At 72.2% G+C, this 56797-nt stretch carries 49 protein-coding genes (2 of these 49 cut by a window edge); 28 read left to right on the top strand and 21 right to left on the bottom strand.

All coding sequences use genetic code 11. The features are described 5' to 3' along the window. Nucleotides 1-1265: the 3' portion of an FAD-dependent oxidoreductase gene (locus ACIP89_RS25870; protein ID WP_402116988.1), read on the top strand. It extends 295 nt beyond the left edge of the window; only the last 1265 of its 1560 coding nucleotides appear in the window; the start codon falls outside the window, past its left edge; it ends in the stop codon at nucleotides 1263-1265. A gap of 76 nt (nucleotides 1266-1341) precedes the next feature. On the opposite strand, the gene ACIP89_RS25865 is transcribed toward ACIP89_RS25870, so the two are convergent. The 7 genes from ACIP89_RS25865 to ACIP89_RS25835 all read right to left on the bottom strand — a co-directional run bounded on the left by ACIP89_RS25865 (nucleotide 1342) and on the right by ACIP89_RS25835 (nucleotide 9011). Further along, nucleotides 1342-2358, bottom strand: a complete 1017-nt coding sequence (locus ACIP89_RS25865) for a DUF5914 domain-containing protein (protein WP_402116986.1) — start codon at nucleotides 2356-2358, stop codon at nucleotides 1342-1344. Further along, nucleotides 2355-3377 (bottom strand): phytoene/squalene synthase family protein, encoded by a 1023-nt coding sequence (locus tag ACIP89_RS25860; RefSeq protein ID WP_402116984.1) that lies wholly within the window; start codon nucleotides 3375-3377, stop codon nucleotides 2355-2357. The genes ACIP89_RS25865 and ACIP89_RS25860 overlap by 4 nt, the downstream gene beginning before the upstream one ends. Then, the gene (locus ACIP89_RS25855; protein WP_402116982.1) at nucleotides 3364-4899 is read right to left on the bottom strand and encodes a phytoene desaturase; all 1536 of its coding nucleotides are present in this window, start codon (nucleotides 4897-4899) and stop codon (nucleotides 3364-3366) included. Before ACIP89_RS25855 ends, ACIP89_RS25860 begins: the two co-directional genes overlap by 14 nt. Next, nucleotides 4896-6149: a polyprenyl synthetase family protein gene (locus ACIP89_RS25850; RefSeq protein WP_402117074.1), complete on the bottom strand. Its 1254-nt coding sequence runs from the start codon at nucleotides 6147-6149 to the stop codon at nucleotides 4896-4898. The genes ACIP89_RS25855 and ACIP89_RS25850 overlap by 4 nt, the downstream gene beginning before the upstream one ends. Nucleotides 6150-6506: 357 nt before the next feature. Then, a complete protein-coding gene (locus ACIP89_RS25845; protein WP_402116980.1) occupies nucleotides 6507-6749 on the bottom strand; it encodes a hypothetical protein in 243 nt (80 codons plus the stop codon). Then, complete coding sequence (locus tag ACIP89_RS25840) at nucleotides 6746-8248, bottom strand: cryptochrome/photolyase family protein (RefSeq protein ID WP_402116978.1); 1503 nt, start codon at nucleotides 8246-8248, stop codon at nucleotides 6746-6748. The genes ACIP89_RS25845 and ACIP89_RS25840 overlap by 4 nt, the downstream gene beginning before the upstream one ends. Nucleotides 8249-8588: 340 nt before the next feature. Beyond that, a complete protein-coding gene (locus ACIP89_RS25835; protein ID WP_401928792.1) occupies nucleotides 8589-9011 on the bottom strand; it encodes a secondary thiamine-phosphate synthase enzyme YjbQ in 423 nt (140 codons plus the stop codon). A gap of 92 nt (nucleotides 9012-9103) precedes the next feature. Between ACIP89_RS25835 and ACIP89_RS25830 the strand changes: the two genes are divergently transcribed. The 6 genes from ACIP89_RS25830 (at nucleotide 9104) to ACIP89_RS25805 (ending at nucleotide 14519) form a co-directional block, all read left to right on the top strand. After that, the gene (locus ACIP89_RS25830; protein WP_311307964.1) at nucleotides 9104-9187 is read left to right on the top strand and encodes a putative leader peptide; all 84 of its coding nucleotides are present in this window, start codon (nucleotides 9104-9106) and stop codon (nucleotides 9185-9187) included. A 225-nt stretch (nucleotides 9188-9412) separates the two neighbouring features. Beyond that, complete coding sequence (locus ACIP89_RS25825; protein ID WP_402116976.1) at nucleotides 9413-10315, top strand: ABC transporter permease; 903 nt, start codon at nucleotides 9413-9415, stop codon at nucleotides 10313-10315. Next, the gene (locus tag ACIP89_RS25820; RefSeq protein ID WP_402116974.1) at nucleotides 10288-11064 is read left to right on the top strand and encodes an ABC transporter ATP-binding protein; all 777 of its coding nucleotides are present in this window, start codon (nucleotides 10288-10290) and stop codon (nucleotides 11062-11064) included. Before ACIP89_RS25825 ends, ACIP89_RS25820 begins: the two co-directional genes overlap by 28 nt. Nucleotides 11065-11113: 49 nt before the next feature. Beyond that, the gene (locus tag ACIP89_RS25815; protein WP_401928786.1) at nucleotides 11114-12142 is read left to right on the top strand and encodes an ABC transporter substrate-binding protein; all 1029 of its coding nucleotides are present in this window, start codon (nucleotides 11114-11116) and stop codon (nucleotides 12140-12142) included. After that, entirely contained in the window at nucleotides 12139-13347 is a 1209-nt protein-coding gene (locus tag ACIP89_RS25810) for an LLM class flavin-dependent oxidoreductase (protein WP_401928784.1), read from the top strand. The genes ACIP89_RS25815 and ACIP89_RS25810 overlap by 4 nt, the downstream gene beginning before the upstream one ends. 83 nt (nucleotides 13348-13430) lie before the next feature. Then, complete coding sequence (locus tag ACIP89_RS25805; RefSeq protein WP_402117072.1) at nucleotides 13431-14519, top strand: NAD(P)-binding domain-containing protein; 1089 nt, start codon at nucleotides 13431-13433, stop codon at nucleotides 14517-14519. Nucleotides 14520-14686: 167 nt separating this feature from the next. On the opposite strand, the gene mltG is transcribed toward ACIP89_RS25805, so the two are convergent. The 3 genes from mltG to ACIP89_RS25790 all read right to left on the bottom strand — a co-directional run bounded on the left by mltG (nucleotide 14687) and on the right by ACIP89_RS25790 (nucleotide 18733). Continuing rightward, nucleotides 14687-15526: an endolytic transglycosylase MltG gene (gene mltG, locus ACIP89_RS25800; protein WP_401930630.1), complete on the bottom strand. Its 840-nt coding sequence runs from the start codon at nucleotides 15524-15526 to the stop codon at nucleotides 14687-14689. A 103-nt stretch (nucleotides 15527-15629) separates the two neighbouring features. Beyond that, a complete protein-coding gene (locus ACIP89_RS25795; protein WP_402116972.1) occupies nucleotides 15630-16772 on the bottom strand; it encodes an FAD-dependent oxidoreductase in 1143 nt (380 codons plus the stop codon). Nucleotides 16773-16927: 155 nt separating this feature from the next. Then, nucleotides 16928-18733: an ABC transporter ATP-binding protein gene (locus ACIP89_RS25790; RefSeq protein ID WP_401928779.1), complete on the bottom strand. Its 1806-nt coding sequence runs from the start codon at nucleotides 18731-18733 to the stop codon at nucleotides 16928-16930. Nucleotides 18734-18955: 222 nt separating this feature from the next. On the opposite strand from ACIP89_RS25790, the gene ACIP89_RS25785 reads away from it, so the two are divergent. Then, nucleotides 18956-19399: a MarR family winged helix-turn-helix transcriptional regulator gene (locus ACIP89_RS25785; RefSeq protein ID WP_402116970.1), complete on the top strand. Its 444-nt coding sequence runs from the start codon at nucleotides 18956-18958 to the stop codon at nucleotides 19397-19399. Nucleotides 19400-19441: 42 nt separating this feature from the next. Beyond that, nucleotides 19442-22381: an FAD-binding and (Fe-S)-binding domain-containing protein gene (locus ACIP89_RS25780; RefSeq protein WP_402116969.1), complete on the top strand. Its 2940-nt coding sequence runs from the start codon at nucleotides 19442-19444 to the stop codon at nucleotides 22379-22381. Here ACIP89_RS25780 and ACIP89_RS25775 read toward each other — a convergent pair. Next, nucleotides 22372-23088, bottom strand: a complete 717-nt coding sequence (locus ACIP89_RS25775; protein WP_401930746.1) for a hypothetical protein — start codon at nucleotides 23086-23088, stop codon at nucleotides 22372-22374. The genes ACIP89_RS25780 and ACIP89_RS25775 overlap by 10 nt on opposite strands. A 263-nt stretch (nucleotides 23089-23351) precedes the next feature. Between ACIP89_RS25775 and ACIP89_RS25770 the strand changes: the two genes are divergently transcribed. The 4 genes from ACIP89_RS25770 (at nucleotide 23352) to ACIP89_RS25755 (ending at nucleotide 30602) form a co-directional block, all read left to right on the top strand. Further along, a complete protein-coding gene (locus tag ACIP89_RS25770) occupies nucleotides 23352-25199 on the top strand; it encodes an ABC transporter transmembrane domain-containing protein (RefSeq protein WP_402116967.1) in 1848 nt (615 codons plus the stop codon). Then, on the top strand, nucleotides 25196-26977 hold the full coding sequence (locus ACIP89_RS25765) for an ABC transporter ATP-binding protein (RefSeq protein WP_402116965.1): 1782 nt from the start codon (nucleotides 25196-25198) through the stop codon (nucleotides 26975-26977). Before ACIP89_RS25770 ends, ACIP89_RS25765 begins: the two co-directional genes overlap by 4 nt. Nucleotides 26978-27066: 89 nt before the next feature. Next, a complete protein-coding gene (locus tag ACIP89_RS25760; RefSeq protein WP_402116963.1) occupies nucleotides 27067-28815 on the top strand; it encodes an ABC transporter transmembrane domain-containing protein in 1749 nt (582 codons plus the stop codon). After that, a complete protein-coding gene (locus ACIP89_RS25755; RefSeq protein WP_402116961.1) occupies nucleotides 28812-30602 on the top strand; it encodes an ABC transporter ATP-binding protein in 1791 nt (596 codons plus the stop codon). The genes ACIP89_RS25760 and ACIP89_RS25755 overlap by 4 nt, the downstream gene beginning before the upstream one ends. A gap of 11 nt (nucleotides 30603-30613) precedes the next feature. Here the strand turns inward: ACIP89_RS25755 and ACIP89_RS25750 are convergent, their stop codons facing one another. Then, on the bottom strand, nucleotides 30614-31486 hold the full coding sequence (locus tag ACIP89_RS25750; protein WP_402116959.1) for a methylenetetrahydrofolate reductase: 873 nt from the start codon (nucleotides 31484-31486) through the stop codon (nucleotides 30614-30616). Nucleotides 31487-31592: 106 nt separating this feature from the next. After that, complete coding sequence (locus ACIP89_RS25745; protein ID WP_402116957.1) at nucleotides 31593-33185, bottom strand: MFS transporter; 1593 nt, start codon at nucleotides 33183-33185, stop codon at nucleotides 31593-31595. Between the two features lie 160 nt (nucleotides 33186-33345). Between ACIP89_RS25745 and ACIP89_RS25740 the strand changes: the two genes are divergently transcribed. Beyond that, complete coding sequence (locus ACIP89_RS25740) at nucleotides 33346-34341, top strand: Lrp/AsnC family transcriptional regulator (RefSeq protein WP_401930601.1); 996 nt, start codon at nucleotides 33346-33348, stop codon at nucleotides 34339-34341. 13 nt (nucleotides 34342-34354) lie between these two features. Here ACIP89_RS25740 and ACIP89_RS25735 read toward each other — a convergent pair whose 3' ends face one another. Next, nucleotides 34355-35146 (bottom strand): metal-dependent hydrolase, encoded by a 792-nt coding sequence (locus ACIP89_RS25735; protein WP_401928759.1) that lies wholly within the window; start codon nucleotides 35144-35146, stop codon nucleotides 34355-34357. Between the two features lie 182 nt (nucleotides 35147-35328). Between ACIP89_RS25735 and ACIP89_RS25730 the strand changes: the two genes are divergently transcribed. Next, nucleotides 35329-37842 (top strand): DEAD/DEAH box helicase, encoded by a 2514-nt coding sequence (locus tag ACIP89_RS25730; protein WP_401928757.1) that lies wholly within the window; start codon nucleotides 35329-35331, stop codon nucleotides 37840-37842. A 46-nt stretch (nucleotides 37843-37888) separates the two neighbouring features. Continuing rightward, complete coding sequence (locus ACIP89_RS25725) at nucleotides 37889-38770, top strand: acyl-CoA thioesterase II (RefSeq protein ID WP_327335573.1); 882 nt, start codon at nucleotides 37889-37891, stop codon at nucleotides 38768-38770. A gap of 34 nt (nucleotides 38771-38804) precedes the next feature. On the opposite strand, the gene ACIP89_RS25720 is transcribed toward ACIP89_RS25725, so the two are convergent. Beyond that, nucleotides 38805-39035 carry a DUF6011 domain-containing protein gene (locus tag ACIP89_RS25720; protein ID WP_402116954.1) on the bottom strand — a complete coding sequence of 77 codons (231 nt, stop codon included), beginning with the start codon at nucleotides 39033-39035 and terminating at the stop codon, nucleotides 38805-38807. A 68-nt stretch (nucleotides 39036-39103) separates the two neighbouring features. Between ACIP89_RS25720 and ACIP89_RS25715 the strand changes: the two genes are divergently transcribed. The 4 genes from ACIP89_RS25715 (at nucleotide 39104) to ACIP89_RS25700 (ending at nucleotide 42973) form a co-directional block, all read left to right on the top strand. Then, nucleotides 39104-39802 carry a hypothetical protein gene (locus ACIP89_RS25715; RefSeq protein WP_402116952.1) on the top strand — a complete coding sequence of 233 codons (699 nt, stop codon included), beginning with the start codon at nucleotides 39104-39106 and terminating at the stop codon, nucleotides 39800-39802. Nucleotides 39803-40014: 212 nt separating this feature from the next. Then, complete coding sequence (locus tag ACIP89_RS25710) at nucleotides 40015-41775, top strand: cation:proton antiporter (protein ID WP_402116949.1); 1761 nt, start codon at nucleotides 40015-40017, stop codon at nucleotides 41773-41775. A gap of 24 nt (nucleotides 41776-41799) precedes the next feature. Beyond that, complete coding sequence (locus tag ACIP89_RS25705) at nucleotides 41800-42393, top strand: helix-turn-helix domain-containing protein (RefSeq protein ID WP_401928750.1); 594 nt, start codon at nucleotides 41800-41802, stop codon at nucleotides 42391-42393. Nucleotides 42394-42406: 13 nt separating this feature from the next. Next, entirely contained in the window at nucleotides 42407-42973 is a 567-nt protein-coding gene (locus tag ACIP89_RS25700) for a GNAT family N-acetyltransferase (RefSeq protein ID WP_401928749.1), read from the top strand. Here ACIP89_RS25700 and ACIP89_RS25695 read toward each other — a convergent pair. The 3 genes from ACIP89_RS25695 to ACIP89_RS25685 all read right to left on the bottom strand — a co-directional run bounded on the left by ACIP89_RS25695 (nucleotide 42943) and on the right by ACIP89_RS25685 (nucleotide 47330). Then, nucleotides 42943-44190, bottom strand: coding sequence for an amidohydrolase family protein (locus ACIP89_RS25695; RefSeq protein ID WP_401930586.1), 1248 nt, complete (start codon nucleotides 44188-44190; stop codon nucleotides 42943-42945). The genes ACIP89_RS25700 and ACIP89_RS25695 overlap by 31 nt on opposite strands. Nucleotides 44191-44235: 45 nt before the next feature. After that, complete coding sequence (locus tag ACIP89_RS25690) at nucleotides 44236-45666, bottom strand: MFS transporter (RefSeq protein WP_402116947.1); 1431 nt, start codon at nucleotides 45664-45666, stop codon at nucleotides 44236-44238. Between the two features lie 113 nt (nucleotides 45667-45779). Beyond that, a complete protein-coding gene (locus ACIP89_RS25685) occupies nucleotides 45780-47330 on the bottom strand; it encodes an amidase (RefSeq protein ID WP_402116946.1) in 1551 nt (516 codons plus the stop codon). 151 nt (nucleotides 47331-47481) lie between these two features. Between ACIP89_RS25685 and ACIP89_RS25680 the strand changes: the two genes are divergently transcribed. Then, nucleotides 47482-48486: an Lrp/AsnC family transcriptional regulator gene (locus tag ACIP89_RS25680; protein ID WP_401928741.1), complete on the top strand. Its 1005-nt coding sequence runs from the start codon at nucleotides 47482-47484 to the stop codon at nucleotides 48484-48486. A 55-nt stretch (nucleotides 48487-48541) separates the two neighbouring features. After that, the gene (locus tag ACIP89_RS25675; RefSeq protein WP_311307118.1) at nucleotides 48542-49030 is read left to right on the top strand and encodes a glutathione peroxidase; all 489 of its coding nucleotides are present in this window, start codon (nucleotides 48542-48544) and stop codon (nucleotides 49028-49030) included. Between the two features lie 67 nt (nucleotides 49031-49097). Here the strand turns inward: ACIP89_RS25675 and ACIP89_RS25670 are convergent, their stop codons facing one another. Together ACIP89_RS25670 and ACIP89_RS25665 are read right to left on the bottom strand one after the other, a co-directional pair. Then, nucleotides 49098-49496, bottom strand: a complete 399-nt coding sequence (locus ACIP89_RS25670) for a hypothetical protein (protein WP_401928739.1) — start codon at nucleotides 49494-49496, stop codon at nucleotides 49098-49100. Nucleotides 49497-49654: 158 nt separating this feature from the next. Next, nucleotides 49655-50884: an acyl-CoA dehydrogenase family protein gene (locus tag ACIP89_RS25665; protein WP_401928737.1), complete on the bottom strand. Its 1230-nt coding sequence runs from the start codon at nucleotides 50882-50884 to the stop codon at nucleotides 49655-49657. Nucleotides 50885-51056: 172 nt separating this feature from the next. Here ACIP89_RS25665 and ACIP89_RS25660 point away from each other — a divergent pair, with 172 nt between their 5' ends. After that, nucleotides 51057-51707, top strand: coding sequence for a TetR family transcriptional regulator (locus tag ACIP89_RS25660; protein WP_401928735.1), 651 nt, complete (start codon nucleotides 51057-51059; stop codon nucleotides 51705-51707). 21 nt (nucleotides 51708-51728) lie between these two features. Here ACIP89_RS25660 and def read toward each other — a convergent pair whose 3' ends face one another. Then, nucleotides 51729-52283 carry a peptide deformylase gene (gene def, locus ACIP89_RS25655; RefSeq protein ID WP_401928733.1) on the bottom strand — a complete coding sequence of 185 codons (555 nt, stop codon included), beginning with the start codon at nucleotides 52281-52283 and terminating at the stop codon, nucleotides 51729-51731. A 149-nt stretch (nucleotides 52284-52432) separates the two neighbouring features. On the opposite strand from def, the gene ACIP89_RS25650 reads away from it, so the two are divergent. The 5 genes from ACIP89_RS25650 to ACIP89_RS25630 form a co-directional block, all read left to right on the top strand. After that, nucleotides 52433-52948, top strand: a complete 516-nt coding sequence (locus ACIP89_RS25650; RefSeq protein WP_402116944.1) for a hypothetical protein — start codon at nucleotides 52433-52435, stop codon at nucleotides 52946-52948. Between the two features lie 279 nt (nucleotides 52949-53227). Then, complete coding sequence (locus tag ACIP89_RS25645; RefSeq protein WP_123528582.1) at nucleotides 53228-54466, top strand: MurT ligase domain-containing protein; 1239 nt, start codon at nucleotides 53228-53230, stop codon at nucleotides 54464-54466. Nucleotides 54467-54500: 34 nt separating this feature from the next. Further along, complete coding sequence (locus ACIP89_RS25640) at nucleotides 54501-55229, top strand: type 1 glutamine amidotransferase (RefSeq protein ID WP_073736191.1); 729 nt, start codon at nucleotides 54501-54503, stop codon at nucleotides 55227-55229. Between the two features lie 143 nt (nucleotides 55230-55372). After that, complete coding sequence (locus ACIP89_RS25635; protein WP_073736192.1) at nucleotides 55373-56398, top strand: 6-phosphofructokinase; 1026 nt, start codon at nucleotides 55373-55375, stop codon at nucleotides 56396-56398. Nucleotides 56399-56517: 119 nt separating this feature from the next. After that, nucleotides 56518-56797: the 5' end (the start) of a cytochrome c oxidase assembly protein gene (locus tag ACIP89_RS25630; protein WP_401928730.1), read on the top strand. 671 nt of this gene lie beyond the right edge of the window; only the first 280 of its 951 coding nucleotides appear in the window; its start codon is at nucleotides 56518-56520; the stop codon falls past the right edge of the window.

Below are 56797 nucleotides of genomic sequence, written 5' to 3'. Positions count from 1 at the left end.
AGTACTACAACCTGCGCGGCTTGTTGCGCCGGGTCGACCCGGGGCTGCGCACGCTGACCGGACTGCCCGACTATCCGCTGCGGCACAGCACGGGCCTGTACGACAGCTTCGCGCGGGTGCCGCGCACTCCGCCGTTCAGCGTCCTGGGTTTCGTCGCGCTCAGCCCCACCTTCGGCCGGCGCGACCTGGTCCGGATGAGGCCGCGGGCCGCACTGCCCCTGCTGGACGTGCGCGTGCCCGATGTGTACGCGCGGCTCGACGAGGTGAGCGCGCACGACTTCCTGGCGCGCATCCGGTTCCCGGAGGCCGCCCATCATCTGGCCTTCGAGGTGTTCTCCCGCAGCTTCTTCGCCGATCCGCGGGAACTGTCGGCCGCGGAGCTGGTGTTGATGTTCCACATCTACTTCCTCGGCTCCAGCGAGGGGCTCCTCTTCGACGTGCCGGACGAACCGTTCCCGCAGGCGTTGTGGGAGCCGTTGCGGCGGTATCTGGAGGGGCACGGCGCGCAGGTACGCACGGGATCGGCGGTGGAGAACGTCACCCCCCTGGCGGGCGGCGGGCACGACGTCACCGCCGACGGCCGGACGAGGCGCCACGACGCGCTGGTCCTGGCCCTCGACACCGCAGGACTGCGGAAGGCCGTGGCCGCGTCGCCCGGACTGGGCGACGCGGCCTGGCGTGCGAAGGTGGACGGTCTCCGGACGGCACCACCGTTCCTCGTCTCGCGGCTCTGGCTGGACCGCCCGGTGGCGCCGGACCGCCCCGGCTTCCTCGGTACCAGCGGCTATCCCCCGCTGGACAACGTCAGTGTGCTGGACCGGTGGGAGGGCGAGGCGGCCCGTTGGGCGGGCCGTCACCGGGGCTCGGTGCTCGAACTGCACGCCTACGCGGTCTCCCCGGACGCGGACCGTGCCGGAGTGCAGACGGCGGCGATCGAACAGCTCCACCGGGTCTACCCGGAGACGCTCAGCGCCCGCGTGGTGGACGTACGGCACGAATGGCGCGCGGACTGCCCGCTCTTCCCGGTCGGCGGATACCCGCACCGGCCCGGCGTCCGCACGCCCGACCCCACCGTGACGGTGGCGGGTGACCTGGTCCGCACGGAGCTTCCGGTGGCGCTGATGGAGCGTGCCGCGACGAGCGGATTCCTCGCGGCCAACGCGTTGTTGGAGCGCTGGGGGGTGCGCGGCCAGACGCTGTGGACGGTGCCGCGGGCCGGCCGGTCCGCGGTGCTGCGCGGGCTGGCCGCACTCGGCACCCGGTGAGGCGTACGGCCGGGGCCGGGCCGTCCCGCGTCCGCAGCGCCGTCCCGCAGGCCGAAGGGCCGGGCGCGCGGCGCGGTCAGCCGGGGAACCGGCCGCTGCTGCGCAACTCCCAGCGCCGCTCGGCGTACGCGAGGTCGTCCCGCCACAGCCGTCCGGCGGAGGCCCGCATGAGCGGGCGGAGCAGCGGCGCCGCCGCGCGGGCGACGGCGAAACCGCGACGGTCGGAGGCGGCCAGGAGCGCCTCCGTCACCGCGGTCCGGGGCCTGCCCACGGGGTCGGGCCCCAGCGGGGTGGCATGGGACTCGACCACGGACCCCCGGCCCTCGCCCTCGGTGATGTGCATGACGACGGTGCGTGGTTCCGGCGCGGTGAAGCGCGCCCGCACCGGTACCACGACGCGCCCCACGATCCTGAAGGACACGTCGACGGCGAACCCGTCCTCGTTCCCGTCGCCCTCACCGGAAGGCGTACCCGTCACCGTCAGGTCGACGAAGGAGTACGGGTGGAACCAGGCGCCGTGCCACGGGTCGAGGCGGTTGGCCACCACGTCTTCCGGTTCGCAGACGCCGACGCCCTCGTACACGGAGTCGACGGTGTCTCCCGCCGCCGGGCGGGGCGGGACGACCGGCCGCTCCAGCGGGGTCTCACCGCCGATGTGGTCGAGGCGCACCCAGGCCAGAACCCCGTCATCGAAGGCCGGATAGGGCTCCCAGCCGGCGAACGGCTCACCGCTCAGGGCGAGTCCGTGCCAGTGACAGATCAGGGTGCCGCACCGGACGGGGCTGTCGCGCAACGGTGCCCCGAGGTGCGGGCACGCGCCGGGCCCGGCGCGCAGCCGGCCCGACCCATCGCGCCAGGCCACCACTTCGCTGCCGCCGACGGTCCGTCCGAGCGACCGCTCGGCCGTGACGGCACGGGAGGCCCCCAGGACGTACCAGTTGCCGGAGGGCCGGCCCAGTGCACGCTTCAGCGCGTCCGCGATGAGACCGGGCCTGGCGTCGCGCCAGGCCGGCGGTTGCCGGGCCCACGTGACGGCCGCGCGGCGCAGCCGCAGGGGGATCCGGTCCCGGGCGGTACGGCGGTCCCGGGTCATGCCACCTCCTCGCGGACGGGCCGGGCCGGGGCCTCGGGCACCGGCGCGGCGCTCGTGGCGGTGCGGGGCGGCGAGGTGCGGCCGGCGCCCGTTCCGGCCCTGGTGGCCAGGGACCGTACCAGTCCGTCGAGGGCCACGGCCGCCCGGTTCAGTCGGGGGACCACCGCCCGTCGGTGCAGGACGGCGTAGCCGTCGTCCTCGATCGCTTCGAGGATGCGGCTGTAGAGGATGAACGCGGTCCGGATGCACGGGCGTGAGCGGGGAGCGAGCAGGGCGAGGCCGGGGAGCGCGTCGCGGTAGACACCGCGGTTGTGGGCGGCCGCCGCTTTCATGACCCCGGTGATGCGGGCGTCGGACCGGCCGGTGGCCCTGCTCCATTCGAGGTAGTCCCGGTCCACTCCGTGCGCGGCCAGCAGGTCGGCCGGCAGATAGAGCCTGCCGCGGTCGAGATCCTCCCCCACGTCCCGGAGGAAGTTGGTGAGCTGGAAGGCGACGCCCAGGGCGGCCGCGTAAGGGGCCGCCTCGTCCGGCGGACCGACGGTACCCAGCACCGGCAGCATCTGGAGACCGATCACGGCGGCGGACCCGTACATGTAGCGGCCCAGTTCCCGGTAGGAGGCGTACCCGGTCACCGTCAGGTCGCTGCGCATCGACGTCATGAACGCGGCGAAGTGGCGGTGGTCGATGCCGTGGACGGCGGCCGTGTGGACGAGCGACCGGATGACGGGCTCCGTGGAGGTGCCGCTGCGCAGGCCGTCGTCGAGGAGTTCCCGGAGACGGTGCAGCGCGTGGGCGCGTTCGTCCGCGGTGGCGGCGCTGCCGAGATCGTCCACGATGTCGTCGGCCCACCGGGCGAAGCCGTACAGGGCATGGACCGCCGGGCGCTTCTCGACCGGGAGCAGCCGGGTCGCGAGGAAGTACGTCTTGCCGTGCCGCGCGTTGAGCCGGCGGCACGCCGTGTACGCGGCGCGCAGGGCGGGCTCGTGGATGCCTGCCGCGTCGAGTTCACGAGGCGTCATGCGGGCCTGCCCTTCGGGAGGGGGGACGTGGACCAGGTCGGCCGGAGCGAGGACCGGTGATCCTCTCCGCGGCCAGCTTTCCCGAGATGAGCACGGTGGGCACGCCGACGCCCGGCGTGGTGCCGCAGCCGGCGAGCACGGCGTTCTCGGTGCCCCGTACGAGGTTGCGCGGGCGGAAGGGGCCCGTCTGGGGAAAGGTGTGGGCGGCGGAGAAGGGTGTGCCGGCCGGGTGCCCCCGGGCGGCCCAGTCGATGGGGGTGACCAGGCCTTCCTCCTCGATCGCGGAGCCCAGCCCGGCCATTCCGCGCTGTTCGAGCGTGGTGAGCAAGGTGTCGCGGTAGCGGGGTGCCAGTTGGCGCCACTCGCGGGTGCCCGGTCCGACGTCCGTGTTCGGGCACGGCGCCAGGATGTAGTGGAGGTGTTTGCCGGGCGGAGCCAGATCCGGGTCCGTCGCGGTGGGACGGGTGATGAGCAGGGAGGGGTCCGACATCAGGGATCCGTGGGTGAGCTCACGGAAGGTCTCTTTCCAGGCCGCGCCGAACGAGATGGTGTGGTGGGCGAGGCCGGGCCAGGTGCGGTCGGTTCCGGCGTGCAGGATCACCGCGGACGGGGAGTGGCGCAGAGCCAGGGGGCGGCGGGGGCTGCGGCCGAGCAACCGGTAGCTGACGGGCAGATCCGGCGTCAGGACGACAGCGTCGCAGGCGATGCGCTGCCGGTCGGTGACCACGGCGGTGATCCGTTCCCCGGAACGCTCCAGACGGGTGACGGTGTGCCCGTAGTGGACCGTGGCACCCGCCTCGGTCGCCGAGCGGGCCATCGCCTCCGGCAGTGCGTGCATGCCGCCGCGCGGGAAATAGACCCCTGCGACGGTGTCCATGTAGGCGATGACGGCGTAGGCGGCCAGCGCGCGGGCCGGGGGCACACCCGCGTACAGGGCCTGGAAGGTGAAGACCCGGCGCAGCCGCTCGTCCTTGATGAAGTGTCCGACGCGTGCGTCGAGCCGTCCGAAGCCTCCGAGGGCGGCGAGCCGGGCCAGGTCGGGGTGGAGGAGCTGGAGCGGGGAGTCGAAGTTCGTGTCGATGAACCGGCGCATCTGTACGGCGTAGAGGCGCGTCAGCCAGTTCCGCAGTCCGCGGTAGCCGACGGCTTCCCTGGCGCCCGCGAACCGCTCGACCGCGGCTTCCATCGCCGCCGGTTCCGTGTGCACGTCCAGTTGCGTCCCGTCGGCGAAGCGTGCCCGGTAGGCGGGGTGCAGAGGGAGCAGCTCCAGTCGGCCGGTCAGCGTGTGGCCGACGGCCGCGAAGGCCTCCTCGACCAGATCCGGCATGGTCAGCACGGTCGGTCCGGTGTCCATGCGGTAGCCGCCGCGCTCCAGCAGCCCGGCCCTTCCGCCGGGCGAGGAGTCCCGCTCCACCACGGTGACCCGTCGTCCGGCGCCGAGCAGGTGGAGAGCGGCGGACAGGCCCGCCAGCCCGGCACCGACCACCACCACGTGGTTGGTGGGGCCCTTCACGGTCATCACCGGGCTGTGCCCTCCTCTGCCGGGCCGGTTGCGCCGGACGGCGAGGAGGAGTCCGTCCGCGGGGCCCGGCCGGGCCGGGTCCTCGCTCCTGCCGAGGGCGCCGCACCGGCTCCGGTGACGCTTTCGAACAGGCCGAGCAGGCGGTTTCCGGCGTACGGCTCCAAGGAGGCCTCGGCGAGATGGCGTGCCGCGTGCTTCATGAGCCGTTCGGCCCTGTCCTCCATCTCGGCGCGGGCCCCGGTGGTCACGAGTACGTCGCGCACGTCGGTCAGGGTCTCGTCCGAGAGGTCGGCCCGGCCCAGGGCGTCGTCGAGAACGGCGCGCGCCCTGCTGGTTCCGGCTCGCGACCGGGCCACGGCCATCAGGCAGGTCGGCTTGCCCTCGCGGATGTCGCCGCCCGAGGGCTTACCGGTCTTGCCGGGGTCGCCGAAGACACCCAGCAGATCGTCGCGGATCTGAAAGGCGAGGCCGGCGCAGCGGCCGGCCGCCGACAAGGCACGAGTGGCGTCCTCCGCGGCACCGGCCAGGGCGGCTCCCAACGCCAGTGGACGGGCGACCGAATACAGCGCGCTCTTCAGGTACGCCGTTCGCAGGGCGCGGGCCTCGGACCGGGTGCCGGTGACCTGCCCGTGCAGGTCGAGGTACTGGCCGGCCACCATCTCGGTTCTCATCGCCCGCCAGACCGCTGACACGCGCTGCCTGGTGGCCGGGCGCATCGTCGTCTCGGCGACGGTGTCGTCCGCCCAGGCGAGAGCCAAGTCGCCGAGGAGCACGGCGGCGGATCTACCGAACGCGTCCCGCAGCCCCGGGCCGCATGAGAGGCCCGGGGTCTTCGCGAAGTCGACGTGCACGGCGGGGCGGCCCCGGCGCAGCGAGGAACCGTCCATCACGTCGTCCTGGACCAGCGCGCACGTCTGGACGAGCTCGACCGCCGCTCCCAGGCGCAGCGCGGACTCGACGTCCACGGCCTGTGAGCCCGCGGTGGTCGCGCGCATGCCCCACCAGATGAACTGGGAGCGCATGCGACTCCCCCCTCCGAGGGTGAATCCGGCGAGGCGTTCGGCGACGTCACGGGAGAAGACGGCGTCGATCGCGGAGGCCTGATCGAGCTTCTCGTCCAGGACAGCCCGTGCGGTGCGCAGGACGGCTCCGGCTACGTCCTGGTCCACCGATCCGATGGAGTCGTGCCGTGGCGCGGCACCGTCGTGCACCGGGTAGCGGCCCCGGCCGGCGTGAGCGGCACCGTCCATCGCCTCTGTCTCCGAACGCGGGTGGTCGTGGGAAGAGGACTGCCCCTTGGCCCGGCTTCGCAGCATCACCATGTCCTCCGGTCGGCGGGTTCGGCGCACTCCCACTCCTCATTCCGTGCCGAGGGACGTTCGGATGCACTGAAAAAGAATTTCCGGCTACGGGTAGGGCCGACCGGTCATAAGAGACCGGCCGGTCATAAGAGAGGACCACAATTTCAGGCAGTGGCGCGCGTTCCCGTGACCCGGACACGCAACTCCGTCCGCCCACTGGCCCGCTCGGGTGATTCGCGTCCGGGGCACGTCCATATACGACAGGGCGACTTTCCCGAGCCGTTCATGCGCACGCACCTTCGCCCATCACCGCGGAAACCGAATCTTCCGGTCAGGAAGCCCGGTCTCGCTGTTCATGCTCCGCACATAGTCGAATACCGCTGCGTCCATGGTGATGCCGAAGCCGGTATTGATCGTGGGAGTGGCATGGCGGTTTCCAGGAATCCACGCCATACCGGTCCCGGCCTGGGCACCGAGGAGAGTTGCTTCGAGAATTGGCCCGTCTGCGAGCGGGGAGGGGAAACGCCAGTGACTCGCGACCTCGGTCACGGGCGCTGCTGGTCCAGCAAGGCGTCGAGATCACGGAGCCTGTCCAGCCCTCGCACCGCCTGGGCCATCCGCGCGTTGTGTTCGAACCGGTCACGGTGGCGGTGCAGGAAATTCCAGTACCCGGCGGTGAAGGGGCAGGCGTCCTCGCCGACCCTTACCGAGGGTTTGTACCGGCAGGGTCCGCAGAGGTCACTCATCCGGTTGATGTAGGCGCCCCCGGACGTATAGGGCTTGGTGGTCATGCGGCCCCCATCGGCGTACTGGGACATGCCCACCACGTTCGGGACCATGACCCAGTCGTAGCCGTCGACGAAGCTGCGGTGGAACCAGTCGGTGACGGCCCGGGGGTCCCAGCCCCGCTGGAGGGCGAAACTGCCCAGGATCATCAGGCGGGGAATGTGATGCGTCCAGCCTGTCGTCCTGACTTGCTCCAGGACGTGGGAGAGGCAGTTCGCCCCCGTACCGGCCGGGGACAGTTCCGTGAACCAGCCGGGCAGTGGCTCGTGGTGACGCAGGACGTTGCTCGACCGGTACTTCTCGTCGAAGTACCAATAGACGTGCCAGACGAATTCACGCCACCCGGCGATCTGCCGCACGAACCCTTCTGCGCTGTTGAGCGGCACGCCGCCCGACCGCCATCCGGCCTCCGCCCGCTCGACGCATTCGGCGGGGTCCAACAGTCCGAGGTTGAGCGACGTGGACAGCAGGCTGTGGCTCATCGTCGGGTCCCCGGACAGCACCGCGTCCTCGTGTGCCCCGAACGTGGCGAGCCGGTGCTCCACGAAACGGCGGAGGCCGGCGAGTGCCTCCCGGCGCGTGGCCGGGAACCGGCGTGGTGCGTCATCGCCGACGAACTCCACGTCCCCGTCGCGCGCCCAGCGGTCGAGGTCGGACCGCACCTCGTCGTCGATCTCGCTCTCAAGAGGCCGGTAGGGCGCCGGTACGCCCAGTTCGGCGACGCCGCGAGGCGGGGGCTGCCGGTTGTCGTGGTCCAGGTTCCACCGGCCGCCGGCGGGCCGGTCGCCCTCCATCAGCAGATCGTGCGTCCGGCGGACCCACCGGTAGAAGTCCTCCTGACGGAGGTGTCCCGTGCCGCGGCCGTCCGCCCAGGCCCTGAACTCGTCATGGCTCACGAGGAAGCCGCGCGCCGGCAGAACCCGTACGGAGGGCAACGCGCGCACGAAGTCGTAAGCACGACGGGACGTGGGGTGGTGGACGGTCACCCGGACGTCCCCCACCGCCTCGCGGAGTCCCTGCCGATAGGTGTCCGCCTTGACGTACCGCACCCGGTCCCCCAGCTCGGCGGCCCGATGACGCATCGCCGAAAGGACCAGATGTGCCTTGGCGCGATGGAAGGTCCTCCGGCGGAAGACGCTCCGGGACTCGATCATCAGCAGCGGCGCGTCCCGGTGGGGGCCGCCCGGCGCCGATTCGATGAACCGCGGACCGAGCTGATCACCGAACAGCCAGTGCGGGGTGCCGGATTCTTTTTTGCCCATGCCGAGCGCTCCCTTGACGGACCGATGCGCGGCCGGATCGTTCGGCACCGCGTGCTCCACCCCCAGATCAAAGCGCACGACAGCCCGGGGCGCGGGCGGCACACGCCGCGGGAACACCAGCCGGAGCCGACCGCAGCACAGCGGGCCGGCCGACCGCCGCGACGGAGCGCGGGGCGAGGCACGGGGCAGTGCCCGGCCGCCGGTGCCACCGGCGGCCGGAGTAAGAGCGGCTGTAGCGGCGCGTGGCTTCGTCTCGGCATCGGGATGTGGCCCGTAACGCCCACAGCGCGTTCGGCCGGCGCGACCGGACTCGCCCTTCACAGCCCACCGGAGCGACCCACTAGCCGAGGAAGCTCAGCCGCACCTGACGCTCCGGGTTGTCCCTGTTCGTGTCGACCAGGCACACCGACTGCCAGGTCCCCAGCTCCAGCCGCCCCGCGATCACCGGCAGGGTGGCGTGCGGTGGTACGAGGGCGGGGAGTACGTGGTCGCGGCCGTGGCCGGGGCTGCCGTGGCGGTGCTGCCAGCGGTCATCGGCGGGGAGCAGGGTGCGCAGGGCGGAGAGGAGGTCGTCGTCGCTGCCCGCGCCGGTTTCGAGGACCGCGATCCCCGCCGTCGCGTGCGGTACGAAGATGTTGAGCAGTCCGTCCCGGCCGGCGGCGGCCCGGGTGAGGAACTGTTCGCAGTCGGACGTCAGGTCGGTGACGGTCTCCGTGGATCCCGTGGCGATGTGCAGGACGCTGGTGGTGAAGGCGGTCGACATGGGCCCATTCTCCCGCCCGTGCCGCACGATCGCGCGTCCACGTGCCGAGACACCATTGACCGTTTCATTGAGGCATCGCTACGTTCAGCGCCATGTTCCGATCAGCTCTGCTCACTTCGCGCGGTCACATCGACCTGCTGCGGGTGGCTTCCGCCGCGTGTTGTCGCGGCTGCTGACGTTCTCTCAGCACTTTCCCGTCAGTGACCGGGCGCGAGGCGCTCGACCGCTCCTGACGTAGTACGCGCCCCGCCCTCACCCCTCCTGTGCCGCTCGGTCCCGCCGGATGCTCGCGGTGGCTCCTCCGTGCCCCCGCCCGTACGGCACGGCCGTCGTGTGTCCGGGTGCCCGAGTGTCCGCGTGCCCGGGGCACCCCATTCCCATGAACCGTTCGTGGAGCCCACATGACTCTCGATCACGCTCTCGCCCCACCCGATATATCAGCTGAAATGGCAGAATCCGGGCCGCCGGAAGATGCGGTACGGCGTCGCCCGCTCGACCTGGAGCCCGTGACGCCGGCCGCCGCCCGCGGGGTACGGCTGCGGAACGTACCGCGGTGGCTCCGGCGGACCGCCGGGCCGCTGCTGCTGCTGGCCCTGTGGCAGGTGCTCAGCGCCACCAGTGTGCTGCACCCGGACGTGCTGGCCTCGCCCGGCACCATCGCCCGCGCGGGGTGGGAGCTGATCGCGGACGGGACCCTCACCTCCGCGATGGCCGTCTCCCTCCAGCGGGTGGCCGTGGGGCTCGTGCTCGGGGGCGCTGTCGGGACGGCGCTCGCGCTGGTCTCGGGACTCTCCCGGCTGGGCGAGGATCTGATCGACGCGAGCGTCCAGATGCTGCGCACCGTTCCATGGGTCGGGCTGATCCCGCTGTTCATCATCTGGCTGGGCATCGGCGAGGCCCCCAAGGTGGCGCTGATCGCGCTCGGGGTGGCGTTCCACCTCTATCTCAACGTCTACGCGGGCATTCGCGGCGTGGATCCCCAACTCATCGAGGCAGGTGAGTCGTTGGGGCTCAGCCGTTGGGGGCTGGTGCGGCACGTGGTGCTGCCGGGGGCGTTGCCCGGGGCCATGACGGGGCTGCGTTACTCGCTGGCTACCGCCTGGCTGGCCCTGGTGTTCGGCGAGTCGGTCAACGCCGATGCCGGGATCGGCTTCCTGATGAACCAGGCCAGGGAGTTCTTCCGTACCGACGTCATCGTCGTCTGCCTGGTGGTCTACGCCTTCCTCGGCCTCGCCGCCGATGTCATCGTCCGCATTCTCGAAAGGCTGCTGCTGCAATGGCGACCGACCTTCAAGGGCCAGTGACCACCCGCTCCCCCGCCCCGGCGGGCACGCTGCCGGAAGCCGCCGTACGGGTCGAGGGGCTGTCCCGCTCCTTCGACGGCCGGGACGTCATCGACGGGCTCGATCTGACCCTGCGCGCAGGGGAGTTCACCGTACTGCTCGGGCGCAGCGGCTGCGGGAAGTCGACCCTGCTGCGGGTGCTCGCCGGCCTCGACCGGGAGATCCGGGGGACGGTGCTGGTGCCCCGGCGCCGGGCCGTCGCGTTCCAGGCGCCGCGGCTGATGCCCTGGAAGCGGGTCTGGCGCAACGTGCTGCTCGGGCTGCCGGGGAAGCCCGAACGCGCGGTGGCCGAGCAGGCGTTGGCGGAGGTCGGGCTCAGCGAGCGGTCCGGTGCCTGGCCCAGGACCCTCTCGGGCGGTGAGGCACAGCGCGCCTCGCTCGCGCGGGCGCTGGTCCGCGAGCCCGATCTGCTGCTGCTCGACGAGCCGTTCGGCGCACTCGACGCGCTGACCAGGATCAAGGCCCAGCAGTTGGTGGCCGAGCTCTGGCAGCGCCGGGGCTGCGCCGTACTGCTCGTCACGCACGACGTGGACGAGGCGCTGCTCCTCGCCGACCGCGCACTCGTCATGCGGGACGGCGCCATCGCGTACGAGACACCGGTGGGCCTGGACCGGCCGCGCAACCCCGGCACCCCGGAGTTCGCCGCGCTGCGCACCCGGCTGCTCACGGAACTGGGCGTGGAGACAGCCCCCGTGCCCACCGCCCCCTGACTCACCGATCCCCTCAGCCCGCCGAACCCCCTGTCCGGAGAGAGACGATATGAACCGCCGTACCCTGCCCGCGCTCCTGCTCCCCCTTGCCCTGCTGCTCACCGCCTGCGGTGGCGCGAGCTCCGCCTCCACGGCGGGCAGCACCGACGGCGAGGGCAGCGTCACGCTCAACATCGGTGACCAGAAGGGTGGTTACGAAGCCATTCTGCGCGCCTCCGGAGAGCTGGACGATCTCGGCTACCGCATCAAATGGTCCACCTTCACCTCCGGACCGCCACTACTCGAAGCGGTCAACGCAGGGGCCGTCGATATCGGCGGGGTCGGCAACACCCCGCCGGTGTTCGCCGCCGGCGCAGGTTCCAAGATCGTGGTGGTGGGCGCCACGCACGGCTCGTCGGCCGGTGAGGCGATCGTGGTCCCCAAGGACTCGCCGCTGCGGAGCCCGGCCCGGCTGAAGGGCAAGTCGATCGCTGTGGCCCAGGGCAGCTCCGCCCACTTCCAGCTGATCAGCTCGCTGAAGAAGGCGGGGCTCAGCCTCTCGGACGTGAAGCTGAAGTACCTTCAGCCGGCTGACGCGCTGGCCGCGTTCACCCGGGGCAAGGTCGACGCCTGGGCGATCTGGGACCCGTACACCTCGCAGGTGCTGCGCGGCGGGAAGGCGCGGGTCCTGACGACGGGCGAAGGGGTCGTCAACGGTCTCGGGTTCCAGGTCGCCTCGCCCGCGGCGCTCAAGGAACCCGGGAAGTCCAAGGCCATCGGTGATCTGCTCGTCCGGCTGAACCGGGCGCAGAGCTGGGTGTTCAAGCACCCCGACGCCTGGGCGAAGGTCTGGGCGAAGGAGACCGGGCTGCCGTACGAGGTGGCGCTGGACGCGGTGAAGCTGACGGCCGGTACCAGGGTCCCCGTCGCCATCGATCCGGCCGCGATCGCCTCGGAGCAGGAGATCGCGGACACCTTCGCGGAACTGAAGCTCATCCCGCACCGCTTCGTCTTCAAGGACTACGTCGACACCCGCTTCAACCGCGACCTCCCCGCGTCCTCCGCAACCCCGCGCTCGTACGGAAAGGCCACCTCATGAACGTCCACCTGCACTGGTTCCTGCCCACGGGCGGCGACGGGCGCACGCTCGTCGACCGGCACGCGTACACCGACGGCGGGATCAAGCGGGACCGGATCACTCCGGTCAGCGGGGTGCGCGCGCCCGACATCGAGTACCTGGCGCAGATCGCCAAGGCCGCCGAGCAGTTGGGGTTCGAGGCCGTGCTGACGCCGACCGGGACCTGGTGCGAGGACGCCTGGCTCACGACGGTGGCGCTGGCCCAGCACACCGAGCGGCTGAAGTTCCTGGTGGCGTTCCGGCCGGGGGTGATCTCGCCGGTCCTCGCCGCACAGATGGCCGCGACGTATCAGCGGATCACCCGGGGGCGGCTGCTGCTCAACGTCGTGACGGGCGGCGACTCCACGGAGCAGCGGAGGTTCGGTGACCATCTGGACCACGACCGGCGCTACGCGAGGACCGCGGAGTTCCTGTCGGTGGTGCGGGGTGCGTGGAGCGGCCGGCCGTTCGACTTCGACGGTGAGCACTACCAGGTGGAGGGCGGGCTGACGGCCCTGCCGCCGGACCCGCTGCCGGAGATCTTCTTCGGTGGGTCCTCGGCGGCGGCCGGACCGGTCGCGGCCGCGCACGCCGATGTCTATCTGACCTGGGGCGAGCCGCCGGCGGACGTGAAGAAGAAGATCGACTGGATCAAGGGGCTCGCCGAGGAGCAGGGCCGCACCGTGCGGTTCGGGATCCGGCTGCACACCATCTCGCGCGACTCGTCGCGCGAGGCGTGGGCGACCGCCGACCGGCTGCTGGGCGATCTCGACGCCGACACGGTCGCCGCGGCGCAGCAGGCGCTGGGGCGGAGCGAGTCCGTGGGGCAGCAGCGGATGCTGGCCTTGCACGGGGGCTCGCGCGACAAGCTGGAGATCGCGCCCAATCTGTGGGCCGGTGTCGGTCTGGTGCGGGGCGGTGCGGGCACCGCGCTGGTCGGCAGCCACGCCGAGGTCGCGGACCGGATCGAGGAATACCACGCCCTGGGGGTGGAGCACTTCGTGCTCTCCGGATACCCGCATCTGGAGGAGGCGTACTGGTTCGGAGAGGGCGTCACTCCGGAGCTGGCGGCCCGGGGACTGCTGTCGACGGTCCCGGCGTCCCCGCTCTCCGCGGTCCCGGCGGCCAACGGCCGTCCGGCCTCCGCTCCGGGTGGCGCACCGCTGCTGATCGCCGGGGGGCGCTGAACCCCTCGACGGGCCCGGGAATCGACGGGCCCGGGAAGATCCACGCGCCCCGCGTAGTTGGTAGAAGCGTGAACAACATCGGGGTGCACTCAGTGGACGTCGTGGTGGTGGGCGCCGGGCAGGCGGGTCTGTCCGCCGCCTACCACCTGCGCCGTACGGGCCTGGAGCCGGACCGCGATTTCGTGGTGCTCGACCACGCCCCGCGCCCGGGTGGCGCCTGGCAGTTCCGCTGGCCGTCGCTGACGTACGGCAAGGTGCACGGCATGCACGCGCTGCCCGGCATGGAGCTGACCGGCGCCGATGACAGCAGGCCCTCCTCCGAGGTCATCGGTGAGTACTTCGACTCGTACGAGCGCGCCTTCGGCCTCCGGGTGCACCGGCCGGTGGAGGTGAGCGCGGTGCGCGAGGGTGACGGCGGGCGGCTGCTCGTCGAGACGTCCGAAGGTGTATACGCGACTCGCGCGCTGATCAACGCCACGGGGACCTGGGACCGTCCGTTCTGGCCGCGCTACCCCGGCCAGGACACCTTCCGGGGCCGCCAGCTGCACACGGCGAACTATCCGGGGCCCGCCGGGTTCGCCGGACTGCGGGTCGTCGTGGTGGGCGGCGGGGCCTCCGGTACCCAGCATCTGATGGAGATCGCCGAGGTGGCCGCGGACACGCACTGGGTGACGCGCAGACCACCGGTCTTCCGCGAGGGCCCGTTCGACGCGGAGCTGGGGCGGGCGGCCGTCGCTATGGTGGCGGACCGGGTGCGGCGCGGGCTGCCTCCGCAGAGCGTGGTGAGCGTGACCGGGCTGCCGGTCACCGACGCGGTCCGGCGCGCCCGCGAGTCGGGGGTGCTCGACCGCCTGCCGATGTTCGACCGGATCACACCGGACGGTGTCGTCTGGGAGGACGGCCGCACCGTCGAGGCGGATGTGATCCTCTGGGCGACCGGATTCCGGCCCGCCGTCGACCACCTCGCTCCGTTGAGACTGCGCGAGCCGGGTGGCGGTATCCGGGTCGAGGGGACTCAGGCGGTACGCGACGAACGCGTCCAGCTCGTCGGCTACGGCCCGTCCGCCAGCACGATCGGCGCCAACCGCGCGGGGCGGACCGCCGCACGGGCGGTCGGACAGCTGCTGGAGCACACCGGTCCGGCCGCCGAACGAGCGGAGTCCGCGGCCTGAGCGTGCCCGCCGCACCGAGGTGGCGGGCCTGAGCGGGCCGACCGCGCCACGGCTGGGAGCCTCAACAAGCCCACCGCAACACGACGGAGAGCCTGAACACGCCAAGCACAACACGACGGAGACCCTGAGCCCGCCCGCCGCACCGGGACCGGGGCCCCAATTGCTGCTCAGCCGCCGCGGCGGTTGCGGTTGAACTCCGCGACGTTGCGCTGCTGCTCCGCGTAGTCGGCGGTGAATCGGGTGTCGCCCGGCGCGACGGTGACGAAGTAGAGCCAGGGGCCCGGGGTGGGGCTGATCGCGGCGGCCATCGCCTGCTCCCCCGGATTGCCGATGGGGGTGGGCGGCAGCCCCTTGCGCTCGTAGCTGTTGTACGGGCTGTCGATCTTCGTGTCGCCCGTGGTGGTGTCCAGAGTGCTGCGGTCCAGCGCGTAGTTGAGCGTGGAGTCCATCTGGAGCGGCATGTCGCGCGCCAGCCGGTTGTGCACGACCCGGGCCACCTTGCCCATGTCCGGCTCGGTGTCCGCCTCCGCCTGCACGATGCTGGCGATCGCCACCGTCTGGTAGACCGTGACGCCGTTGCGCTGCGCCCCGGCCGTGATGTGGTCCGCGCCGAACCGCTTGACCGCCGTGTCCACCATGTAGCGCAGCAGGCTCTCCGGGGTGGTGCCGGAGGTGACGGGGTACGTCGCCGGGAAGAGGTAGCCCTCTGGGTTGCCCTTCGCCGCCGCCGGGAGGGGCAGGTCGGCCGTCGCGACAGCCTTCTCCGTGGTGCCGGACGGCTTGTCGAGCACCTTGTCGACGGCCGTGTACACCTGGGAGGCCCGCCACCCCTCGGGGACCAGGAGCGAACGGGTCCGCCCGCTCCCCTGCTCCCGCGTCAGCAGCGGTACGAGTACGGCGGCCGCCACCACGAGGACGAGCACGGCGCCGATGAGCAGCGCCAGCCGGCCGCGCCGGGTCGGGCGGAGCTTGCGAGGGGGCGGGGTGTCCGGGGACTCGTTCACCATGCGGGCACGCTATCCCGCGCCCGTCCACTCCCTGGGCACCCCGCGCCGCCGCTTCCGGTCGCACGGGAGCGGCGGCGCCGTCGTGGGGCCCGCGGGCCGGGGTTCACTCCGCGGTGTACGAGGTGAACATGTCGACGAGCGGCTGCGGCGCCCGGTCATTGAAGATCATTTCCAGGCCCTCGGCGGATTCCTGGGCGCTCTTCGCGCTGCGCACGAAGAGGGGTTCCTCGTAGGCGGTCAGGGCCGCCTCGATGTCTCCCGGGTGAGCGGCGAGCGCCAGGCCCAGATCGGCGCCGTCGATCATGGCGAGGTTGGCGCCTTCGCCCGCGAAGGGCGACATCAGGTGTGCGGCGTCACCGAGCAGGGTGACGCCCGGAGTGCGCTTCCAGTGGTGCCCTGCGGGAAGTGCGTGGATGAGGCGCGGCACCAGCAGGCCGTCGGCGTCGGTGATCAGCCGCCGGAGGCCGGGCGCCCAGTCCGCGAAGCGCTGGACGATGGCGGCCTTGGAGGCTTCGGCGTCGGTGAAGTCGATCGCCGACAGCCCGTCCTCGGCGGCGCGCAGCCCGGCGTAGACGTGAAGGCTGCCGTCGGATTCGCGGTGCGCGAGGAATCCCTTGTTGTCACCGAGCGCGAAGAACATCCCGCCGCCGATGAGCTCGGCACACTCGGGATGGCAGGCATCGGCTTCGAAGAGGTCCATTTCCACGAAGGAGACGCCGGTGTAGGCGGGGAGGGCATCGGAGAGCAGCGGACGGATACGGGACCATGCGCCGTCCGCCCCGACGAGCAGTCCGGCCGTGAAGGAGGTGCCGTCCGCGAGCGTCACCTCGTGCTCTCCGTCGGCGGTGGGCGCGGCGCCGGTGATCCTGCTGCCCCAGCGCACGGTGTCCTCGGGCAGCGAGTCGAGCAGCAGATCGCGGAGGTCACCCCGGTCGATCTCGGGACGGTCGCCGGAACCGTCGTCCGCTTCCTCAAGCAGCACCCGGGCGTGCTTGTCCAGGACCCGCATGGCTTCGCCGCCCGGGTGGACCTTCTCCCGGAACAGCTCGTGCAGGCCGGCGGCGCGCAGGGCCATCTGGCCCGAATCCTGGTGGATGTCGAGCATGCCGCCCTGGGTACGGGCGCTCCGGTCGGCCTCCAGGTCGAAGACCGCCGCCTCGATCCCGTTCACGTGCAGTACGCGGGCGAGCGTGAGGCCGCCGAGACCGGCGCCGATGATCGCGATGGGGTGGTGCGCGGTGCTCATGGTGATACCTCCGGCTCGTCGGGAATGCCGGCCGCAGGGTTTCCGGGCGCCGGCTCCCCCGGCGGCGACAGAACGGCGAGGGGCACACAGCCACCATAACGAACGCGTTCGTAACGAACAAGTTCGTTCACGCGCTCGGCGTGTCCGCCGGCCCGTCAGCCCGCCGCCGGGGCGAGCTGGGTGTCCCTGCGGACCAGAGCCGCATAGCGGCCGTCCTGGTCGAGCAGTTCCTCGTGACTGCCGCGCTCGGCGGTCCGCCCTCCGTCCAGAACGACGATCTGGTCCGCGTCGCGCACGGTGGACAGCCGGTGCGCGATGGTGAGCGTGGTGCGTCCGGCGGAGAGCGCGTCGATCGCCTCCTGCACGGCGAATTCGGTACGGGTGTCGAGGGCGCTCGTCGCCTCGTCGAGGATCAGCACCGGCGGGTCGCGCAGGATCGTCCGGGCGATGGCCAGGCGCTGTTTCTCGCCACCGGAGAACCGGTAGCCACGTTCACCGACCAGGGTGTCGTAGCCGTCGGGCAGCGACGCGATGTGGTCGTGGATCTGAGCCGCGCGGGCGGCCGCCTCGATCTCGTCATCGGTGGCATCCGGCTTGGCGAAGCGCAGGTTCTCCGCGACCGAGGCGTGGAAGAGGTACGTCTCCTGGGAGACCACCCCGATGGCCCTGGCGAGGGTGTCGAAGTCCAGATCCCGTACATCGACGCCGTCGAGCGTGACCCGTCCGCCGGACACGTCGTACAGCCGGGGCACCAGGTAGCTGAGAGTGGATTTGCCGGAGCCGGTGGGGCCCACGACGGCCAGGCTGGCGCCGGCGGGTACCGTCACGTCGACACCGCTGAGCGTGGGCGCGCCCTTCTCGTCATAGCTGAAGTCGACGTTCTCGAAGCGGATCTCACCGCGGATCTTCTCCAGCCGGACCGGGTTCTCCGGCTCGGTGATGTCCACCGTGAGGTCGAGGTATTCGAAGATCCGCTGGAAGAGCGCGAGGGACGTCTGCATCTGCACGCCGGTGGAGAGCAGGCTCACGGCGGGCCGGAACAGGCCCTGCTGGAGCGAGACGAAGGCGACGAGCGTTCCGATGGAGACGGCCGGTCCGCCGGACTGGAGGGTGATGCCAGCGGCCCAGTAGATGACGGCCGGCATGGCGGCCATGACGATGCCGATCGTCGACATCCGCCAGCGCCCGGCCATGCTGGAGCGCACTTCGAGGTCGACCAGCCGCTCGGACTCCTCGGTGAAGCCCTTGGTGAGCGAGTCGGAACGGCCCATCGTGCGGCCGAGCAGGATGCCGCTGACGGAGAGCGATTCGGTGACGGTGGCCGCCATGGCGGCCATCTGCTTCTGCCGCTGGGTGGTGATCTTCTTGCGCTCCCGGCCGACCCGGCGGCTGATCCAGACGAAGACCGGCAGCAGGAGCAGCGAGACGATGGTCAGCCGCCAGTCGAGCGCGACCATGGCGACGACGGTGGCGATGACCGCGGTGAGGTTGGAGACCAGCGAGGTCGCCGTCGAGGTGACGGTGGCCTGCATGCCTCCGATGTCATTGGCGATCCGGGACTGGACCTCGCCGGTGCGGGTCCTGGTGAAGAAGGCGAGCGGCATCCGCTGGAGCTGGGTGTAGACCGCGGTGCGCAGATCATGCATCACGCGCTGGCCGACCGTGGTGGAGATGAGGGTCTGCAGCACGCCGAAGACGCTGTTCATCACGGCCGTGAGGATCATGCCGAGCGCGAGCAGCGACAGGAGGCCGGTCCGCCCCTGCGGGATCGCGGTGTCGAGGATCTCGCGCAGCAGGAACGGCGAGGCGACCGACACCAGCGACGAGGCGCCGACGAGCAGTCCGACCACCGCGAGGCGGCCGCGGTACGGATGGAAGAGGCGGAGGATGCGGCGCAGCTCGGCGGGCGGCTGTTCGGCATCCGGGGGCGGGGGTGTCCACGTGGGTTCGTCGGGTTTCATGGGCTCCTTCGTCAGGCGTGCGACAACAGGGAGAGGAGGGCTGCGACCGCCCGCGACGCCGTGCGCGCCGACGGTCCGGGGCGGGCCGGGACGGCGGCCCCGTACGGATCCACGGCCTGCCGCGATTTACGGGATGTACGGCTCCGAGCGGTCCAGCAGATAGGAGCATAGCTCATTGTTACCTCCACTCACAATGAACCAGGTCCTGATATTGTTCCTGCTATGGATTCCCCCGACCCCGACGGTCTGCTCGCCGAACAGCTGCTGCGGCTGACCCGCAGGCTCCAGCGCATCCAGAGCCGTCAGCTGGAGCCGGCCGGCATCACTCCCGCGCAGTTCCGGCTGCTGCGCACCGTCGCCCAGTACGACCACGCGCCACGGATGGCGGATCTCGCGCAGCGCCTCGATGTGGTCCCGCGCGCCGTCACCACCCTGGTCGACGGCCTGGAGGCCAGCGGCCGGGTGCGCCGGATCCCCGATCCGGACAGCCGCAGAGTCGTCCGGATCGAGATCACCGACGAGGGCACCGCCACCCTCCGCTCGCTGCGCAACGGGCGCCGGGCGGCCGCGGAGGAGATCCTGGCTCCATTGACCGCCGATCAGCGTGACGTGCTCGGCGGACTGCTGACCGCTCTGGTCGACGGAATGCCGGAGCGCCACTGCTGACCAGGGGCGAAGCACCCCACCGAACCGCCGAGGGGACCTCGAATGCCGCTGCTGGAGCCGAAGCCGGAAGCCCTGAGCCCCGGGGCCATGCGCAGCCCCGCCCACGACCGGGTGCCCGACGGGCAGGCACCGGGCACACCCGAGCCGATGCGGAGCGAGCTGACCGCCCTGCTGGGGCCCCGGAAGGTGCTGTGGAAGATCTCCGACCTGGTGCGGTACGCCTCCGATGCCAGCCCCTACCGCTTCGTGCCCCAGGTCGTCCTGGTCCCCGAGGACATCGACGACGTCTCCGCGATCCTGTCGTACGCGCACGGCAAGGGCCGCAACGTCGTCTTCCGGGCCGCGGGCACCAGCCTGAACGGCCAGGCCCAGGGCGAAGACATCCTCGTCGACGTACGGCACCACTGGGCGGGCATCGAGGTCCTGGACGGCGGGGCGCGGGCCCGCATCCGGCCGGGGACGACGATCATGCGGGCCAACGCGACCCTCGCCCGGCACGGCCGGCTGCTCGGACCCGACCCGGCCAGCGCGATCGCCTGCACGATCGGCGGGGTCGTCGCCAACAACGCCTCCGGGATGACGGCGGGCACCAGCCGCAACTCGTACCGGACCGTGTCCTCACTGACCTTCGTGCTGCCCGGCGGCACCGTGGTGGACACCGGCGACCCCTCGGCGGACGAGGACCTGGCGCACGCCGAGCCGCAGCTGTGCGCGGGACTGCTGGCGCTGAAGGCCGAGATCGAGGCCGACGCCGCGCTCACCGCCCGGATCCGGGCCAAGTACGAGATCAAGAACACCAACGGCTACCGGCTCGACGCCTTCCTGGACGGCACGACACCCGTGGAGATCCTGCGCGGGCTCATGGTCGGCTCGGAGGGCACCTTCGGCTTCATCTCCGAGGTCGTCTTCGACACGCTGCCGCTGGACCGCCGCGTCTCCACCGCGCTGCTCTTCTTCCCGTCCCTGACCGCGGCGGCGGCCGCCGTACCGCTGTTCAACGAGGCGGGCGCCATCGCCGTCGAGCTGATGGACGGGAACACCCTGCGGGCCTCCGTCAGCGTCCAGGGGGTCCCCGCCGACTGGGCCGGGCTGCCGAAGGAGACGGCGGCGCTGCTGGTGGAGTTCCGCGCGCCGGACGAGGCGGGCCAGGAGGCGTACGAGCGGGCGGCGGCCGGTGTGGTGCGCCGGCTGGAGCTGGTCCGGCCCGTCACCTCTGTCACCAATGAGTTCACCCGGGACGCGAAGACCGTCTCCGGTTACTGGAAGGCCCGCAAGGCCTTCGTCACCGCGGTGGGCGGTTCCCGGCCGTCCGGTACGACGCTGATCACGGAGGACTTCGCCGTACCGCCGTCCCGGCTGGCCGACGCCTGCGAGGCGCTGCTGGCGCTCCAGGCCGAGCACGGTTTCGACGCCGCCGTCGCGGGCCACGCGGCCCACGGCAACCTGCACTTCCTGCTCGCCTTCGACGCGGCGAAGCCGTCCGACGTAGACCGGTACGCCGCCTTCATGGCGGACTTCTGCCGGCTGACCGTGGAGCGGTTCGACGGATCACTCAAGGCGGAACACGCCACCGGCCGCAATATCGCGCCCTTCCTGGAGCTGGAGTGGGGACCGAGGGCGACCGAACTGATGTGGCGGACCAAGCAGCTCATCGACCCCGACGGCGTGCTGGCGCCCCGGATCGTCCTGGACCGCGACCCGAGGGCCCATCTGCGCGGACTGAAGACCATCCCGCGCGTCGAGCCGGTCGCCGACCCCTGCATCGAGTGCGGATTCTGCGAACCGACCTGCCCCAGCCACGATCTGACCACGTCACCGCGCCAGCGCATCGTGCTGCGACGGGAGATGATGCGGCAGCCGGACGGCTCTCCGGTGGAGACCGGACTCCTCGACTCCTACGGCTACGACGCAGTCGACACCTGCGCGGGCGACTCCACCTGCAAGCTCGCCTGTCCGGTCGGGATCGACACGGGCGCCATGATGAAGGGCTTCCGCCACCAGCGGCACTCCCCGCGCGAGGAGCGGATCGCCGCGCTCACGGCGAAGAACTTCCGCGCCGTGGAGGCGGCGGCCCGGCTCGCGGTCGCCGCGGCGAGCCGGATCGACGACCGCCTCCTCGAAGGCGTCACCGGTCTCGCCCGGCGAGCCGTGCGCCCCGATCTGATGCCCGCGTGGCTGCCGGAGATCCCCGGAGCCGCCGCCCGCAAGCTGCCGCCCACATCAAGGGCGGGAGCGAGCGCCGTCTACTACCCGGCCTGCGTCAACCGCATCTTCGGCGGCCCGGAGGGACAGCACCTCCCGTCCCTGCCGCAGGCCGTGGTCGCCGTCTCCGCGCGGGCCGGAAAGCCGGTCTGGATCCCCGAGGACGTCGCCGGAACCTGTTGCGCGACGATCTGGCACTCCAAGGGGTACGACACCGCGAACGCCGTGATGGCCAACCGGATCGTGGCGGCCGCCTGGGGCTGGACCGCGGGCGGAAAGCTGCCGCTCGTCGTCGACGCCTCCTCCTGCACGCTGGGCATCGCCCACGAGGTGGTGCCGTATCTGACCGAGGACAACCGTGCGTTGCACCGTGAACTGACCGTCGTCGACTCACTCGTCTGGGCCGCCGACGAGCTCCTTCCGGAGCTGACGGTGCTGCGCCGGACCGGCTCCGCGGTCCTGCACCCGACGTGCTCGATGGAGCATCTGGGCGACGTGGCGCACCTGCGCACGGTCGCGGAGGCCTGCGCCCGGGAGGTCGTGGTCCCGGACGACGCCGCCTGCTGCGGATTCGCGGGCGACCGAGGCATGCTGCACGAGGAGCTGACGGCCTCCGCGACCGCGAAGGAGGCCGCAGGGGTGAACACCCGGGAGTACGACACCTATCTCTCGGCCAACCGGATGTGCGAGATCGGCATGGACCGGGCGACGGGCCGTTCGTACTACTCGGTGCTGATGGAGCTGGAGCGGGCGACCAGGCCCGGTCCCGGTCAGGTCTGAAGGGCCGCGCGGTCGCCCATGACGACGACCGGGTGCTGCTTCGGGTCGAGGGTGCGCAGCAGCTTCTCCATGCCCGCCTTCGGCAGGCTCACGCAGGCCGAGGTGCCGCTGCCGTGGTCCATGTGCAGCCAGATGCTGCCGCCCTTGGTCTGCCCCTGGGGCCGCGTCGGGTCGTTGGGAGGGGTGCCCTTGACGCGGTTGTAGTCGATGGCGATGACGTAGTCGAAGTCGTGCCAGTGGGACTTGGCCCAGTAGCGCGGGGCCTGGATGGACGCCGACTGCGTGTACGGGAGCCGGGCGCCCGGGTCGGTCAGTACGCCGCCCGCGTCGGAGAGGGTGAAGACACCGACCGGGCTGCGCTTGTCGTCCTCGTGGTGGTTGTCGGCCCAGCCCTTCTTCCCGTTGTGGGCCTTCCAGTCGGCCGCCTTGTCCCAGGTGGAGCCGGACTTGGTGTAGAGCACGACCGTGGAGTCCGGGGAGTTCTTGCCCTCTCCGTACACGGCGACGACCTGACGGGAGTCGTCCGGGATCTTCGACTGCAACCGGTCGCCCACGTCCGGGATGCGCTTCAGGCCGGTGGTCTGCGCCTTGTCCTTCGGCTTCGGGGCATCGGCGGACCGGGCGTCGCCCTTCTTCGCGTCCTGGTCCACGCCGCATGACGTCAGGGTCGTGAGCAGGACCGCGCAGGCGGCCGCCGGGACCACCACTCGTACCGCACCGGCTATATGCATCCGCCCATGGTCGCATCCGACGGCGTCCGGCCCCGCCCACCCGTGCGGGCCGCGGCGAATGCGTGCCGAATCTTTACCCCCCTGTCCGGCATCGGTGCGCACGGTCCCCGTGCGTAAAAGGGTTTGCCGCGCCCCGGGCCGGACGCGAGGATTGGACGGTTTGGTCCCCCCACATGCTCCTGTCCACGTGATTCTGGAGGTCCTCGCGGACCTCGGCTCCTTCCGATCTTTGGGACGTCATGCACATTCGCGATCTTCCGTACCCGGATCCCGGCGATCCCGACGTCCGGTCGGGCCCTCGCTTTCTGATCTGGCTCGGCCGCAACCAGATCCGCGGACAGCTCAAGGCCATGTCCTGGGGCCTGCTGCACCAGTGCTCCATCGCCGGGCTGCCGCTCGCCGTCGGGTTCGCCGTGCAGGCGGTCGTCGACCGGTCAGGCGGGCGGCTCGCGCTGGCCGGCGGGCTGATCGCGGTGCTCGGCGTGCTGATCTCGGTGGGCGACACCATGCTCCACCGGGCCGCCATCACCAACTGGATCACCGCGGCCGCCCGGATCCAGCAGCTGCTGGCCCGCAAGACCGCGGAGCTCGGTTCCGCGCTGACCCGCCGGGTCGCCGCGGGCGAGGTCGTAGCGGTGTCGACAGGTGATGTGGAGAAGATCGGCTGGTTCGTCGAGGCGCTCTCCCGGTTCGTGGCAGCCGCGGCCGCCCTGGTCATCATCTGCGTCGGCCTCGTGCTGTATCTGCCTTCGCTGGGCGTACTCGTGGCGCTGGCCCTGCCGGTGCTCGCGCTGGGCGTGCTGCCGCTCCTCCCCCGGGCCACCCGCCGAGCCGACTTCCAGCGCGAGAAGGCCGGAAAGGCCACCGAACTGGCCTCCGACACCGTGGCCGGGCTGCGGGTGCTGCGCGGTATCGGCGGTGAGGAACTGTTCCTCGGCCGCTACCGGCGGGCCTCGCAGGAGGTCCGCGAGGCCGCCGTCCGCAGTGCGCGGATGTGGTCGCTGATCTCCGCGATCCAGGTCCTGCTGCCGGGCGTCCTGCTGATCGCGCTGGTCACGTACGGCGCCTCCCTGGCCCGTGACGGGAAGGTCGACGTCGGTCAGCTGGTCACCGTGTACAGCGCGGCGACGCTGCTGCTGTTCCCGCTGCGCCACTTCGAGGAGATCGCCATGGCGTACTCCTTCTCGCGGCCGTCCGCGCAGCGCGCGGTCCGGGTGCTGTCGCTGAGCCGGGTCGCCCGTCCCTCGACGCTCGACACCGCGCCCGCCGGGGACCTGTACGACCCGGTCACCGGACTGATGGCGCCCGAGGGCCTGTTCACCGCGGTGGTCTGCGGCGACCCGGACGAGGCGGGACGGCTCGCGGACCGGCTCGGCGGCCACGCCCAGCCGGAGGTGGCGACGGACGGTGCCGTCGAGGGCGGGACGGACCGCGAGGTGCCGTCCGTGCTGCTCGGCGGAGTCCCCTTGGACGAACTGGAACTGGACGCGGCCCGGACCGCCGTCCTGGTCCAGGACAAGGATCCGGTACTGCTCTCCGGCACCCTGCGCGAGCTGCTGGACGTGCCGTCGTCCGGCCGGGTGACCGCCGGGGACGCGCTGTCGGCCGCCCAGTGCGACGACGTCCTGAGCGCCCTGGCGCACGCGTCCGTCGACTCCGGCGGCGATCCGATGACCACCCGGATCACCGAGCGCGGCCGGTCGCTCTCCGGCGGCCAGCGCCAACGGCTCGCCCTGGCCCGGTCGCTGGTGACCGACCCGGAGGCGCTGGTGCTCGACGAGCCGACCTCCGCGGTCGACTCGCACACGGAGGCCCGGGTCGCCGCGGGTATCAAGGCGCTGCGCAAGGACCGTACGACGGTGGCCTTCGCCTCGTCGCCGCTGCTGCTCGACCTGGCGGACCGGGTGGCGCTGGTCCACCGGGGCACGGTGGTGGCCGTCGGCACCCACCGTGAACTGCTGAGCGGCGAACCGCGGTACCGGGCGGTCGTCACCCGCGAGACCGACGACGAGGCCCCGGCCCCGCCGGACGGGGACGCAGAGGTCCACGCGACCGACACCCACGAGGAAATCGAGGAGAGGGCATGACCGGCCTCGCACCACCGGCCTACGACCCGGCCGCGCCCGAGTCGGCCACCACCCTGCCGGTCGGCACCCCCGCGACCGTACGGAGTTACGTCGGGGAGCTGATGCGGCGCCACCGGCGGCCGTTCATCGTGGTCACCCTGCTCAACACGGTCGCGGTCGTCGCCTCGATCGCCGGGCCCTACCTGCTGGGCGGGCTCGTCGAGGACCTGTCCGACGGGGTCACCGACCTCCACCTGGAGCGCACCGCCGCGGTGTTCGCCGTCGCGCTGGTCATCCAGACCGTGGTCACCCGGATGATGCGGCTGCGCAGCGCGATGCTCGGTGAGGAGATGCTGGCAGATCTGCGCGAGGACTTCCTCGTGCGCTCTGTCCGGCTGCCGCCCGGCGTGCTGGAGCGGGCCGGAACAGGTGATCTGCTCTCGCGGATCACCACGGACATCGACCGGCTCGCCAACGCCATGCGCGAGGCGGTGCCGCAACTGGCCATCGGTGTGGTGTGGGCGGGTCTGCTGCTCGCCGCTCTCACGGTCACCGCTCCCCCGCTGGCGCTCTCGGTGCTCGTCGCACTGCCGGTGCTGATCATCGGCTGCCGCTGGTACTTCCGCCGGGCACCGTCCGCGTACCGCTCGGAGGCCGCCGGTTACGCGGCGGTCGCGGCCATGCTCGCGGAGACGGTGGACGCCGGGCGGACCGTGGAGGCGCACCGGCTGGGTGCGCGCCGGGTCGCGCTGTCGGACCAGCGGGTCAAGGAGTGGACGGCCTGGGAGCGGTACACGCTGTTCCTGCGGTCCGTGCTGTTCCCGGTCATCAACATCACGTACGTGACGATCCTGGGCGCGGTCCTGATGCTCGGGGGCTGGTTCGTGATCGAGGGCTGGCTCACTGTGGGGCAGCTGACGACGGGTGCCCTGCTCGCCCAGATGATGGTCGACCCGATCGGCCTGATCCTGCGCTGGTACGACGAGTTGCAGGTCGCCCAGGTGTCGCTGGCGCGGCTGGTGGGGGTCCGCGAGATCGAGCCGGACGCGGGCGACGCGTCGGTGGCGCCGGACGGCCGGGACGTGCGGGCCGACGAGGTGCGCTTCGGCTACCGGGCCGGGCTCGACGTCCTGCACAAGGTGTCGCTGGACGTCGCTCCGGGCACCCGGCTGGCGCTCGTCGGCCCGTCAGGTGCGGGCAAGTCGACGCTGGGACGGCTGCTGGCCGGTATCTACGCGCCGCGCACGGGTGAGGTCTCGCTGGGCGGTGCCCAGCTGTCGCAGATGACCGCGGAGCACGTGCGTACGCACGTCGCGCTGGTGAACCAGGAGCACCATGTGTTCGTGGGGACGCTGCGGGACAATCTGCTGCTCGCCCGTGCCGGGGCGGAGGACGCGGAGCTGTGGGCGTCGCTGGCCGCGGTGGACGCGGACGGCTGGGCCCGCGCGCTGGACGAGGGGCTGGACCGTGAGGTCGGCTCCGGCGGTCTGGTGCTCACTCCCGCGCAGGCGCAGCAGATAGCGCTGGCCCGGCTGGTGCTGGCCGACCCGCACACCCTGGTGCTGGACGAGGCGACGTCGCTGCTGGATCCGCGGGCGGCCCGTCATCTGGAGCGCTCGCTGGCCCGGGTGCTGGACGGCCGTACGGTCGTGGCCATCGCGCACCGGCTGCACACGGCGCACGACGCGGATGTGATCGCGGTCGTCGAGGAGGGCCGGATCAGCGAGCTGGGCAGCCATGACGAGCTGGTGGCGGCGGACGGCGCGTACGCGGCGCTGTGGCGGTCCTGGCACGGCTGACGACGCCGGCAACGGCTGACGGTCCTGGACCCGGCTGACCGGGTGCGGCCCCCGGATTTCCCGGCCCTCCGGGACCGTAGGGTCGGGCCATGACCGATTCCTGTGCGGATCCGGGGACCCCTGACTGCCGCAGCGCGCCGCGGTACCTGTGGTGGCTGGTCACCAGCCAGCGCCGCCGGATCGTCGCCGGCGCGCTGCTCGGCAGTGCCTGGATGGTCTGTCTGACGCTGCCGCCGTACCTGCTGTCGCGCGCCATCGACGACGGACTCGCACCGGGGCGGTGGCCCGCGCTGGCGGGCTGGGTCGCGGCGTTGCTGGGTGTGGGGGTGCTCAACGCGTGGCTGGCGATCATGCGGCACCGCACGATGACCAGGGTGCGCATGGACGCCGCGTTCCGGTCCGTGGCGGTCGTGGTCAGGCAGGCGACCGTGCTGGGTGCGGAGCTGCCGCGCCGGGTCACGGGCGGGGAGGTCGTCACGATCGGCTTCCGCGATGTCGCCGTGATCGCCGGCACGCTGACGATCACCGGCCCGGGGGTCGGCGCGGTCCTCGCGTACGTCGCCGTGGCCGTACTGCTGCTGACCGTTTCACCGCTGCTCGCCGCGGTGGTGCTGCTCGGCGTGCCGTTGCTCGCGGTGCTGGTCGGCCCGCTGCTGTGGCGGCTGCAAGGCGTCGAGTCGGCGTACCGGGAACAGGAGGGCTCTCTCGCCGCCCGTTTCGAGGACATCGTCGGGGGCCTGCGCGTCCTCAACGGCATCGGCGGCAAGGAGGTGTACGGCGAGCGCTACCGGCGGGGTTCGCGGGAGTTGCGGGCGGAGGGGTACCGGGTCGGTGCGGTGACCAGCTGGATCCAGGCGCTCGGTGCCGGACTGCCCACCCTGTTCCTCGGCGTCGTGACCTGGCTGGCGGCCCGGATGGCCGCTCAGGGGACGATCACCGTGGGCGAGCTGGTCGCGGTGTACGGGTACACGGCGGTGCTGGTGGTGCCCGTCGCGTTCTTCATCGAGGGCGGTTACGACCTCAGCCGGGGGCTGGTCGCCGCCCGCAGGGTCGTCCGGTTCCTGGCCCTGGAGCCGGGTTCCGCGGGCGGGGAGGCCGCTTCGGACGGACCCGCGGGGCCGTCCGCGCTGCGTGATCCGGAATCCGGCGTCGAGGTGGAGCCCGGCGTGCTGACCGCGCTCGTCAGCGCCCGCCCTTCGGACTCGGCGGCGGTGGTCGACCGCCTCGGCCGGTTCGCGGAGTCGGCGGCGACCTGGGGCGGGATACGCCTCGACGAGATCGACCTGACGCGGGTCCGCCGCCGGATCCTGGTGGCGGACAACGAGGCCGATCTGTTCGCCGGACCGCTGCGCGAGGTGATCAGCGGTGCGCGGGACCGGGACGAGGAGGCCATCGGCCGGAGCGTCCGCGCGGGCGTGGCGCAGGACATCGTGCGCGGTCTGCCGGACGGGCTCGACTCGCCGGTCGACGCACAGGGCCGCAACCTCTCCGGAGGCCAGCGCCAGCGCGTCCGGCTGGTCCGGGCGCTGCTGGCCGATCCCGAGGTGCTCCTGGCGGTCGAGCCCACCTCGGCGCTGGACGCCCACACCGAGGCGGCCGTGGCGGCGCGGCTGCACACGGCGCGGGCCGGCCGCACCACCGTCGTCACCAGCACGTCACCGCTCCTGCTGGACCGGGCGGACACCGTGTACTACCTGGTCGACGGCTCCGTCGCGGCCGTGGGCAGCCATCGCGAGCTCCTGGACGGGCAGCCCGGATACCGCGGGCTGGTGTCCCGCGGCGCGGGCGACGACGCCCCCGGCGGAACCGTCCCGGCCCCCCGGGGAGCCGTGCGATGACCGCCGGCTCCGGGGCGGCGGACCGGGCCCTGCCCGTCGCCGGACCGCAACTGGTCCGCCGGGCCGCGCTCCGGCTGATCCGGCTGGACGGCCGCGCCTTCGCCGCCATGACCGCGCTCAACGCCCTCGCCGCGGCTGCCGGGCTCGTCGGCCCGTGGCTGCTCGGGCGCATCATCGACCAGGTACGGGCGGGCGGCGGGGTGGCCGGGGTGGACCGCCTCGCGCTCACCATCCTCGTCTTCGCCGTGGCGCAGCTGGTGCTGGTCCGCTACGCCGGGCTCGTCGCACACCGCTTCGGTGAACGGACCCTGGCCCGTGTCCGGGAGCAGTTCGCCGAACGGGCGCTCGCGCTGCCCGCCACGGCGGTCGAGCGGGCCGGCACCGGAGACCTGATGACTCGCGGCACCACCGATGTCGCCGCGGTCGGCGCGACCCTCCGGAACTCGGGGCCGGAGGTGCTCGTCGCGGGGGTCCAGGCGCTGTCCGTCCTCGGCGCGGTCTTCGTCCTCGACCCGCTGCTGGGCGCCTGCGGGGTGCTGGGGCTGCTCGGCATCTGGTTCGCCGCCCGCTGGTACCTGCGCCGGGCGCTCGCCGCGTACCTGGCGGAGGGAGCCGCCAACTCGGAGCTCGCGGAGCAGCTGGCCGCCACCGCCGCGGGCGCCCGCACCGTCGAGGCCCTGGGGCTGCAGCGGCGCCGCATCGCGGCGTGCCGGGAGGGCATCGAGAAGTGCCGGCGCACCCGGACCCGGACGCTGTTCCTGCGCAGTGTGCTCTTCCCGGCCGTGGACATCTCCTACGTCATACCGGTGGCCGGTGTCCTGCTGATCGGCGGCGTACTGCACGACCACGGGGCGATGAGCCTCGGCGCGGTCGTCGCCTCCGCGCTGTACCTGCGTCAGCTGTCCCAGCCCCTGGACGTCATCCTCCAGCAGATGGAACAGCTCCAGAGCAGCGGCGCCTCGTTCGCGCGGGTGGAGGGGATCGGCACGGCGGCGCAGGCCCTGCCGGCGGCCTCTCCCGCACCGGCCGGCTCTCCCGCACCGGCCGGCGACGGGATCGAGGTGGCCGGCGTCCGCTACGCCTACGACGACGGGGACGACGTCCTGCACGGGGTCGACCTGAGGGTCCGGCCGGGGGAGCGACTGGTGATCGTCGGCCCCTCCGGTGCGGGCAAGACCACCCTGGGCAGGCTCCTGGCGGGGATGGACGCACCGCACACCGGCTCGGTGACGGTGGGCCGGGTCCCGGTGGCCGGTCTGGACCCCGACCGGCTGCGCCGGCACGTCGTCCTGGTCACCCAGGAGCACCACGTGTTCCTGGGCACGGTCCGGGAGAACCTGCGGATCGCCTCGGCAGGCGCCACCGACGCGGAGCTGCGCGCGGCGCTCGCCGCCGTCGGCGCCGAGTGGGCCGACGAGCTGCCGGAGGGCCTGGACACCGATCTGGGCCGCGGCGGGCACCGGCCGGACGGGGCCAGGGCTCAGCAGCTCGCCCTGGCGCGGGTGGTCCTGGCCGACCCGCACACGCTGATCATCGACGAGGCCACCGCGCTGCTGGATCCGAGGACGGCCCGGCACACGGAGCGCGCGCTGGCCGCCGTGCTGGAAGGCCGGACGGTCGTGGCCATCGCCCACCGGCTGCAGTCCGCCCACGATGCCGACCGGGTGGCCGTGATGGAGGACGGCCGGATCACCGAGCTCGGCACCCACCGCGAACTGGTGGCGGCAGGCGGCGCGTACGCCGCGCTCTGGCGCTCGTGGCACGGCGGGCGGCCGCCCCCGTCCTGAACGGCAGGTGGTCAGCCGCCCGCTGCGGCACGGAATTCGGTGACCCACCGCGACGTGGCCCCGATCCCGCCGAAGGTGTAGAAGTGCAGCTTGAGGACGCCGTGGCGGCGGGCGTCGTATCCCTCGGCCAGGGCACGGATGAAGCGGTCGGGGCCCGCCGTGCCCATCAGGTTGGTGAGCGAGAATCCGTACTTCTTCGCGATGGACGTGCTCGTGCCGACGCCGAAGCGCGTGGCGTACGTCATCAGCCGCTTGATTCCGGCGGGGCCGGGGACCCCGACGCGCACGGGTGCGTCGATGCCCCGTTTCCGTATCGCCTCGACCCAGGCGAGGACCGGGTCCGCGTCGAAGCCGAACTGGGTGATGACGTCGCCGGACAGGCCCTGCGCGGCGAGTGCGCCGGTCTTGTCCTCGATCGCGGACCAGAGCGCAGGACCCGCGATGGCCGGGTGCCCCTCGGGGTATCCGCCGATGCCGACGTGCCGTACGCCGTAGGACTGGAGCAGTCCGGACCGGATGAGCGCGAGGGAGTCGTCGTAGGGGCCGTGGGGCGTGGCCGGGTCGCCGCCTATGACCAGGATGTTGTCGGCCGTGCCGTCGGCGCGGAGGGCGGCGAGGAGTTCTTCCAGTTCCGGCCGGGAGCGCAGTCGGCGGGCCGCCACGTGCGGGACCGGGACGTAGCCGAGCCTCCGGACGGCGCGGGCCGCGGACAGCCGGGTGTCCAGGTCCTCCGTGCCGAGGAAGGTGATGTTGATCCGGGTGCCGGCCGGGATGCGGTCGCGGGCCGCTTCGAGCCCGGGGACGTCCTTGCCGGTCATCTCCAGGGAGAAGTCGTCGAGCAGCGGGGCGATGGCTGGGGCGGTGGCCGTGGAGAGGGAATCCATCGTGCTCCTCGTTCGTGCGGTTCTCCCTTGGCCACAAGTCTGCCGGTAGCGCCTGACGCGCCGCCGGGAGCCCCCCGGCGGCGCGTCAGGCGCGGACGCCCGTCCGTCAGCCCACGCGGGCCTGCGGCGCGACGGCGGGGGCGCCGCTGGAGGAGGCCGCGACGGTGGGGGCACCGCGCGGGCGGCGCAGCAGGGCCGCGGAGACCAGGGCGGCGAGCAGGGTGAGGGCGGCGGCGACGACCAGGCAGAGGCGGAGGCCGTCGAGGAAGGCGTCACCCACCGCGCTCAGGGCCGGTCCGGTGGCGGCGCCCAGGTGCATGCCGGCGACCGCACCGAGTCCGCCCGAACGGGCGGTCTCCGCGATGCCCTGCCCGGCGGCTCCGGTGATCCCGGCGTCCGCGAGGTGCGCGGGGAAGGTGTCGAGGGCGCGGGCGGTGAGGAGGGCGCCCAGGACGGCGGGGCCGAGTGCCCCTCCGACCTGCCGGAACGCGTTGTTGCCGGCTGCGGCCATACCCGCCAGGTGGACGGGCACGGAGGCGACGGCGGTGGCGGTCATGGGGGTCAGGACGCCGCCCATGCCCAGGCCCAGCAGCGCCAGCCGCCAGGCGATGGAGGCGAACGAGGTGTCCGCGTCGACGGTGGTCAGTGAGAGCAGGGAGCCGGTGACGACGAGCAGTCCGGCGGTGATCAGGACCCGGGCGGGCACCCGGTGCATCAGCCGGCCGACGGGAGCGCCGGCGAGGATGGCGGCGCCGGTGACCATGAGGAGCCGCCAGCCCGCCTGGAGGGTGTCGAGCTGCTGCACCAGGCCGAAGTAGAGGCTCAGCAGGAAGAAGAAGCCGATCAGCGCCAGGAAGGTGATCATCGCGACGAGGGTGGTCGCGGTGAACGCGGCGCTGCGGAACAGCGCCAGGTCCAGCATCGGGCTGTCGCTGCGCCGCTCGGCCACGACGAAGGCGACGGCGCCGGCCACCGCGACGAGCAGCGCCACCAGGACCCGGGTGTCGGTGAACGATCCGGCGCCGCCCTCGATCACGCCGTACACCAGCGCGGTGATCGCGGAAGCGGCGGTGATCTGGCCCGGCCAGTCCAGCCGCCGCCCGTGCGGGGCGCGCGAGTCGGTCAGCAGCCGCGCGGCGACCGCCATCGCGATGAGCGAGACGGGGATGACCAGGAGGTAGATCCACCGCCAGGCGGCGTGCTCCAGGACGACTCCGGCGATCAGCGGTCCGACGGCCAGTGCCAGCAGGAGCGAGGTGGCCCAGAGGCCGATGAACTTGCCGCGCTCCCGGTGGTCGGGCACCGCGTGGCTGATCAGGGCCAGTGTGGTGGGCAGCAGCGCGGCCGCACCGAGTCCGGCGAGGGCCTGGCCGGCCCACAGCAGCTCGATCGACGGGGCGGTCAGGGCGACGGCGGCACCGGCGGCGGAGGACGCCAGCCCCGCCTGGAACACCTTCTTGCGTCCGTGGACCTCTCCGAACACTCCGGCGGTCAGGATGAACGCGGCCATGGGCAGGACGAACGCGTCCTGGACCCACGCCAGCTGGGCCGTCGACGCGCCCAGTGCCGCCTGGATGGCGGGCAGGCTCACGGAGACGGTGGTCACCGGCAAGTAGGCGACGAATACGCCCAGGCAGGCCATGGCGAGCGTGGCCGCCCGCCGTTCGGCCGGCCCGCTCGCCGAGGGTGTGACGTTCACGGATGCACTCCTTGGCGGCGCTCCGCGCCGCGGTTGATGTTCAGCGGGGGCCGTCCGCCCCGGTCGCCAGCATCGGTGACGCGAGCCGGAATCAACGAAGCGGCTGCTCGGATCGGTGTGAAACCTCCATGATCCCGGCACCCCGTGGCACACTTCCACCGTGATGGACGCAGTGGATATGCAGATCCTCCGTACGCTCCAGTGCGCGCCGAGGGCCCCGTTCCGGCTCATCGGTGAGGTGAACGGGGTGTCGGAGCAGACCGCGGCCCGCCGCTACCACGCCCTGCGCCGGAGCGGTGTGATGCGTGTGGTGGGCCTGGTCGACCCCGCCGTGCACGGGGAGGCGCGGTGGGTCGCGCGCATCCGCTGCCGCCCCGACCGGGTCGGTCCGCTGGCCGACGCCCTCACCCGGCGTCCCGACATCGCCTACGCGAGCATCGCCTCGGGCGGCTCGGAGATCATCTGCGTCATCCGCTCACCGCTGGACGCCCAGCGCGAGGACATGCTGCTCCAGCAGCTGCCCAGGTCCGCCGCCGTGCTCGACATGAGCATCGATCTGCTCATCCACCCCTTCGAAGCCCCCGGCGCCCCCGGGTGGACCGGCTACGGCGGGCAGCTCACGCCCGAGCAGGAGGAACGGCTGGCGGGCGCCTCCTCCCCCGCTCCGGCCGGCCCTCCCGTGCCCCCGGCCGCCGAGGACGCCCCGCTGCTCGCCGCTCTCGCGGAGGACGGCCGTACCTCACACACCCGGCTCGCCGAGATCACCGGCTGGTCCAAGGGCCGCGTCGCACGCCGCCTGGAGTCCCTGGAGTCGTCCGGCGCGCTCTCGTACGACATCGATCTGCTGCCCGAGCGCCTCGGCTACCGTCTCAACGCGACCCTGTGGCTGCGCGTCGCCCCGGCCCGCCTGGAACGCACCGGGCACGAGATCTCCGGGCACGAGGAGGTCGCGTTCGCCGGCGCCACCAGCGGCGACCACAACGTGATGGCTATCGTCACCTGCCGGGACGCCCAGGACTTCTACCGCTATCTGACCACCCGCCTCGCGGCGGTGCCGGGCGTCGACGCCTACGGGGTCAGCATCCGGGTCCGCCGCCTCAAGCAGGCAGCCTCACTGATCTCCCACGGCCGCCTGGTGCACCCCGTACCCGGCTGAGGGCTGCCCCGGCTCAGATGACGTTCATCGCGGCCGCGGCGCCCACTCCCCCGAGCACCATGAACACCGGCATCAGCACCTTCAGCTCCACCCAGCTGCCGGCCCGGAAGCGCATGAACTTCGGCGGGCCGACCGGGTACCAGCGCTTGCGGCCCACCGGGATCGGCCAGAGGATCGGGCAGCCGGAGACGGTCAGCGCGTCCCCGATGTCATGCACGAGAGCGCCCAGCACGATCGGCAGCCCCAGCCACAGGTACTCCTGGCCGGGGGCCTCGAAGAGCCAGCCCGCCCCGTTGCCCGGCTTGTCCAGCACACCGGCGAGAATCCACGCGCTGGTCGCCCCGAGCAGCCACACCAGAACGTCGCTGGACACCCGGGCGGCCCGCCACAGCAGGCCTTCGACGGCGAGCACCAGGTGGACGAAGAGGATCGCCAGCACCGCCCAGCGGCCGCCTGTGACGGCCGCGGCGGAGGCACCGGCGCCTATCAGGACCGCCCACAGCCAGGTGTGGGTCAGGGTCCGGTGGCCGCCGTTGCGGTTCGAGTCGCCCCGCATCTTCGTCGCCTTGTAGACGGCGTGCGAGAGCGTGTCGACCACTTCGCACAGGCCCCGGGAGATCGGCCCGAAGGCGCGTGAGATGGTCGCGGACTTGTGGTCCAGGTCCGGTGCCAGCGCGGCACCGGCGGTGATCAGCGCGCCGACGACCAGCACGGGCCACGGCATCGTGTGTCCCGCGGCTGCCGCAGCCGCGCCCACCCCCAGCCAGGCCGCCGCCCCTGACAGAGAGTGTGCCGGTCCCATCATGTCTGTTGCCGCCCCCGTAGGTATTGACCAGTGACGGACAACGCGTCGACGGGTGTCGCCCTTCCCGGGCGCGGACCACCGTCGTTGCGCTGTCGTCGAGTTGAGGGGGAAGCGTATCGCCCGTGATCTTCGTGCTGTCGTCCGGTTCCCTCATCCGGGCGGAAGGCAGGCAAGATGGGGGCGTGACCCTAATCGATCAGCTGCCCCCGACCGACGACCCCGACGCCCTCTTCGAGGCATTCTCGTCATGGACCGAGACGCAGGGCATCACCCTCTATCCGGCTCAGGAGGAGGCGCTGATCGAGGTGGTCACCGGGGCCAACGTGATCCTGTCCACCCCCACCGGCTCCGGCAAGAGCCTGGTCGCGGCCGGTGCGCACTTCGCGGCTCTGGCCCAGGACAAGGTCACCTTCTACACCGCGCCGATCAAGGCGCTGGTCTCGGAGAAGTTCTTCGACCTGTGCAAGCTGTTCGGCACGGAGAACGTCGGCATGCTCACCGGCGACGCCTCGGTCAACGCCGACGCCCCGGTGATCTGCTGCACGGCCGAGGTACTGGCCGCCATCGCCCTGCGTGACGGGAAGTACGCGGACATCGGCCAGGTCGTGATGGACGAGTTCCACTTCTACGCGGAGCAGGACCGCGGCTGGGCCTGGCAGATCCCGATCCTGGAGCTGCCGCAGGCCCAGTTCGTCCTGATGTCCGCGACCCTCGGTGACGTCAGGATGTTCGAGGACGACCTGACCCGCCGCACCGGCCGGCCCACCTCCGTGGTGCGGTCCGCGACGCGTCCGGTCCCGCTCAGCTACGAGTACCGGCTGACCCCGATCACCGAGACCATCACCGAACTGCTGGACACCCGGCAGTCGCCGGTCTACATCGTGCACTTCACCCAGGCGTCGGCCGTGGAGCGGGCGCAGTCGCTGATGAGCATCAACATGTGCACCAAGGAGGAGAAGGAGAAGATCGCCGATCTCATCGGCAACTTCCGCTTCACCACCAAGTTCGGCCAGAACCTCTCCCGTTATGTGCGGCACGGCATCGGGGTGCATCACGCGGGCATGCTGCCGAAGTACCGCCGGCTCGTGGAGAAACTCGCGCAGGCGGGTCTGCTCAAGGTCATCTGCGGTACGGACACCCTCGGCGTCGGCGTCAACGTCCCCATCCGCACCGTGCTGTTCACCGCGCTCACCAAGTACGACGGCACCCGGGTGCGGACGCTGCGCGCCCGTGAGTTCCACCAGATCGCCGGCCGGGCCGGGCGGGCGGGCTTCGACACGGCGGGCTTCGTCGTCGCACAGGCCCCCGAGCACGTCGTCGAGAACGAGAAGCTGGTCAAGAAGGCCGGCGACGACCCGAAGAAGAAGCGCAAGGTCGTCCGCAAGAAGGCCCCCGAGGGCTTCGTGGCCTGGTCGGAGACGACGTTCGACAAGCTGATCCAGTCCGACCCGGAGCCGCTGACCTCCCGTTTCCGGGTCACGCACACCATGCTGCTGTCCGTCATCGCGCGTCCCGGCAACGCCTTCGAGGCGATGCGGCACCTGCTGGAGGACAACCACGAGCCGCGCAGGGCGCAGCTGCGCCACATCCGCCAGGCGATCGCCATCTACCGCTCGCTGCTGGACGGCGGCGTGGTGGAACGGCTCGAAACCCCGGACGCGGAGGGCCGCATCGTGCGGCTCACCGTCGATCTCCAGCAGAACTTCGCGCTGAACCAGCCGCTGTCCACGTTCGCGCTCGCCGCGTTCGAGCTGCTGGACGCCGACTCCCCCTCGTACGCGCTGGACATGGTCTCGGTGGTGGAGTCGACGCTCGACGACCCGCGTCAGATCCTCGCCGCCCAGCAGAACAAGGCGCGCGGCGAGGCGATCGGGCAGATGAAGGCCGACGGCATCGAGTACGAGGAGCGGATGGAGCTCCTCCAGGAAGTCACGTACCCGAAACCGCTGAGCGAACTGCTGTGGCACGCGTACGACGTCTACCGGCAGAGCCACCCGTGGGTCGGTGACCATCCGGTGTCACCCAAGACGGTGGTCCGTGACATGTACGAACGCGCCATGACGTTCACGGAGTTCACCTCGAACTACGAGCTGGCCCGCACCGAGGGCATCGTGCTGCGGTATCTCGCGGGCGCGTACAAGGCGCTGGAGCACACCATCCCGGACGACATCAAGTCCGAGGACCTGGAGGACCTGATCGCCTGGCTCGGTGAGATGGTGCGTCAGGTGGACTCCAGTCTGCTCGACGAGTGGGAGCAGCTCGCCAATCCCGAGGTGGAGACGGCCGAGCAGGCGCAGGAGCGGGCCGACGAGGTCAAGCCGGTCACGGCCAACGCCCGCGCCTTCCGGGTGCTGGTGCGCAACGCGATGTTCCGCCGGGTCGAGCTGGCCGCGCTGGACCGGGTCCGCGATCTCGGTGAGCTGGACGGCGACGCGGGCTGGGACGAGGACGCGTGGGGCGAGGCGATGGACGCGTACTGGGACGAGCACGAGGAGCTGGGCACCGGTCCCGACGCCCGCGGCCCCAAGCTGCTGAAGATCGACGAGGACACCGAGCACGGTCTGTGGCGGGTCCGGCAGACGTTCGCGGACCCGAGCGGCGACCACGACTGGGGCATCAGCGCCGAGGTCGATCTCGCCGCGTCCGACGAGGAGGGCCGGGCGGTGCTCCGGGTCACCTCCGTGGGCCAGTTGTGAGCACGTCCGTACCGCGGGCGGCGTCGCGAGAGTGGAGACGAACAGCATGACGAACCCCGCAGAGCGCCTGGTCGACCTGCTCGACCTGGAGCGGATCGAGGTCAACATCTTCCGCGGCCGCAGCCCGCACGAGTCCCTGCAGCGGGTCTTCGGCGGACAGGTCGCGGGGCAGGCCCTGGTGGCGGCCGGCCGCACCACCGACGGGGACCGGCCGGTCCATTCGCTGCACGCCTACTTCCTGCGGCCCGGCCGTCCGGGGGTGCCGATCGTCTACCAGGTCGAGCGGGTCAGGGACGGCAGGTCCTTCACCACCCGCCGGGTGACGGCCGTGCAGCAGGGGCGCACCATCTTCGATCTGACGGCGTCCTTCCACCGTCCGGAGGAGGCGGGCATCGCGCACCAGCTGCCTCCGGCGCGGGTGGTCCCGGATCCGGAGGAGCTGCCGACGGTCGCGGAGGAGGTGCGTGATCATCTCGGCGCGCTGCCCGAGGCGCTGGAGCGGATGGCGCGTCGCCAGCCGTTCGACATCCGCTACGTCGACCGGCTGCGCTGGACGCGGGAGGAGATCACGGACGCGGACCCGCGCAGCGCGGTCTGGATGCGCGCGGTCGGCCCGCTCGGTGACGACCCGCTCGTGCACACCTGTGCGCTGACGTACGCGAGCGACATGACGCTGCTGGACGCGGTGCGGATCCCGGTGGAGCCGTTGTGGGGGCCGCGCGGCTTCGATATGGCGAGCCTGGACCACGCCATGTGGTTCCACCGTCCGTTCCGGGCCGACGAGTGGTTCCTCTACGACCAGGAGTCACCCGTGGCGACGGGCGGGCGGGGTCTGGCGCGCGGCCGGATCTACGACCGCGAGGGGAATCTGCTGGTGTCCGTGGTGCAGGAGGGACTGTTCCGGCGGCTGGGCGAGCAGCCCTCCTGACGGCCGGGGGTCCGGGGTCCGCCCGGGACGGGGCTCAGGTGCCGGGCAGCGGATCCTGTTCGACCTCGTGACGGCGGGTGCGGATGTCCGGCGGCGCCGGGTGCAGTTTGGCGTCGCAGGCGGGGCCGAGTCCGGTGCGGCGCGAGGCCGTGCCGGTGAGCGGGCGTCCGCACAGCCGGCAGCGCACGGTGCGGCGGACCGCCGCCTGCCCGGTCTCTGGCAGCGGTTCGGTACCGGGTCCGGGGAAGGGTTCGGGAGACTCCACCCGTCGATCCTCTCAAGCCCCCGGACTACTCTGCGACTTCCCGCCCCCGCACACCGAGGAGCCCGCAGGTGACCACCGTCCTGACCCTGGAGTCCGTCCCCCGGGACAAGAAGGCGGAGAAGGCGGCCGCACCGGGTACGGTCCGCCCCGTCGGGCACTTCGTCGCCCTCACCGGCAGGCCCGGGGAATCCTCACGGCCGGTCGCGCATGTGGAGCGCGAACTGCCGCCGGACGGCATACCCGCGTACCTCGCGGCCCGGAAGGAGGGCATCCGCTCCTTCGTCCTGTGGGCGGAGCCGGAGCGCCGCTCCCGGCTGGCCGCGCTCGTCACCGTCTCGGCGGCGGAGGGCGTCTGTGCGTACGAGGTGCGGGACGGGCAGGGTGTGCCCATCGGGACGATCCTCCGCGAGAAGGCCCTGCACGGCCGGGGCCTGCGGACCCGCTGGACCCTCACCCAGCCCGGCTGCCCCGAGGCTGTCGGGTACAAGGGCCGGATCTTCTGGTGGTACGTGTGGTGGCTGCTCTTCCCCGTCCAGGTGGCCATCGGTGTGGGCAGTGTCCTGGCCGGCGGCGGCGACGTGGCCCGCGGACCCCGGCGCGTCATCTGGCGGGCGGGCGGGGAGGTTCCGCTGGAGTTCCGGTCGGACGGCGACGAGGTCCATGTGCACGCGCCCTGGGTCGACCGGCGGCTGGCGGCCGCCCTGGCGGCGCTGATCCGCTCCTTCGACAGCTGGATGGGCACGCCGTGGGACGACAAGCGGGAGTGAGCGCCGCGGGGCGCGGTGCACCGATCCGGTGGCGGGCGGAGGCCGGGGCCTGGCGCTGGCTCCGTTAGCCCGTCCGGCGGACAGCGGGGCATCCGGCCGGCCCCCGGCGCGAGCCCTTCCCCCTCTGTCGTCCGCCGCCACGGAGGGTGGTCGCGCGGTGATCCACGGGGCGGAAGCGCCGGCCCGGCGCTCTCACCGCGGGAGGCACGGTCATGACGGACGATCAGGTGTTCTTCGGCCTGGGACTGATTGTGGTGCTGGCGGTCGGCTCGCAGTTGCTGGCCGGCCGGCTGCGGGTGCCGGCGCTGCTCGTCCTGCTGCCGGTCGGTTTCACCGCCGGCGCGCTGACGGACGACGTCCACCCCGACCGGCTGCTGGGCGCCGCCTTCTCCCCGCTGGTCTCGCTGGCCGTGGCGGTGATCCTCTACGACGCCGGGCTCGGGCTGGACATCAGCAGACTCAAGGGCCACAACCGCCGTGTCGTGGTGCGGCTCCTGTGGATCGGGACCGTGCTCACCGTGGTGTCGGCCGCGCTGTTCGCCGTGCCGGTACTGGACATGTCGATGGCCGCGGCCGTGATGCTCGCGTCGATCCTGGTCGTCTCAGGGCCGACGGTCGTCGGACCGCTGCTGGACTTCGTCCGGCCCAGCGAGCGGTTGCGGCGCGTGCTGATCTGGGAGGGCTCCCTGATCGATCCGGTCGGCGGGATCCTGGGGGCGCTGGTCTTCCACGGGGTGCTCGCGGGCGACCGGCCGGGGTTCGGCCGTCAGCTGGGGCAGTTCGCGGCCAGTGCGGCGGTGGGCGCGACCGGCGGTGCACTCGGGGCGGGTCTGCTGTGGCTGCTGCTGAGCCGGGTGCGGCTGAGCGAGGAGCTGGGTACCTCGGTGCAGTTCGCCGCGGTGATCGGCGTGGCGGCGGCGTGTGACGCGCTGCGCGACGACACGGGGCTGATCTCCGCCGTCGTCATGGGGATGGCCGTCGCCGGTCTGCCGGGCCCGGACGTCCCGCTGCGGGGGCCCTTCTTCGGCACACTGGTCTCGCTCACCATCGGTCTGCTCTTCATCTCCATCTCGGCCACGGTCACTCCCGCCTCCCTGCGGCACGTGGTGCTGCCGTCGCTAACGCTGGTCGCGCTGCTCGTGCTGGTGACCAGGCCCCTGGTGGCCCACCTCGCGACGCTCGGGACCGATGTGCCGCGCGGGGAACGGTGGTTCATCGGCTGGATGGCGCCCCGGGGCATCGTCGCGGCGGCCACCGCCTCCACGTTCTCCGCACCCCTGGCCGGCAAGGGCATCGGCGGCGCGGAACGCATCCTCCCGGCCACCTTCGTGGTGATCGTCGCCACGGTCACGCTCTACGGCCTGACGGCGTTCCCGGTGGCCCGGAGGCTGCGGGTGCTGCGCCCGGCGAGGTCCAGGCCGCTGCTGGTGGGCGGCGCCCCGTGGACGGTCGGCCTGGCGTGCGCGCTGCGCTCCGCGGGGCCGGACGTACTGATGTGGGCGGGCGCGGCCCAGGAGCGGGCGCGGATCGAGGAGGCGGGGCTGAAGCTGGCCCCCGGTGAGCTGCTCGCCTCGGCCACCGGTGCCGGGGCGGAACTGGAGGGGATCAGCGAGGTGCTGCTGCTGACCGGTGAGGACGACTTCAACGCGCTCGCCTCGATGACGCTCCGGGAGACCGTCGACGGGCCGGTCCGCCGGCTCCGGCCGCCGTCGGCGGATCACGGGGTGGTGGCCCCGTACACGGGTGGTGAGTCGCTGTTCGAACCGGAACTCACCGGTCCCGAACTGACCCGCAGGTACGAGGCCGGGGCGCGGGTGGTCAACCGGCCCTTCGACGGTGAGGTCCCGGCCGGACACGCGTTGCTGTTCGTGGTGAGCGCGGCCGGCCGGCTCACCCCGGTGACCGGCACCGGCACGGCCGCGCCGGTACGGGGCGACATCCTCGTCCTGCTGAGTCCGCCGTCGAGGCCCTGAACCGAGTTGTCCCGGATCAGAGATATGCTCTCTTCTGTGAGAGAGACGGAGAGCGCCGGGCCGGACACCGTCGATGCCCGGCTGGCGGCGCGGCTGGCCGGACTCCGCGCCGAGGCGGGCTGGTCGCTGGAGGAGCTGGCGCACCGCACGGGGGTGAGCCGTTCGACGCTCTCGCGGCTGGAGCGCGGCGAGCTGAGCCCGACCGCGGCCCTGCTCGGGCGGCTGTGCACGGTCCACGGCAGGACCATGTCGCGGCTGCTGCTCGAAGTGGAGGCGGAGCCGGTGCAGCTGGTGCCCGCCGGGCGCCAGCCGGTGTGGCACGACGAGGAGTCCGGTTTCGTACGCCGCTCCGTCTCTCCCCCGCACCCGGGGCTGCGCGCGGAGATCGTCGAGGGGGTGCTCGGCGCGGGAGCCTCGATCGCGTACGAGAACCCGCCCGTTCCCGGCCTCGAACAGCACATCTGGGTTCTGGAGGGGACGGTCGAGATCACCGTGGACGACACCGTGCACACCGTCCGCACCGGCGACTGCCTGCGCTTCCGGCTCCGCGGGCCCACGCGTTTCCACTGTCCGGGCCCGGCCGGGGTCCGTTACGCACTGATGATCGTTCTGCCCTGAAAGGACCTGTCGTATGACCGAGATCGTCCAGGTGTCCGGACCCGAACTGGTCACGTACGCCGATGAGCTGGCCGCGCTCCTGGTGGAGATCGTGGACGGCGGGGCCTCCGTGGGGTTCCTCGCACCGCTGGACCGGGACGCGTCGGCCTGCTGGTGGCGGGAGAAGGCCGCGTCCGTCTCGGCCGGGAGCCTCCAGGTCTGGATCGCCCGGGACGGCGAGCGGGTCGCCGGGACCATCGGTCTGGTCCGGGCGCCGCTGCCGAACGCCCGCCACCGCGCGGAGGTCACCAAGCTGATGGTGCGTCCGTCGGCGCAGGGCCGGGGCCTGGGCCGACGGCTGCTGGACGCCGTCGAGGGGACGGCGGCCGGGGACGGCGTCACCCTGCTCGTCCTGGACACCGAGAGCGACAGCGCGGCCGAGCGGCTCTACCGCTCCGCGGGCTGGACCGCGTGCGGCTCGGTCCCCGGCTACGCCGCCGATCCGGCGGGGGTCCTCAGGCCGACCACCTACTACTACAAGGCGGTCGGCCCGGAAGGGCCGGCGCGGACTCAGCCGGCGAGCCCGTCGACGTCCTTGTAGACGACGCCGTCCTTCATCACCACCAGGATGTTCCCGGGATCGCCGAGGGCGTGGATGTCGTCGATCGGGTTGCCGCGGGCTATGACGACATCGGCGCGCTTGCCGGGCTCCAGGGTTCCGGTCTCGTCGGCGATGCCGAGGAGTTCGGCGGCTTCCGACGTTCCGGCGCGCAGCGCGCCCATCGGAGTCATGCCGCAGTCCACGAGGAGGCCCAGCTCACGGAGGTTGGTGCCGTGCTCGGCGATCCCGCAGTCGGTGCCCATGGCGACCCGCACCCCGCGCTCGATGGCGTGCGGGATGTGCTTGCGGGCGACCTCCTGCCAGTGCTTCTTCTTCGCGTAGGCCCAGGGCGCCGCCTTCTTCGGGTCCGGGTCGGTGTGGGCGGTGGTGAGCGTCGGCACGAGGAACGTGCCGCGCTCCAGCATCAGGTCGATGGCCTCGTCGTCGATCTCGTAGCCGTGCTCGACGCTGGCGACCCCGCCCCGTACGGCGTTGAGGATGCCGCCCCTGCCCTGGGCGTGGGCGGCGACCTTCTTGCCGCGGTGTCCGGCGGCGATCTCCGTGATCGTGCGGATCTCGTCCTCCAGGAATCCGTCGTCGTCGGGCTGGTCGGTGGGGCTCCAGACGCCGCCGGTCGCGGCGATCTTGACGCAGTCGGCGCCCTGGCGGAGCACGCCGCGCACCGCCCGGCGGCATTCGGCGGTGCCGTCGGCCAGCCGTCCCATGGTGTTGTCGTTGGCGCGGTCGTCGTTCCCCGACCGGAAGTCGCCGTGCCCGCCGGTCGGGCTGAGCATGGCGACGGCCACCAGCAGCCGGGGGCCTACCAGCAGTCCGGACTCGACGGCCCGCCGGTGCCCGGCGTCCGCCCCGCCGAGGTCGCGTGCGGTGGTGACCCCGGCTTCGAGCGTCGCCCGCATCCGGGGTGCGGCGAGGAAGGTGAGCAGGCTGCGGGGCATGGTGGCGATCTCGGCATGGCTGAGTGCGGTGCCGGGCGCGGCCATGTGGACGTGGCAGTCGATGAAGCCGGGCAGGATCGTGCCGCCGCGGACGTCGACGCGCCGGGTCCCCTCCTCGGTTGCCGGACAGTCCGCGGACGGGCCCGCCCAGCGGACGCGTCCGTCCTCGATGAGCACCGCGCCGTCCCGGACGGGTTCGGCGCCCGTACCGTCGATGAGCAGGCCGTTGTGCAGGAGTACGGGGGTGGTGGGAGCGGGCATGGCGCTGTTCCTTCCGTGGAGGGTGCGGAGCGGGGTGGGGGCGGGTCAGTCGCGGGCGGTACGGGGCCGGGCCACGACGGCTGCCGCGACGGCGACCAGGACGGACACGCCCGCGCAGCACCACCAGACGGTGGTGTAGGCGTCGATCGTGGGGATCTTCGTGCCCTTGAAGGTGATCGCGGTCAGGATGGCCGCGAAGACGGCTCCGGCGACCGAACCGCCCACTGTCTTGGCCGTGTTGTAGATGCCGGTGGCGATCGCGGTGCGCTCGTGCGGGCTGGCGTCGACGATGAGGACGGGCATGGCGCTGAGGGCCAGGCCGACGCCCGAGCCGACGATGGCGTTGACGACGACGAACTGCCAGGGCTCGTCGTGCGCCATGATCAGGAACACGTAGCCGACCGCCATGAGGAATCCGCTGAGCGCGAGGGCGCCGCGTCCGCCGATCAGCCGGAAGAGCCGGGAGGCGACGAGCGAGGCGGCGAAGGCCATCACGCCGGACGGCAGCATCAGCCACGCGATCCCGAGGGCGTCGTAGCCGAATCCGTATCCGAGCTTGTCGCCGGGCGAGGAGACGAAGAGGACGGCGGCGGTCTGGGCGCCGAAGAGCGCGGTGCCGAGCAGGAAGCTGGCCGCGTACACGGGGAGCAGGGTGCGCCGCACGGTGAGGCGGATGTCGACGATGGGCTCCGCGACACGGAGTTCGACCAGGACCCAGACGACGAGCGTGGCGGCGGCGACCGCGAGGAGCGTCAGCGTCCGGCCGTCGGACCAGCCCCACTTGGGTCCCTGGGAGATGCCGAGCAGCAGCGTGGCGAGCCCGATGCTGAGGAGCCCGGCGCCGGCCCAGTCGACCCGGCCCGGGGCGCGGGTCTTCGACTCGGGTACCAGGAAGAAGACGACTCCGGCGCACAGGACGGTCGTGACGGCCGGGATCCAGAGCACGCCGTGCACCGAGGAGATGACCTCTCGCAGGAGACCGGCGATGACCATGCCGGCGCTGGCACCGAAGGTGAGGGCGCCGACGAGCAGGGCGATGGCGCTTCGGGCGCCCGCCGCGTCGAGGCGGTCGCGGACCAGGCCGATCTCCAGCGGCAGGAGCGCGGCCAGCGGTCCCTGCAGGACCCGCCCGACGAGCAGCACCTCGAAGGAGGGCGACCAGGCGACCAGGACGGAGCCGGCGACGAGGCAGAGGACCGCGATGCGCAGCAGCCGCCGGTGGCCGTACATGTCCCCGAGCCGGCCGAACAGCGGTACGGAGACGGCGGCGGCGAGGAGTTGTGCGGCGTTGACCCAGTTGAGGTCGCCCGCCCCGACGTGGAGGACGGTGCCGAGTTCGGGCAGCAGGGCCGGCATCATCCCCTGGATGATGCCGCTGGTCAGTTCGACGAAGACCAGGAATCCGACGACCGCGGCGACGCGGGCGCCGCCGAGGCCAGGCGCGCCGGCGCCCGCGGTGGGCTGGATACGCGACATGGGGATCTCCACTTGGGCACGGCCGCGCACACGGGCGCGGCGGAGGGTGGTGGGGCAGGAAATGTTCGCTGCGAGGGCACTTCGAAGAACGGAAGCGGGTGGGTTCCGGCGGATCAGGCGGCCGGCCGCCGGCCGGCCGCGAGGAGCCCGCGGGCCACTGCGCCGACGGCGGCCAGATCGGCCGGGCCCGGTTTGATACCGACGGCCGCGAGGGCCTCCTCGATGCCGGCCGGGGCGTGGCCGGGGCCGGGTACGGAGGAGGCGGGCGCCGGTTCTTGGCGGTCCGGGTCACGGAGCGGGGCGGGCTGGTGCCGGGGGTCGGGCGCGGCCCGGCGCAGATGCCAGGTGGTGACGGACTGGAGGGCCTCGCCCGCACGGAGCAGGGTGTGCTCGCTGCGGGGGCGGCCGGCCAGTTGGAGGGAGAGCGGCAGTCCGGCCGGGTCGGCGCCCATGGGCAGCGCGAGGGCCGGGAAGCCGGTGGGGTTCCACACGGCGGTGAGGTTGAGCTCGTCGCCGGGCGCCGCTTCCCGGGTGTAGGGACGGGCGGGCGCGGGCCAGGTCGGGGTGGCGATCACGTCGGCCCCGGCCGGGCCGTCCATCCGCTCCAGCAGCGCGGCGGTGAGCCGGTCGCGGGTCCGCTGGGCGCGGAGGTAGAGGTGCGCGGGAATCAGTCCGCCCGCCGCGGCCAGCCGGCGAAAGCCCCGCCCGTGTCCGTCCCAGTCGGCGGCGAGCCGTTCGCCGTGCTCGGAGAAGGCCTCCGCGAGCATGGTGACGGCGTTGACCGCGAGCAGGTCCCCGAACTCCGGGAGTTCGAACTCCCTTATCTCGCAACCGAGTTCGCGCAGGTTCCGCAGCGCTTCCAGGAAGGCCGCGCGGCACGGTCCGGTGACACCCGGCGCGTCGAGGAGCCCGTACGGGACGCCGACGCGCAGTCCGCGGATGTCCGCGGGACCGGGCGCACCACCCGGCTGCCCGGTCAGCGCGCCGAGGAGCAGCCCGCAGTCGCCGGCGCTGACGGCCATCGGCCCCAGGACGTCCTGCGAGGGGCTGAGCGGCAGGCAGCCGTCGGTGGGCAGCAGGCCGAAGGTGGTCTTCAGGCCGGTGGTGCCGCACAGGGCGGCGGGCAGCCGGACGCTGCCGGAGGTGTCGCTGCCGAGGGCCCCGAGGAAGAGTCCGGAGGCGATGCCCGCACCGTTGCCGGTGCTCGATCCGCCGGTCCACCGCTCCGGGTCCCAGGGGTTGCGGGGCACCGGGAAGGGGTGGGCGGGGTCGGGGCGGCCCATGGCGTACTCGGCCATGGTGGTCTTGCCGAGGACGACGGCACCGGCGCGGCGCAGCCGGGCGACGGCGGGCGCGTCGAGCCCGTGCCACCAGTGCGGGTCATGGGCGGGGCTCTGCGCGGTGGCCGGACCCTCGACGGTGGCGAGGTTGTCCTTCACGGCGAGCGGCAGACCGTGCAGCGGGCCGCGTTCGGCGGCCGGGAGGGCGTCGGCCGCACGGGCCGCGGCGAGTGCCTGTTCCGGGAAGCGGGTCACGTACACGCCGAGCAGCGGATCGAGCGCGTCGGCGTCGGCGAGCGCGGCGGTGACGAGCTCACGGCTGCCGACGGCGCCCGACCGGAGGGCGGAGGCGGCCTCGGTGAGGGTGGCGAAAGGCTGCTGCACGGGGCGCCTCCGGGGCGGGAAACTGGCTGGATCTGATGAGGTAGGGCGATGCTAATCTCCGATCATGAGGTGACCTCGAATTGCTTATCCCTGTCATGAAACGCGATCCAATGCAGTTTTTTCCCACAACGCTTCCCGATGCGGATCTCAGATGACCGAAAACCTGCCCCCGCTCAGCGAACTCGATCTGACCCTGGTCAACGCCCTGCAGATCAGCCCCCGGGCGCCCTGGACGGAGCTGGCGAAGGCGCTGGACATCGACGCCGCGACCGTCGCCCGGCGCTGGGAGCGGCTGCGCACGGCGGGCCATGCCTGGGTGACCGCCTATCCGTTCGGCGGCTCGGGGGCGGGTGCGCTGATCGAGATCGACTGCGCGCCGGGGCAGGCGGGTGCAGTGGCCGAGCAGCTCTCCGCGGACCCGCACGCCGTGACCGTGGAGCACGCGGCAGGCGGCCGCGACCTGCTGATCACGGCCATGGCCACCGGCTTCGGCGCGCTCTCGCGCTACATCGTGGACCGGCTCGGCACGATCCCCGGGATCACGGCGACCCGGGCCCATCTGGTCACCCGCAGTTACACGGAGGGGAGCGTCTGGCGGCTGACGAGCCTGAACCGCTCGCAGCAGGAGGCGCTGGCCGCGTCCCGGCGCTCGGCGCTCGGCGGCTCCCAGCAGTCGCCCGAGTACGCGGAGCTGGTCACGGCGATCGGCGAGAACGGGCGGATGTCGCTGAGCGAACTGGCCGAGACCCTGGGCGTCTCGGTGAACACCGCGAGCCGCCGGCTGAACCGGCTGCTCGAATCCGGCCGGCTGGTGCTGCGCTGCGACCTGGCCCGCTCGCTGTCCGGCTCACCGGTCGCCGTGACCTTCTTCGGAACCGTCTCGCCGGAGCATCTGGACTCCACGGCAAGGGAGTTGGCGAAGCTTCCGGAGATCCGGCAGTGCCTCGGCCTGGCCGGTCCGCAGAATCTGATCGCGACGGTCTGGGTCTCCTCGCTGGTGGACGCCCAGGACCTGGAGGTACGTCTGGCCGCTGCCCTCCCCCATCTGCGGATCGCCGACCGGGCGGTCGCGCTGCGCGCGGTCAAGCTGATGGGCAGGCTGCTGGATCCGGACGGCCGTGCGATCGGCTTCGTCCCGATGAATCTGTGGGCATAAGCGGGACGCTGCGGGCGTAAGAATGGCAGTGAAAGCCATTTACTAGGAGATCCCCATGACGCTTTACGACATCCCCCTCCACACCCTGACCGGCGAGCCGACCACCCTGGGCGCCTACCGGGGCCAGGCCGTCCTGCTGGTGAACGTCGCCTCCAAGTGCGGGCTGACCCCGCAGTACGCCGGCCTGGAGCGGCTCCAGAAGACTTACGGGGACCGGGGGTTCACCGTTCTCGGCGTGCCGTGCAACCAGTTCGCCGGCCAGGAGCCCGGAAGCTCCGAGGAGATCCAGGCGTTCTGCTCGGCGACGTACGGGGTGAGTTTCCCGCTGCTGGCCAAGACGGACGTCAACGGCGCGGGCCGGCACCCGCTCTACGTGGAGCTGACGAAGCTCGCGGACGCCGACGGCGAAGCCGGTGACGTGAAGTGGAACTTCGAGAAGTTCCTGCTCTCCCCTGCGGGCGAGCCGGTCGCCCGGCTCCGTCCGGCCACCGAGCCGGAGGCCCCGGAGCTCGTCGCGGCCATCGAGGCCCAGCTTCCCGCCTGAAGCGGGGCCGCCGGGTGGCTGGCGGCCGGATCGCCGCCCGCCACCCGGTGGCACTCGGGCCCGCCGCTCAGGCGTGGCTGAGCAGGAGCGAGCCCTTGGGGTAGGTGACGCCGGCGTTCACATTCGCCACCTGGATGCTCACGGGCGTGCCTTCCTTGATGTTGCCGCTCTTCCACGGGCTGCAGTAGGGGGAGTTGTGGCCTCGGGTGCTCGTGACCCGGTCCCAGCTCCCGTCGCGGCCGATGTCGAGCTTCACCTCGATGCCCCAGCCGTCCGCGCTCGTGTCGCAGGCGCGGATCGAGTCACCGGGGATCGCGCCGTAGGGGTCGGGGTTCCACTCGCCGTACCCGCCGAAGGTCGCCTCGATCGGCTTCGGCGCGGCCGCGGCCGTGCCCTGTGCGGCGATGACGAGGCCGAACGCCGCCGCGGCGGCGGCCACGACCCGCCTCCCGGTGTACCTCAGCATGGCGCGTTCCCCTCCATCGGCCGGTCACGATCTTCACGGGGAATCTACAGGGGCATGGCAGGTGCACACCATCCGCCCGGGACAGAGGACCGGCCCCCGTCCCCGGCCGGTGCGGCGGGGGACGGGGGCCGGGGCGTGTGTGCGGCCCGGGCCGGGTGTCAGCGGATGGGCATCCCGGACAGCGTGCGGGCGATCACCAGGCGCTGGATCTCGCTGGTGCCCTCGAAGATCGTGTAGATCGCGGCGTCCCGGTGCATCCGCTCCACCGGGTACTCGCGGGTGAAGCCGTTGCCGCCGAGGATCTGGACCGCCTGCGCGGTGACCTCTTTGGCCGTCTCGCTCGCGTACAGCTTGGACATGGAGCCCTCGGCGGACTCGAACGGCTTGCCGGCGGCCGCCATCCAGGACGCGCGCCAGACCAGCAGGCGGGCCGCGTCGATCCGGGTACGCATGTCGGCGAGCTGGAAGGCGATGCCCTGGTTGTCGATGATCGGGCGGCCGAACTGGGTCCGGGTCTTCGCGTAGTCGAGCGCGACCTCGTACGCGGCACGGGCGGTGCCGACCGCCATCGCGCCGACGGCCGGGCGGGACGCCTCGAACGTGGCCATCGCGGCGTTCTTCACCCGCTCACCGCCACCGGAGGCGGCGCGCTCACGGGCCCGCGCGAGGCGCTGGTCGAGCTTCTCCTTGCCGCCGAGCAGGCAGTGGCCCGGGACGCGCACGTCCTCCAGGACGACCTCGGCGGTGTGCGAGGCGCGGATGCCGTGCTTCTTGAACTTCTGCCCCTGGGACAGCCCGGGAGTGTCCGGCGGCACGATGAATGAGGCGTGCCCCTTGGAACCGAGCTCCGCGTCGACGACCGCGACCACGACGTGGACGTTGGCGATGCCGCCGTTGGTCGCCCAGGTCTTGGTGCCGTTGAGCACCCACTCGTCCTTGGCCTGGTCGTACACCGCGCGGGTGCGCATCGAGGCGACGTCGGAACCGGCGTCCGGCTCGGAGGAGCAGAAGGCGGCGACCTTCACATCGTTCGCGTCGCCGTACATCTGCGGGATCCAGGTGCCTATCTGCTCCTCGGTGCCGTTGGCGAGGACGCCGACGGCCGCCAGGCCCGTACCGACGATGGACAGGGCGATGCCCGCGTCACCCCAGAACAGCTCCTCCATCGCCACCGGGATGCCGAGGCCGGTCGGGTCGAAGAACTGCTGGGCGTAGAAGTCCAGGGAGTAGATGCCGACCTTGGCCGCCTCCTGAATGACGGGCCAGGGCGTTTCCTCACGCTCGTCCCACTCCGAAGCGGCCGGACGGATCACATCCGCGGCGAAGCCGTGCAGCCAGTCACGGACCTGCTTCTGGTCGTCGTTGAGTTCGAGCGTGAACTCGGCCATTTTCCCCTCCACGTACTGCTGTCAAAACCCGTTCGTTACTTGCGGTAACAACAGTCTGTTACCGGCAAGTAGCCTCTGTCAACCGGTCAACCGGAGATCCGCGCACCGCTGGACAGGGTGTTACGTTGCGCAGGCAGGACGGACAGGCACGGCCAGGGGTGGGAGAAACAGCATGGAGACCACACGACAGGCGGAGCGGCAACGGTCCGCGGCAGAACGCCGCCGCCGCGAGCTGCTCGAAGCCGCCGACCGCGTGGTGCTCAGGGACGGCCCGGGAGCCTCGATGAACGCCATCGCGGCGGAAGCCGGGATCACCAAGCCCATCCTCTACCGGCACTTCGGCGACAAGGGCGGCCTCTACCGCGCCCTCGCGAAACGGCACACCGACGCGCTCCTCGGCGCACTGCGGGCGGCGCTCGACGCCCCCGCCGACCGCCGTGCCCGGGTCGAGGCGACCCTCGACACCTATCTCGCCGCGATCGAGGCCCGTCCGCAGGTCTACCGGTTCCTGATGCATCCCTCCGACGACGCGGCCCCCTCGTCCGAGCAGGGCTTCGACGTGGGGCGCCACTCGGCCCCGCTGCTGCGCCGCCTCGGCGAGGAGCTCGCCACGGTCATCGCGGAGCGGGTGGACCTCGGGCCCGACAGCCAGGTCATGGCCCGGATCTGGGGGCACGGCATCGTCGGCATGATGCACGCGGCGGGCGACTGGTGGCTGGGTGAACGCCCCTGCTCACGGGCCCAGCTGGTGAGCAGCCTGGCCGATCTGCTGTGGGGGCGGCTCTCCGCGGCGGGCGACCGCCCCGGCGGCCCGGGGTTCTGAGGCCGCGCTACCGCTCACCGGTCAGCCGGGCCGCCCCCAGGGCGCCCGGCGGGCCGCGCGCAGGGCCCGCGTCCGCCGCAGCCCGGTCAGCCGGTCGGTGTAGACGGCGCCTTCCAGGTGGTCGCACTCGTGCTGGAGGCAGCGGGCGAAGAAGCCGGTACCGCTGACCCGCACCGGCTCACCCCCGACCGTGACCCCCTCTACCACCGCGTGGTCGAAGCGGGGCGTACCGGCCTCGATGCCCGGCAGCGAGAGGCAGCCCTCCGGGCCCCGCACGGTGATGCCGTCGGCCTCGACGAGGGTGGGGTTGACCAGGTGGCCCAGGTGGCGGACGTCCTCGTCGTCGGGGCAGTCGTACACGAACACCCGTAGCGCCACGCCGACCTGGTTGGCCGCGAGCCCGACGCCGTTCGCCGCGTACATCGTGGCGTACATGTCCTCGACCAGCCGGGCGAGCGAGGGACCGAAGTCCGTGACGGGTTCGCAGGCGCCGTGCAGCACGGGGTCACCGAGCAGATTCATGGCCCGGACGCGTCCGGAACTGCCGGGGATCGGGCGGTTTCGCATGGCGGCCATCGTACGGTCCGGGGCAGCGCCGAACGCACGGCCGCCCGGCCGTGCGCGTAGACATCCCGCATCGGGACCGGCGGCAGATCCGCGCGCTTTCTCACCCGGGCGCAGAAGAGGGCCATCACCGGGGAATCGGCGCCCAGGTCGTCGAAGAAGTGTCTGTCCGCCGTCACCCGGTCCTCTATGTCAGGGCGCTGGGCGCGAGAATCGGGAAGGGCATGATGGCCTCCTCCCGCGACGTGCCCCTCTGCGCCGAGCTGCTCACCGTCGGGGACTCCTCCGCCATCCGCAAGGACTGCGGCACCCCCGGCCGCCGGATGATCCCGGAGCCGGGCATGAGCATGCGGCCGGCGCTGCTGGACGAGTCGTACGTGGACGAGGTGGTCCGGGCCGGGGAGGCGGACACGGTCCGCGCCTGCCGCCGGCTGGCGGGGGTTCCTCTTCGACGGCCCCACCGGCACGGTGGTGAGCGGCGCGGTCGACCAGCCGGACCGGCGGGGGTCCGGGACCTCACCGCGGTGGCCGCGGCACCCGACCTGGGCGAGCGCTACCCCGACACCGTGTACCAGGACAACTGGGTCCGGGATCCGTACGGCCGGAGCCCGCTCGACGCCGCCCGGCCGGGCGCGCCCCTTCAGGCCCCGGGACCCCCGCGGCCTGAAGGGGCGTGACCTCGGTCACGCCCGCCGTCGCGGCCCGCACCGCGGAGGGCGGGCGCGGGCGGTGCGACATGACGGGACGTCAGACCTGCCCGGCGGCGCGGAGCCGGAGCCTCCGAGCCGCCCTTGAGCCGCCGGTGCCGCCGCCCGTCCGCGGGATTTCCGCGCCGGTGGTACTCCACGCGCCCCACATTCCACCGGAACTCCACGCACCGAGCGGTGCCGCCGTGCCTCCGCCGTGCCGGACATCGATAGGCTGGGCGCGGACCGATGCAAGGAGGATCTAGGACGATGGCAGGCAACACGGAGCCGTTGTCGCCGCGGGCCAAGCTGGCCGTGACGGCGGGCAAGGCCGCTGCGGCGGTGTCGCGGGCAGCCGGGCGGGGCAGCGGATCGGTGATCGGCGGCCGGGTGGCGCTCAGGCTCGACCCCGACCTGCTCGGGCGGCTGGCACAGCACCTGGACGTGATCCTGGTGTCGGCGACCAACGGCAAGACGACCACGACCCGGCTGATCGCCGAGGCACTGCGGGCCGCCGGCCCGGTCGTGTCCAACGCGCTCGGCGCCAACATGCCCGCGGGCATCACCTCGGCCCTGGCCGGCGGCTCGGACGCGCAGTACGGCGTGATCGAGGTGGACGAGAAGTACCTCGCCGGAGTCGCCCGCGACACGACGCCCAAGGTGATCGCGCTCCTCAACCTCTCCCGCGACCAGCTGGACCGGGCCGCGGAGACCCGGATGCTCGCCGAGAAGTGGCGCGAGGGGCTGTCCGGCTCGAAGGCCGTGATCATCGCCAACGCCGACGACCCGCTGATCGTCTGGGCGGCCTCCTCCTCACCCAACGTGGTGTGGGTCGCGGCCGGACAGGCGTGGAAGGACGACGCCTGGTCCTGCCCGTCCTGCGGCGGTGTGATGCAGCGCCCCGGCGACGACTGGTTCTGCGGCGAGTGCGGTTTCCGCCGGCCGCCGCCCAGCTGGGTGCTGCACGGCGACTACGTCCTGGACCCGCACGGCTCGGCCTGGCCGATCCACCTCCAGCTGCCCGGCCGCGCCAACAAGGCCAACGCCACCAGCTCGGCCGCCGTGGCCGCCGTCTTCGGCGTGCCGCCCCAGGTCGCCCTGGAACGGATGTACCACGTGCAGGCCGTCGCGGGCCGCTACGACGTCGTCACCTTCCTCAACCGTGAGCTGCGGCTCCTGCTGGCGAAGAACCCGGCGGGCTGGCTCGAGACGTTCTCGCTGATCGATCCGCCGCCCACCCCGGTGATCCTCTCCGTCAACGCCCGCGGCGCCGACGGTACGGACACCTCCTGGCTCTGGGACGTGGACTACACCCAGCTCGCGGGTCACCCGATCTTCGTGCTCGGCGACCGCAAGCTGGACCTCGCGGTCCGGCTCGAAGTGGCCGGTCTCGACTTCCGGGTCTGCGAGAACCTCGACGAGGCCGTGCAGCAGGCACCGCCCGGCCGTATCGAGGTCATCGCCAACTACACCGCCTTCCAGGATCTGCGCCGTCGTGTCGGCAACTGACCCCGGCCCCGGCCCCCTCCGGAGAGGACGAAGCATGAGCAACAACAGCCTGCGGCTGGTGTGGGTCTACCCGGACCTGCTCAGCACCTACGGCGACCAGGGCAACGCCCTGGTGGTGGAGCGCCGGGCCCGCCAGCGCGGCCTCGACGTGTCGCGCGTCGACGTGCGCAGCGACCAGCCGGTCCCCACGTCGGGTGACATCTACCTGATCGGCGGCGGTGAGGACCGTCCGCAGCGGCTCGCCGCGGAGCGGCTGCGCCGTGACGGCGGCCTCAGCCGGGCCGCGTCCAACGGCGCGATCATCTTCTCGGTCTGCGCCGGCTACCAGATCCTCGGCCACGAGTTCGTCAACGACCTCGGTGAGCGCGAGCAGGGTCTCGGGCTGCTCGACGTGGTCTCCACCCGCGGCGAGGGCGACCGGTGCGTGGGCGACGTGCTCGCGGACATCGACCCGCACCTCGGGCTGCCGCCGCTGACGGGCTTCGAGAACCACCAGGGCGTCACCCATCTCGGCCCGACGGCACGCCCGTTCGCCCGGGTGCAGTTCGGCCGCGGCAACGGCACCGGGGACGGCACGGAGGGCGCGTACAACGACACCGTGTTCGGCACCTACATGCACGGGCCCGTGATGGCGCGCAACCCGCTCATCGCGGACCTGCTGCTGAAGCTGGCGCTCGATGTGAACGCGCTGCCGCCGACCGACGACCGCTGGTACGAGGCGCTGCGCGCCGAGCGGATCGCGTCCGCGACACAGCCCGTCTGATGAGGCGAAATTCGCTCAGCTGAGCGGAGTCCAGCAGGCGGACGCCCGGTTCGGCCCCGCCACCCTGCGCCGGTAGGGTGGCGGGATTCCAGCCGGACGACGTGGTCCGGTCGTCGGCCCACGTTGCAAAGGTTTCCCGGGCAATGCGAATTGGTGTGCTCACCTCCGGTGGCGACTGCCCCGGCCTCAATGCGGTCATCCGTTCCGTCGTCCACCGTGCGGTGGTCGACCACGGTGACGAGGTCATCGGCTTCCACGACGGGTGGCGGGGCCTCCTGGAGTGCGACTACCGCAAGCTCGACCTCGACGCGGTCGGTGGCATCCTCGCCCGTGGCGGCACGATCCTCGGCTCCTCCCGGGTCCAGCCCGCGCACCTGCGCGGTGGCGTGGAACAGGCCAGGGGCCATGTCAACGACCTCGGGCTGGACGCGATCATCCCGATCGGCGGCGAGGGCACCCTCAAGGCGGCGAACCTGCTGTCGGAGGCGGGGCTGCCGATCGTCGGCGTACCGAAGACGATCGACAACGACATCGCCTCCACCGATGTGACCTTCGGTTTCGACACCGCCGTGGGCGTGGCCACCGAGGCCCTGGACCGGCTGAAGACCACCGCGGAGTCCCACCAGCGGGTCATGATCGTCGAGGTCATGGGCCGTCACACCGGCTGGATAGCCCTGCACTCCGGGATGGCGGCCGGCGCGCACGCCATCGTCGTCCCCGAGCGCCCCTTCGACATCGACGAGCTGACCGAGCTGGTCGGCCGGCGCTTCTCGGCCGGCAAGAAGTTCGCGATCGTCGTGGTCGCCGAGGGCGCGAAGCCGCGCGAGGGCTCCATGGAGTTCCAGTCGGGCGTGAAGGACATCTACGGGCACGAGCGCTTCGCGGGCGTCGCGACCCAGCTCTCCATCGAGCTGGAGCAGCGCCTGGGCAAGGAGGCCCGCCCGGTGATCCTCGGCCATGTGCAGCGCGGCGGCACGCCGACCGCGTACGACCGGGTCCTCGCGACCCGGTTCGGCTGGCACGCGGTGGAGGCGGCACACCGGGGCGAGTTCGGCATGATGACGGCACTGCGCGGCACGGACATCACCATGGTCCCGCTCGCGGAGGCCGTGGAGACCCTGAAGACGGTGCCGGCCGAGCGGTACGGCGAGGCCGAGTGCGTGCTCTGAGCGACACCACCGTCTGAGGACTGCCCCCGGCCGCGAGCGCGGCCGGGGGCAGTTCTACTCTGGTCGGGACAACCGGCACGAAACGGGGACGTCCCGGCGCCCCCTTCAGGAGTGAACAGATGGATCACAGCGGGCACGGCATGAACATGGATCTGCCGCCGTTCACGCTGGGACGCGGGCTCCAGTTCTCCGCGGACCCGATCTTCCTGATCGGCTGCGTGCTCGCCGTGCTCCTGTACGGGTACGCGGTGGTGCGGCTGCGCAGGCGCGGGGACGGTTGGCCGGTCAACCGGATCGTCTTCTTCGTCATCGGTGTGCTGAGCATCGCCCTGGTGATGTGCACCAAGCTCAACGACTACGGCATGGTCATGTTCAGCGTCCACATGGTGCAGCACATGG

The sequence above is a fragment of the Streptomyces sp. NPDC088730 genome (assembly GCF_044751215.1).
Taxonomy (GTDB): domain Bacteria; phylum Actinomycetota; class Actinomycetes; order Streptomycetales; family Streptomycetaceae; genus Streptomyces.
This window is presented reverse-complemented; position numbering and strand designations above follow the sequence as displayed.

What these genes read in the sequence shown, in the direction of transcription:
- ACIP89_RS25865 (WP_402116986.1), bottom strand. Translation starts at nt 2,358, where the DNA reads ATGACCCGGGACCGCCGTACCGCCCGGGACCGGATCCCCCTGCGGCTG.
- ACIP89_RS25860 (WP_402116984.1), bottom strand. Translation starts at nt 3,377, where the DNA reads ATGACGCCTCGTGAACTCGACGCGGCAGGCATCCACGAGCCCGCCCTG.
- ACIP89_RS25850 (WP_402117074.1), bottom strand. Translation starts at nt 6,149, where the DNA reads ATGGACGGTGCCGCTCACGCCGGCCGGGGCCGCTACCCGGTGCACGAC.
- ACIP89_RS25840 (WP_402116978.1), bottom strand. Translation starts at nt 8,248, where the DNA reads ATGGGCAAAAAAGAATCCGGCACCCCGCACTGGCTGTTCGGTGATCAG.
- ACIP89_RS25835 (WP_401928792.1), bottom strand. Translation starts at nt 9,011, where the DNA reads ATGTCGACCGCCTTCACCACCAGCGTCCTGCACATCGCCACGGGATCC.
- ACIP89_RS25830 (WP_311307964.1), top strand. Translation starts at nt 9,104, where the DNA reads ATGTTCCGATCAGCTCTGCTCACTTCGCGCGGTCACATCGACCTGCTG.
- ACIP89_RS25825 (WP_402116976.1), top strand. Translation starts at nt 9,413, where the DNA reads ATGACTCTCGATCACGCTCTCGCCCCACCCGATATATCAGCTGAAATG.
- ACIP89_RS25820 (WP_402116974.1), top strand. Translation starts at nt 10,288, where the DNA reads ATGGCGACCGACCTTCAAGGGCCAGTGACCACCCGCTCCCCCGCCCCG.
- ACIP89_RS25815 (WP_401928786.1), top strand. Translation starts at nt 11,114, where the DNA reads ATGAACCGCCGTACCCTGCCCGCGCTCCTGCTCCCCCTTGCCCTGCTG.
- ACIP89_RS25810 (WP_401928784.1), top strand. Translation starts at nt 12,139, where the DNA reads ATGAACGTCCACCTGCACTGGTTCCTGCCCACGGGCGGCGACGGGCGC.
- mltG (WP_401930630.1), bottom strand. Translation starts at nt 15,526, where the DNA reads ATGGTGAACGAGTCCCCGGACACCCCGCCCCCTCGCAAGCTCCGCCCG.
- ACIP89_RS25795 (WP_402116972.1), bottom strand. Translation starts at nt 16,772, where the DNA reads ATGAGCACCGCGCACCACCCCATCGCGATCATCGGCGCCGGTCTCGGC.
- ACIP89_RS25790 (WP_401928779.1), bottom strand. Translation starts at nt 18,733, where the DNA reads ATGAAACCCGACGAACCCACGTGGACACCCCCGCCCCCGGATGCCGAA.
- ACIP89_RS25785 (WP_402116970.1), top strand. Translation starts at nt 18,956, where the DNA reads ATGGATTCCCCCGACCCCGACGGTCTGCTCGCCGAACAGCTGCTGCGG.
- ACIP89_RS25780 (WP_402116969.1), top strand. Translation starts at nt 19,442, where the DNA reads ATGCCGCTGCTGGAGCCGAAGCCGGAAGCCCTGAGCCCCGGGGCCATG.
- ACIP89_RS25770 (WP_402116967.1), top strand. Translation starts at nt 23,352, where the DNA reads ATGCACATTCGCGATCTTCCGTACCCGGATCCCGGCGATCCCGACGTC.
- ACIP89_RS25765 (WP_402116965.1), top strand. Translation starts at nt 25,196, where the DNA reads ATGACCGGCCTCGCACCACCGGCCTACGACCCGGCCGCGCCCGAGTCG.
- ACIP89_RS25760 (WP_402116963.1), top strand. Translation starts at nt 27,067, where the DNA reads ATGACCGATTCCTGTGCGGATCCGGGGACCCCTGACTGCCGCAGCGCG.
- ACIP89_RS25755 (WP_402116961.1), top strand. Translation starts at nt 28,812, where the DNA reads ATGACCGCCGGCTCCGGGGCGGCGGACCGGGCCCTGCCCGTCGCCGGA.
- ACIP89_RS25750 (WP_402116959.1), bottom strand. Translation starts at nt 31,486, where the DNA reads ATGGATTCCCTCTCCACGGCCACCGCCCCAGCCATCGCCCCGCTGCTC.
- ACIP89_RS25735 (WP_401928759.1), bottom strand. Translation starts at nt 35,146, where the DNA reads ATGATGGGACCGGCACACTCTCTGTCAGGGGCGGCGGCCTGGCTGGGG.
- ACIP89_RS25725 (WP_327335573.1), top strand. Translation starts at nt 37,889, where the DNA reads ATGACGAACCCCGCAGAGCGCCTGGTCGACCTGCTCGACCTGGAGCGG.
- ACIP89_RS25710 (WP_402116949.1), top strand. Translation starts at nt 40,015, where the DNA reads ATGACGGACGATCAGGTGTTCTTCGGCCTGGGACTGATTGTGGTGCTG.
- ACIP89_RS25705 (WP_401928750.1), top strand. Translation starts at nt 41,800, where the DNA reads ATGCTCTCTTCTGTGAGAGAGACGGAGAGCGCCGGGCCGGACACCGTC.
- ACIP89_RS25700 (WP_401928749.1), top strand. Translation starts at nt 42,407, where the DNA reads ATGACCGAGATCGTCCAGGTGTCCGGACCCGAACTGGTCACGTACGCC.
- ACIP89_RS25695 (WP_401930586.1), bottom strand. Translation starts at nt 44,190, where the DNA reads ATGCCCGCTCCCACCACCCCCGTACTCCTGCACAACGGCCTGCTCATC.
- ACIP89_RS25690 (WP_402116947.1), bottom strand. Translation starts at nt 45,666, where the DNA reads ATGTCGCGTATCCAGCCCACCGCGGGCGCCGGCGCGCCTGGCCTCGGC.
- ACIP89_RS25680 (WP_401928741.1), top strand. Translation starts at nt 47,482, where the DNA reads ATGACCGAAAACCTGCCCCCGCTCAGCGAACTCGATCTGACCCTGGTC.
- ACIP89_RS25675 (WP_311307118.1), top strand. Translation starts at nt 48,542, where the DNA reads ATGACGCTTTACGACATCCCCCTCCACACCCTGACCGGCGAGCCGACC.
- ACIP89_RS25670 (WP_401928739.1), bottom strand. Translation starts at nt 49,496, where the DNA reads ATGCTGAGGTACACCGGGAGGCGGGTCGTGGCCGCCGCCGCGGCGGCG.
- ACIP89_RS25665 (WP_401928737.1), bottom strand. Translation starts at nt 50,884, where the DNA reads ATGGCCGAGTTCACGCTCGAACTCAACGACGACCAGAAGCAGGTCCGT.
- ACIP89_RS25660 (WP_401928735.1), top strand. Translation starts at nt 51,057, where the DNA reads ATGGAGACCACACGACAGGCGGAGCGGCAACGGTCCGCGGCAGAACGC.
- def (WP_401928733.1), bottom strand. Translation starts at nt 52,283, where the DNA reads ATGGCCGCCATGCGAAACCGCCCGATCCCCGGCAGTTCCGGACGCGTC.
- ACIP89_RS25645 (WP_123528582.1), top strand. Translation starts at nt 53,228, where the DNA reads ATGGCAGGCAACACGGAGCCGTTGTCGCCGCGGGCCAAGCTGGCCGTG.
- ACIP89_RS25640 (WP_073736191.1), top strand. Translation starts at nt 54,501, where the DNA reads ATGAGCAACAACAGCCTGCGGCTGGTGTGGGTCTACCCGGACCTGCTC.
- ACIP89_RS25635 (WP_073736192.1), top strand. Translation starts at nt 55,373, where the DNA reads ATGCGAATTGGTGTGCTCACCTCCGGTGGCGACTGCCCCGGCCTCAAT.